60 protein-coding genes (2 of these 60 running past the window's edge) are annotated in these 55,147 nt (G+C 68.8%); 30 read left to right on the top strand and 30 right to left on the bottom strand.

Annotation, left to right across the window (positions count from 1 at the left end; all coding sequences use genetic code 11):
* From RS83_RS09005 to RS83_RS18555, 4 genes are all read left to right on the top strand, one after another.
* Positions 1-306 carry the final stretch of an ABC transporter permease gene (locus RS83_RS09005; protein WP_082071632.1) on the top strand. Its footprint begins 648 nt before the window's first position, so only the last 306 of its 954 coding nucleotides appear in the window; its start codon lies beyond the left edge, outside the window; its stop codon occupies positions 304-306.
* Positions 303-1,094: an ABC transporter permease subunit gene (locus tag RS83_RS09000; RefSeq protein ID WP_045279414.1), complete on the top strand. Its 792-nt coding sequence runs from the start codon at positions 303-305 to the stop codon at positions 1,092-1,094. Before RS83_RS09005 ends, RS83_RS09000 begins: the two co-directional genes overlap by 4 nt.
* Positions 1,091-2,182, top strand: a complete 1,092-nt coding sequence (locus RS83_RS08995) for an ABC transporter ATP-binding protein (RefSeq protein ID WP_045279179.1) — start codon at positions 1,091-1,093, stop codon at positions 2,180-2,182. Before RS83_RS09000 ends, RS83_RS08995 begins: the two co-directional genes overlap by 4 nt.
* A gap of 252 nt (positions 2,183-2,434) precedes the next feature.
* Positions 2,435-2,611 carry a YegP family protein gene (locus RS83_RS18555; RefSeq protein WP_082071601.1) on the top strand — a complete coding sequence of 59 codons (177 nt, stop codon included), beginning with the start codon at positions 2,435-2,437 and terminating at the stop codon, positions 2,609-2,611.
* Positions 2,612-2,686: 75 nt separating this feature from the next.
* On the opposite strand, the gene RS83_RS08990 is transcribed toward RS83_RS18555, so the two are convergent.
* From RS83_RS08990 to RS83_RS08980, 3 genes are read right to left on the bottom strand one after another with little or no spacing between them, the layout of a single operon-like run.
* Positions 2,687-3,442, bottom strand: coding sequence for an amino acid ABC transporter ATP-binding protein (locus RS83_RS08990; RefSeq protein ID WP_045279178.1), 756 nt, complete (start codon positions 3,440-3,442; stop codon positions 2,687-2,689).
* Positions 3,439-4,236, bottom strand: a complete 798-nt coding sequence (locus tag RS83_RS08985) for an amino acid ABC transporter permease (protein WP_045279177.1) — start codon at positions 4,234-4,236, stop codon at positions 3,439-3,441. Before RS83_RS08985 ends, RS83_RS08990 begins: the two co-directional genes overlap by 4 nt.
* 34 nt (positions 4,237-4,270) lie before the next feature.
* On the bottom strand, positions 4,271-5,095 hold the full coding sequence (locus RS83_RS08980) for a basic amino acid ABC transporter substrate-binding protein (RefSeq protein WP_045279176.1): 825 nt from the start codon (positions 5,093-5,095) through the stop codon (positions 4,271-4,273).
* 242 nt (positions 5,096-5,337) lie between these two features.
* Between RS83_RS08980 and RS83_RS08975 the strand changes: the two genes are divergently transcribed.
* From RS83_RS08975 to RS83_RS08965, 3 genes are read left to right on the top strand one after another with little or no spacing between them, the layout of a single operon-like run.
* Positions 5,338-5,877: a hypothetical protein gene (locus tag RS83_RS08975; protein WP_052679023.1), complete on the top strand. Its 540-nt coding sequence runs from the start codon at positions 5,338-5,340 to the stop codon at positions 5,875-5,877.
* Position 5,878: 1 nt separating this feature from the next.
* Positions 5,879-9,802, top strand: a complete 3,924-nt coding sequence (locus RS83_RS08970; protein ID WP_045279175.1) for a Pls/PosA family non-ribosomal peptide synthetase — start codon at positions 5,879-5,881, stop codon at positions 9,800-9,802.
* Positions 9,799-11,118 carry a M1 family metallopeptidase gene (locus RS83_RS08965; RefSeq protein WP_045279174.1) on the top strand — a complete coding sequence of 440 codons (1,320 nt, stop codon included), beginning with the start codon at positions 9,799-9,801 and terminating at the stop codon, positions 11,116-11,118. Before RS83_RS08970 ends, RS83_RS08965 begins: the two co-directional genes overlap by 4 nt.
* Here RS83_RS08965 and RS83_RS08960 read toward each other — a convergent pair.
* The 10 genes from RS83_RS08960 to RS83_RS08920 form a co-directional block, all read right to left on the bottom strand.
* The gene (locus RS83_RS08960; protein WP_052679021.1) at positions 11,099-11,734 is read right to left on the bottom strand and encodes a 4'-phosphopantetheinyl transferase family protein; all 636 of its coding nucleotides are present in this window, start codon (positions 11,732-11,734) and stop codon (positions 11,099-11,101) included. The genes RS83_RS08965 and RS83_RS08960 overlap by 20 nt on opposite strands.
* Before the next feature lie 36 nt (positions 11,735-11,770).
* Positions 11,771-12,073, bottom strand: a complete 303-nt coding sequence (locus RS83_RS08955; RefSeq protein WP_045279173.1) for a Dabb family protein — start codon at positions 12,071-12,073, stop codon at positions 11,771-11,773.
* On the bottom strand, positions 12,070-12,366 hold the full coding sequence (locus RS83_RS08950) for a glutaredoxin family protein (RefSeq protein WP_045279172.1): 297 nt from the start codon (positions 12,364-12,366) through the stop codon (positions 12,070-12,072). The genes RS83_RS08955 and RS83_RS08950 overlap by 4 nt, the downstream gene beginning before the upstream one ends.
* Complete coding sequence (locus tag RS83_RS08945) at positions 12,363-12,665, bottom strand: rhodanese-like domain-containing protein (protein WP_045279171.1); 303 nt, start codon at positions 12,663-12,665, stop codon at positions 12,363-12,365. The genes RS83_RS08950 and RS83_RS08945 overlap by 4 nt, the downstream gene beginning before the upstream one ends.
* 83 nt (positions 12,666-12,748) lie before the next feature.
* Entirely contained in the window at positions 12,749-12,847 is a 99-nt protein-coding gene (locus RS83_RS18550) for a 30S ribosomal protein bS22 (RefSeq protein ID WP_003792170.1), read from the bottom strand.
* Between the two features lie 135 nt (positions 12,848-12,982).
* Positions 12,983-13,174 carry a helix-turn-helix domain-containing protein gene (locus tag RS83_RS08940; RefSeq protein ID WP_045279170.1) on the bottom strand — a complete coding sequence of 64 codons (192 nt, stop codon included), beginning with the start codon at positions 13,172-13,174 and terminating at the stop codon, positions 12,983-12,985.
* Between the two features lie 75 nt (positions 13,175-13,249).
* Complete coding sequence (locus RS83_RS08935) at positions 13,250-13,654, bottom strand: cyclase family protein (protein ID WP_052679019.1); 405 nt, start codon at positions 13,652-13,654, stop codon at positions 13,250-13,252.
* Positions 13,655-13,787: 133 nt separating this feature from the next.
* On the bottom strand, positions 13,788-14,585 hold the full coding sequence (locus RS83_RS08930; protein WP_052679017.1) for a DUF2071 domain-containing protein: 798 nt from the start codon (positions 14,583-14,585) through the stop codon (positions 13,788-13,790).
* On the bottom strand, positions 14,582-14,920 hold the full coding sequence (locus RS83_RS08925; protein ID WP_045279169.1) for a metalloregulator ArsR/SmtB family transcription factor: 339 nt from the start codon (positions 14,918-14,920) through the stop codon (positions 14,582-14,584). The genes RS83_RS08930 and RS83_RS08925 overlap by 4 nt, the downstream gene beginning before the upstream one ends.
* A 49-nt stretch (positions 14,921-14,969) precedes the next feature.
* Positions 14,970-15,386: an ArsR/SmtB family transcription factor gene (locus tag RS83_RS08920; RefSeq protein ID WP_045279168.1), complete on the bottom strand. Its 417-nt coding sequence runs from the start codon at positions 15,384-15,386 to the stop codon at positions 14,970-14,972.
* Between the two features lie 104 nt (positions 15,387-15,490).
* Between RS83_RS08920 and RS83_RS08915 the strand changes: the two genes are divergently transcribed.
* Positions 15,491-16,921, top strand: coding sequence for a TrkH family potassium uptake protein (locus RS83_RS08915; protein ID WP_045279167.1), 1,431 nt, complete (start codon positions 15,491-15,493; stop codon positions 16,919-16,921).
* On the top strand, positions 16,914-17,585 hold the full coding sequence (locus tag RS83_RS08910) for a potassium channel family protein (RefSeq protein WP_045279166.1): 672 nt from the start codon (positions 16,914-16,916) through the stop codon (positions 17,583-17,585). The genes RS83_RS08915 and RS83_RS08910 overlap by 8 nt, the downstream gene beginning before the upstream one ends.
* On the opposite strand, the gene proC is transcribed toward RS83_RS08910, so the two are convergent.
* Positions 17,586-18,425: a pyrroline-5-carboxylate reductase gene (gene proC, locus RS83_RS08905; RefSeq protein WP_045279165.1), complete on the bottom strand. Its 840-nt coding sequence runs from the start codon at positions 18,423-18,425 to the stop codon at positions 17,586-17,588.
* A 60-nt stretch (positions 18,426-18,485) separates the two neighbouring features.
* Between proC and RS83_RS08900 the strand changes: the two genes are divergently transcribed.
* Positions 18,486-19,457, top strand: a complete 972-nt coding sequence (locus RS83_RS08900; protein ID WP_045279164.1) for a cation diffusion facilitator family transporter — start codon at positions 18,486-18,488, stop codon at positions 19,455-19,457.
* Between the two features lie 2 nt (positions 19,458-19,459).
* Here the strand turns inward: RS83_RS08900 and tadA are convergent, their stop codons facing one another.
* On the bottom strand, positions 19,460-19,915 hold the full coding sequence (tadA, locus tag RS83_RS08895; RefSeq protein WP_045279163.1) for a tRNA adenosine(34) deaminase TadA: 456 nt from the start codon (positions 19,913-19,915) through the stop codon (positions 19,460-19,462).
* A 130-nt stretch (positions 19,916-20,045) separates the two neighbouring features.
* Between tadA and upp the strand changes: the two genes are divergently transcribed.
* Complete coding sequence (gene upp / locus RS83_RS08890; RefSeq protein ID WP_045279162.1) at positions 20,046-20,678, top strand: uracil phosphoribosyltransferase; 633 nt, start codon at positions 20,046-20,048, stop codon at positions 20,676-20,678.
* Positions 20,679-20,838: 160 nt separating this feature from the next.
* On the opposite strand, the gene RS83_RS08885 is transcribed toward upp, so the two are convergent.
* The 3 genes from RS83_RS08885 to nadE form a co-directional block, all read right to left on the bottom strand.
* The gene (locus RS83_RS08885) at positions 20,839-21,609 is read right to left on the bottom strand and encodes a hypothetical protein (RefSeq protein WP_045279161.1); all 771 of its coding nucleotides are present in this window, start codon (positions 21,607-21,609) and stop codon (positions 20,839-20,841) included.
* Between the two features lie 8 nt (positions 21,610-21,617).
* Positions 21,618-25,088: a TM0106 family RecB-like putative nuclease gene (locus RS83_RS08880; protein ID WP_045279160.1), complete on the bottom strand. Its 3,471-nt coding sequence runs from the start codon at positions 25,086-25,088 to the stop codon at positions 21,618-21,620.
* Between the two features lie 134 nt (positions 25,089-25,222).
* The gene (gene nadE, locus RS83_RS08875; protein ID WP_045279159.1) at positions 25,223-26,041 is read right to left on the bottom strand and encodes an ammonia-dependent NAD(+) synthetase; all 819 of its coding nucleotides are present in this window, start codon (positions 26,039-26,041) and stop codon (positions 25,223-25,225) included.
* A 112-nt stretch (positions 26,042-26,153) separates the two neighbouring features.
* Between nadE and RS83_RS08870 the strand changes: the two genes are divergently transcribed.
* Entirely contained in the window at positions 26,154-26,711 is a 558-nt protein-coding gene (locus RS83_RS08870) for a nucleoside phosphorylase (RefSeq protein ID WP_045279411.1), read from the top strand.
* Between the two features lie 21 nt (positions 26,712-26,732).
* On the opposite strand, the gene RS83_RS08865 is transcribed toward RS83_RS08870, so the two are convergent.
* The 5 genes from RS83_RS08865 to RS83_RS08845 form a co-directional block, all read right to left on the bottom strand.
* Positions 26,733-29,735, bottom strand: coding sequence for an AAA family ATPase (locus RS83_RS08865; protein WP_045279158.1), 3,003 nt, complete (start codon positions 29,733-29,735; stop codon positions 26,733-26,735).
* Positions 29,735-30,904, bottom strand: coding sequence for an exonuclease SbcCD subunit D (locus RS83_RS08860; RefSeq protein WP_045279157.1), 1,170 nt, complete (start codon positions 30,902-30,904; stop codon positions 29,735-29,737). The genes RS83_RS08865 and RS83_RS08860 overlap by 1 nt, the downstream gene beginning before the upstream one ends.
* A 50-nt stretch (positions 30,905-30,954) precedes the next feature.
* Positions 30,955-32,400 carry an MFS transporter gene (locus RS83_RS08855; protein WP_045279156.1) on the bottom strand — a complete coding sequence of 482 codons (1,446 nt, stop codon included), beginning with the start codon at positions 32,398-32,400 and terminating at the stop codon, positions 30,955-30,957.
* Between the two features lie 338 nt (positions 32,401-32,738).
* The gene (locus tag RS83_RS08850) at positions 32,739-33,206 is read right to left on the bottom strand and encodes a DIP1984 family protein (RefSeq protein ID WP_045279155.1); all 468 of its coding nucleotides are present in this window, start codon (positions 33,204-33,206) and stop codon (positions 32,739-32,741) included.
* A 53-nt stretch (positions 33,207-33,259) separates the two neighbouring features.
* Entirely contained in the window at positions 33,260-33,568 is a 309-nt protein-coding gene (locus RS83_RS08845) for a GNAT family N-acetyltransferase (protein ID WP_045279154.1), read from the bottom strand.
* A 328-nt stretch (positions 33,569-33,896) separates the two neighbouring features.
* Between RS83_RS08845 and RS83_RS08840 the strand changes: the two genes are divergently transcribed.
* The 6 genes from RS83_RS08840 (at position 33,897) to RS83_RS18275 (ending at position 38,418) form a co-directional block, all read left to right on the top strand.
* Positions 33,897-34,613 carry a winged helix-turn-helix domain-containing protein gene (locus tag RS83_RS08840; RefSeq protein WP_045279153.1) on the top strand — a complete coding sequence of 239 codons (717 nt, stop codon included), beginning with the start codon at positions 33,897-33,899 and terminating at the stop codon, positions 34,611-34,613.
* 44 nt (positions 34,614-34,657) lie between these two features.
* Positions 34,658-35,617, top strand: coding sequence for a DNA-3-methyladenine glycosylase family protein (locus tag RS83_RS08835; protein WP_045279152.1), 960 nt, complete (start codon positions 34,658-34,660; stop codon positions 35,615-35,617).
* A 35-nt stretch (positions 35,618-35,652) separates the two neighbouring features.
* Positions 35,653-35,859 (top strand): hypothetical protein, encoded by a 207-nt coding sequence (locus RS83_RS08830; RefSeq protein WP_045279151.1) that lies wholly within the window; start codon positions 35,653-35,655, stop codon positions 35,857-35,859.
* Positions 35,860-35,913: 54 nt separating this feature from the next.
* Entirely contained in the window at positions 35,914-36,318 is a 405-nt protein-coding gene (locus RS83_RS08825) for a VOC family protein (protein ID WP_045279150.1), read from the top strand.
* Between the two features lie 270 nt (positions 36,319-36,588).
* Positions 36,589-37,758 carry an RtcB family protein gene (locus RS83_RS08820; protein WP_045279149.1) on the top strand — a complete coding sequence of 390 codons (1,170 nt, stop codon included), beginning with the start codon at positions 36,589-36,591 and terminating at the stop codon, positions 37,756-37,758.
* A gap of 171 nt (positions 37,759-37,929) precedes the next feature.
* Entirely contained in the window at positions 37,930-38,418 is a 489-nt protein-coding gene (locus tag RS83_RS18275) for a hypothetical protein (protein ID WP_052679016.1), read from the top strand.
* Positions 38,419-38,433: 15 nt separating this feature from the next.
* Here RS83_RS18275 and RS83_RS08810 read toward each other — a convergent pair whose 3' ends face one another.
* Positions 38,434-39,894, bottom strand: a complete 1,461-nt coding sequence (locus RS83_RS08810) for an MFS transporter (protein WP_045279148.1) — start codon at positions 39,892-39,894, stop codon at positions 38,434-38,436.
* A 57-nt stretch (positions 39,895-39,951) separates the two neighbouring features.
* Entirely contained in the window at positions 39,952-41,286 is a 1,335-nt protein-coding gene (locus tag RS83_RS08805; RefSeq protein ID WP_082071630.1) for a M20/M25/M40 family metallo-hydrolase, read from the bottom strand.
* A gap of 62 nt (positions 41,287-41,348) precedes the next feature.
* Between RS83_RS08805 and RS83_RS08800 the strand changes: the two genes are divergently transcribed.
* The 3 genes from RS83_RS08800 (at position 41,349) to RS83_RS08790 (ending at position 43,233) form a co-directional block, all read left to right on the top strand.
* Entirely contained in the window at positions 41,349-42,359 is a 1,011-nt protein-coding gene (locus RS83_RS08800; RefSeq protein ID WP_045279146.1) for an FUSC family protein, read from the top strand.
* A 91-nt stretch (positions 42,360-42,450) separates the two neighbouring features.
* A complete protein-coding gene (locus tag RS83_RS08795) occupies positions 42,451-42,717 on the top strand; it encodes a glutaredoxin family protein (protein ID WP_045279145.1) in 267 nt (88 codons plus the stop codon).
* 105 nt (positions 42,718-42,822) lie between these two features.
* The gene (locus RS83_RS08790) at positions 42,823-43,233 is read left to right on the top strand and encodes a VOC family protein (RefSeq protein ID WP_045279144.1); all 411 of its coding nucleotides are present in this window, start codon (positions 42,823-42,825) and stop codon (positions 43,231-43,233) included.
* A 12-nt stretch (positions 43,234-43,245) separates the two neighbouring features.
* Here the strand turns inward: RS83_RS08790 and thrC are convergent, their stop codons facing one another.
* The 4 genes from thrC to RS83_RS08770 all read right to left on the bottom strand — a co-directional run bounded on the left by thrC (position 43,246) and on the right by RS83_RS08770 (position 47,087).
* On the bottom strand, positions 43,246-44,649 hold the full coding sequence (gene thrC / locus RS83_RS08785) for a threonine synthase (RefSeq protein ID WP_045279143.1): 1,404 nt from the start codon (positions 44,647-44,649) through the stop codon (positions 43,246-43,248).
* Positions 44,650-44,736: 87 nt separating this feature from the next.
* Positions 44,737-45,231 (bottom strand): methylated-DNA--[protein]-cysteine S-methyltransferase, encoded by a 495-nt coding sequence (locus tag RS83_RS08780; RefSeq protein WP_045279142.1) that lies wholly within the window; start codon positions 45,229-45,231, stop codon positions 44,737-44,739.
* Between the two features lie 57 nt (positions 45,232-45,288).
* Positions 45,289-45,891, bottom strand: a complete 603-nt coding sequence (locus tag RS83_RS08775; protein ID WP_045279141.1) for a response regulator transcription factor — start codon at positions 45,889-45,891, stop codon at positions 45,289-45,291.
* A complete protein-coding gene (locus RS83_RS08770; protein WP_231587752.1) occupies positions 45,888-47,087 on the bottom strand; it encodes a sensor histidine kinase in 1,200 nt (399 codons plus the stop codon). The genes RS83_RS08775 and RS83_RS08770 overlap by 4 nt, the downstream gene beginning before the upstream one ends.
* Positions 47,088-47,243: 156 nt before the next feature.
* Between RS83_RS08770 and RS83_RS08765 the strand changes: the two genes are divergently transcribed.
* The 9 genes from RS83_RS08765 (at position 47,244) to RS83_RS08725 (ending at position 54,557) form a co-directional block, all read left to right on the top strand.
* Positions 47,244-47,783 (top strand): hypothetical protein, encoded by a 540-nt coding sequence (locus tag RS83_RS08765; RefSeq protein WP_045279139.1) that lies wholly within the window; start codon positions 47,244-47,246, stop codon positions 47,781-47,783.
* A 45-nt stretch (positions 47,784-47,828) separates the two neighbouring features.
* Positions 47,829-48,188 carry a Cd(II)/Pb(II)-sensing metalloregulatory transcriptional regulator CmtR gene (gene cmtR, locus RS83_RS08760; RefSeq protein ID WP_045279138.1) on the top strand — a complete coding sequence of 120 codons (360 nt, stop codon included), beginning with the start codon at positions 47,829-47,831 and terminating at the stop codon, positions 48,186-48,188.
* Positions 48,185-48,868 (top strand): cation diffusion facilitator family transporter, encoded by a 684-nt coding sequence (locus RS83_RS08755; RefSeq protein ID WP_045279137.1) that lies wholly within the window; start codon positions 48,185-48,187, stop codon positions 48,866-48,868. Before cmtR ends, RS83_RS08755 begins: the two co-directional genes overlap by 4 nt.
* Positions 48,869-48,905: 37 nt before the next feature.
* Positions 48,906-49,511 carry a hypothetical protein gene (locus RS83_RS08750; protein ID WP_045279136.1) on the top strand — a complete coding sequence of 202 codons (606 nt, stop codon included), beginning with the start codon at positions 48,906-48,908 and terminating at the stop codon, positions 49,509-49,511.
* 124 nt (positions 49,512-49,635) lie between these two features.
* Positions 49,636-50,277: a copper resistance CopC family protein gene (locus tag RS83_RS08745; protein WP_045279135.1), complete on the top strand. Its 642-nt coding sequence runs from the start codon at positions 49,636-49,638 to the stop codon at positions 50,275-50,277.
* A gap of 11 nt (positions 50,278-50,288) precedes the next feature.
* Positions 50,289-50,849, top strand: coding sequence for a copper chaperone PCu(A)C (locus tag RS83_RS08740; RefSeq protein WP_052679012.1), 561 nt, complete (start codon positions 50,289-50,291; stop codon positions 50,847-50,849).
* Positions 50,849-52,084, top strand: coding sequence for a Dyp-type peroxidase (locus tag RS83_RS08735; RefSeq protein ID WP_045279134.1), 1,236 nt, complete (start codon positions 50,849-50,851; stop codon positions 52,082-52,084). The genes RS83_RS08740 and RS83_RS08735 overlap by 1 nt, the downstream gene beginning before the upstream one ends.
* The gene (locus tag RS83_RS08730) at positions 52,081-53,505 is read left to right on the top strand and encodes a PepSY-associated TM helix domain-containing protein (protein ID WP_045279133.1); all 1,425 of its coding nucleotides are present in this window, start codon (positions 52,081-52,083) and stop codon (positions 53,503-53,505) included. The genes RS83_RS08735 and RS83_RS08730 overlap by 4 nt, the downstream gene beginning before the upstream one ends.
* Before the next feature lie 170 nt (positions 53,506-53,675).
* Complete coding sequence (locus tag RS83_RS08725; RefSeq protein ID WP_045279132.1) at positions 53,676-54,557, top strand: SDR family NAD(P)-dependent oxidoreductase; 882 nt, start codon at positions 53,676-53,678, stop codon at positions 54,555-54,557.
* 13 nt (positions 54,558-54,570) lie between these two features.
* Here the strand turns inward: RS83_RS08725 and RS83_RS18965 are convergent, their stop codons facing one another.
* On the bottom strand, positions 54,571-55,147 hold the 3' portion of the coding sequence (locus RS83_RS18965; RefSeq protein WP_197072095.1) for a DUF4333 domain-containing protein. The gene runs 32 nt beyond the window's last position; only the last 577 of its 609 coding nucleotides appear in the window; the start codon falls outside the window, past its right edge; its stop codon occupies positions 54,571-54,573.

Here is a 55,147-nt window from a genome sequence, read left to right as displayed (position 1 = left end):
ACGCTCGGCGGTACTCGCACGAGCTTCTGGCTGCGCATCGGACTGCCGGTGCTCGCCCCCTCGTTCCTCGCCAGCCTGCTCCTGCTCTTCGCGAACGCGTTCTCCTCGTATGCGACGGCTGCGGCACTCGCGAGCCAGGGAGCGCAGATCGTGCCGTTGCAGATCCGCGCGGCCCTCACCAGCGAGACCGTGCTCGGTCGTGAGAACCTCGCCGGAGCCCTGGCTCTCGGCATGATCGTGATCGTGGGAGTCGTCATGGCCCTGTACTCGCTCATCCAGCGCAGGGCAGCGCGGTGGCAGTCGTGAACCGCCTCGCCCCGTCGCTCGCCACCCGCTGGATCATCGGCATCCTGGTCGGCGCCTTCTTCGCGATCCCGTTGGTCTCCACCTTCATGTTCACGCTCCGCGGGAAGGAAGGCCTGTCGCTCGAGCACTGGACGGCACTGTTCGACCCCGCAGCATCCGCCGCGATCAAGCCGATCTGGACCGGACTCGGCAACTCCCTGATCCTCGCACTCGTCACGGTCGCGATCGTGCTCCTGCTGCTCGCACCGACCATGATCCTGGTGAACCTGCGGTTCCCGAAGCTCAAGGCGATGTTCGAGTTCGCCGCGCTCCTGCCGATCTCGATCCCCGCGATCGTGCTGGTCGTCGGACTCGCACCGATCTATCTGCAGATCGGCCGCTCGTTGGGCACCGGCACCTGGACGCTCGCGTTCGCCTACGGCATCACGGTGCTGCCCTTCGCATTCCGCTCCATCCAGGCATCGATCGATGCCGCCGACCTGCGCACGCTCGCCGAGGCCGCCCGCTCGCTCGGCGCGAGCTGGCCGACCGTCGTGCTCAAGGTGCTGGCACCGAACCTGCGCCAGGGACTGCTGGCCGCATCGCTCATCTCGATCGCCGTGGTCCTCGGCGAGTTCACGATCGCCTCGCTCCTGAACCGTCAGGTGTTCCAGACCGCCATGGTCGTCGTCCAGAAGCAGGACCCGTACGCCCCCGCGATCTTCACCCTGCTGGCGCTGCTGTTCTGCTTCATCCTGCTCCTCGTCATCGGCCGCGCCGCCCGCGGCACCGGAAAGGCCCGCTCATGACCGCCGATCACGCACTCCCCCGCACGAAGGACAATCTGCTGCTCGCCGAGGCGGGCGAGGGCACCCGCGTCGAGCTGCAGGGCATCGTCAAGAGCTACTCGGGCACCCGCGTGCTGCACGGCGTCGACCTCGACATCGCGCCAGGCGAGTTCGTCTCGCTGCTCGGGCCGTCGGGCTGCGGCAAGACGACGCTGCTCCGGGTGCTCGCCGGCCTCGAGATCGCCGACGAGGGTGCGGTGCTGCTCGGCGGCGGCGACGTGTCGCGCGTGCCGACCAACAAGCGCGACATCGGCATGGTGTTCCAGTCGTACTCGCTGTTCCCGCACCTGCGGGTGGCCGAGAACACGGCGTTCGGGCTGCGGCGACGCGGCGTCGGTCGGGCCGAGGCCGCCAAGCGTGCGCTCGATGCGCTCGCGCTGGTCGGGCTGACCGGCTTCGCCGATCGCTTCCCGCACCAGCTCTCCGGCGGCCAGCAGCAGCGCGTGGCGCTCGCCCGCGCGCTGGTCACGGAACCCAAGGTGCTGCTGCTCGACGAGCCGCTCTCGGCGCTCGACGCCAAGGTGCGCGTGCAGCTGCGCGACGAGATCCGTCGCATCCAGCTGCGCCTCGGCATCACGACCGTCTTCGTGACGCACGACCAGGAGGAGGCCCTCGCGGTGTCCGACCGGATCGCGGTCATGAATGCCGGACGCATCGAGCAGATCGGTTCGCCGGAAGAGCTCTACACGACACCGTCGACGGCCGGGGTCGCAGCCTTCGTCGGACTGTCGAGCGTGGTCTCCGGCGTCGGCGAGGGCGATCACGTCATGGTGTGGGGACAACGCCTGCCACTGCAGACTCCGGCAACCGGGCCGGTCGACGTCTACCTCCGGCCGGAGAACGTGTTCTTCGCCTCGGAAGCGGATGCCGCCACCGACGCGCTCGTCGAGGAGAGCACGTTCCTCGGCAGCATGCGTCGCACGCTCGTGCGCACCGAATCCGGGGAGCTCGTCAGGGTGCAGCATGCCCCCGGCATCCACCCCGCCTTCGGCGACCGCGTGCGCATCGCGGTCGCACCGGAGCCCGTGGCGGTGCACCCGCGCGGCTGAGGTTGCCCTTCCCCCAGTCGCGCCGTCATTCACGTCCGGTCGCAGTTCGTGCCGCCTCGTCGGTGTTCCGGTCGCAGTTCGTGCCGCCTCATCGCGGGTGGAGCGGCAGCAACTGCGACCGGAACGCCGACGGGGGCCGAGAGAGACCGTGCACCCGCGGGACTGAGGTTGCTCTTCCCCCAGATATAGGGGTCGGGCTAGCGTGTGTCCCGAGGGGCGAGACTCCTCGATCCGTCAGAGAAAGGACGCCTCATGGCAGGCAAGTTCGAGCTGTACACCGACAAGGCCGGCGAGTACCGATTCCGTCTGAAGGCGAGTAACGGCGAGGTGATCGCGATCAGCGAGGGGTACGCCTCGAAGTCTGGCGCTCTCAGCGGGATCGAGTCCGTTCGCCGCAACGCTGCGGATGCCGAGGTCGTCGAGTCCTGACCGAAGCCCCCACCCATCGCAAGAGACCCCCTGGCGCAGTTTCGCGCCAGGGGGTCTCTCGCGTGAACGACGCGATCAGAGCACGCGGGACAGGAAGTCCTTCGTGCGCGGATGCTGCGGGTTGCCGATGACCTCGCGCGGATCGCCCTCTTCGACGATGTGCCCACCGTCCATGAAGATCAAGCGGGATCCGACCTCGCGTGCGAAGCCCATCTCGTGCGTGACGACGAGCATCGTCATGCCCTCATCCGCCAGCTGGCGCATGACCTGCAGCACCTCGCCGACGAGCTCGGGGTCGAGCGCGGAGGTCGGCTCGTCGAACAGCATCATGTCGGGATTCATGCAGAGCGCCCGAGCGATGGCCACGCGCTGCTGCTGCCCACCCGAGAGGTGGCCGGGGAACGCATCAGCCTTCTCCGCCAGTCCGACCCGGTCGAGCATCTCCTTCGCGACCCGTTCGGCCTCGGCCTTGGAGCGCTTCTTCACTCGCTGCTGCGCGATCGTGAGGTTGCCCATCACGTCGAGGTGCGGGAACAGGTTGAAGCTCTGGAACACCATGCCGATGCGGGTGCGCACGCGGTCGATGTCGACGTCGGGGTCGGTGATGTCGATCCCCTCGATCAGCACCTTGCCGCCGGTCGGCTCCTCGAGCAGGTTGACCGAGCGCAGCAGGGTCGACTTCCCCGAACCAGAAGGCCCGATCACGCAGACGACTTCGCCCTTCGTGACGGTGAGGTCGATGCCCTTGAGCACCTCGTTGTCGCCGAACGACTTCACGAGCCCCTGCAGGTCGATCGCCGGGGCGTGGACATCAATCAGGTCGGTGATCATCGCTGCCTCGACATCCGTCGTTCCAGGTACGCACTGAAGCGCGTGAGGGGGATCGTCACGATCAGGTACAGGACCGCCGCCAGGATCAGCGGGGTCGCGTTCGAGTTCTGCGTCGAGGCGTCACGAGCGAAGTTCGTGAGCTCCTTCGACCAGATGAACGTGCCGGCGATGAAGAGCAGCGAGGTGTCCTTCAGCAGCAGCACGAACTCGTTCGTGAGCGGCGGGATGATGATGCGGAATCCCTGCGGCACGATGATCCAGAACGTGGTCTTCATGGGCGACATGCCCAGCGAGCGCGCCGCCTCGGTCTGCCCCTTCGGAACCGCCTGGATGCCGGCACGGATCGTCTCGGCCATGTAGGCCGAAGCCACGAGGATCAGACCGACCAGGCCGAGGACGACCGGTCCACCGAGGTCCTTGCCCGGAATGCCCGACGCGATCGGCAGGATGAACGCCACGGCGAAGATCGTGAGGATCGCGGGAAGCCCGCGGAACAACTCGATCCAGGCCGTGGCGATCCACCGGAACGGTCCGATGCTCGACAGCTTCAGCAGCGCCAGCACGACGCCGAGCAGCAGACCCGCGATGAACGCCACCGCGGTGAACCACAGGGTGTTCACGAGCGCCGTCGTGATGATCCCCGGGAACATCTTGATCGCGATCTCGGGGTTGAAGAACAGCGGTCCGATCTTCGCCCAGTCGGTGCCGACGATCGCCCAGATGACGATCGCGATCAGCACCGCATAGATGATGTACCGATACAGCTTGCTCTTGGTGGTGCGCCTCAACGCCATTGTCAAGGTCCTCCGACCTGGTCAGCCAGTCCGATTACTTCGCGGTGAAGTAGGTGTCGTAGATGGTCTGGTAGTCGCCGCTGTCACGCAGCTCCTGCAGCGCACCGTTGACCGCTTCGCGCAGCGCATCCTTCTCGCCCTTCGCGAAGGCGAAACCGTAGGATTCGTCGGTGTTGTACGTCTCGACGATCTTGTAGGCGGAGTCGGCCTTCTCGTGCTCGAGGTTCACCGGCTGGTCCTGCAGGATCGCGTCGATCTGACCTGCCTGCATCGCCGGCCACAGCTCGCCGTCCGACGGGTACTGCACGAGCTCGGCGCCCTCGGCGTTCGCCGTGGCGTACGACTCGCCGGTCGTTCCCTGCTGCACGCCGACGTTCTTGCCGGAGAGGTCGTCGATCGACTTGATGCCCGAGTCGGTACGGACCAGCAGCGACTGCAGCGAGTCGTAGTACGGGTCGGAGAAGTCGATGTTCGCCTTGCGCTCATCGGTGATCGTCATGGCCGAAGCGCCGACGTCGCACGTGCCGGCGGCGAGCGTCGTGCCGGACTGCAGTGCGTCGAAGCCGACATCCTGCACCGAGAGCTTGAGGTCGAGCTTCTTCGCCACCGCGTCGAGCAGGTCGATGTCGAAGCCGGTGTAGCCGGTGCCGTTGTCGCCACCCTCGAACTCGAAGGGTGCGTAGGGGATGTCGGAGCAGACCGTGAGCGTTCCCGCTTCGACCAGGCCGTACTCGTCGCCCGCTGCCGACTCGCCTCCATCGGAGCCACCGGAACCGCCGGACGAGGTGGCGCAGCCGGAGAGTGCGAGGGTGGCGGTCGCCGCGAGCGCGAGCCCGGCGAGGATGGTGCGACGCTGCATGACAGCTCCTATGAGACGAGGGACGATGCCCACGGACGGGTAGGAGTTCATCTAAACATGCGGCCTGTCGCGGCCACCAACGTCAGCGGGTCCAGGCGGATCACATTTGTGTTGCAAGTGTGTCCGAGTGTGTCGTACTCCGACAGCCTTGGCGCACCGGCACCGATTGTTCACCTTCGGCCGTTACCTTCTGTGCCGGAAAGACTCGAGCGCGTGCGCTCCGGACGCAGAGAGAACGGATCATGGCCAAGAAGACGGTGGCGCAGCGCGACGCGGAGACCGCGATCGATGCGGCCAAGGACGCAGCGAAAGACGCGAAGAAGCTGATCAAGACGCTTCCGAAGAAGGCCGCCAAGAAGCTCAAGCCCCTCGTCGAGGACGCCAAGGACGCAGCCGACGTGTCGAAGAAGAAGGTCGCGAACCGTCCGAAGAAGGTCACGAAGACGGCAGTCGCTGCCACCGAGCGTCTGCAGGAGGCCGCAGCACGACTGCAGGCCCCGAAGAAGAAGGCCGTATCGAAGCAGAAGGATGCGCCGAAGAAGGCTCCGAAGGCCGCATCGAAGAAGGCGAAGGATGCCGTCATCGCCGCAGCGGCACCGATCGTCGCGGCAGCAGCACCGATCGACGCGCCCGCTCCCCGTGAGGCATCCCCTTCCGTCACCCCGGCCGAAGACCTCGCCGGCCGCACCGTCGTCGAGTTGCGTGCCAGCGCCCGTGCGGCCGGCCACACCGGTTACTCCCGCCTCTCGAAGGCTGCACTGATCGATCTCCTTGGGCGCTGACATGCAGGCTGCGCTCGATCGCAGCGAGGAGGCCGCGCCGGCCCGCACCCTCATCGACGTCCTTCGCGAGACGACAGCCAGGCATCCCGAGGCCTCCGCGCTCGAAGACGCCGACGGCGCTCTGAGCTATGCCGAGCTGCTGGCTCACGTCTGGCGTACCGCCGCGGTGCTCCACGAGCACGGCGTCCGTCAGGGCGACCGGGTCGGCATCCGCATGGCCTCCGGTCGACGTGAGCTGTACATCGCGATCCTCGGTGCCATGGCCGCCGGCGCGGCGTACGTTCCCGTCGATGCCGACGATCCCGAAGAGCGAGCCGAGCTCGTGTTCCGGGAGGCCCGCATCGCGGGCACCATCACCGACGGCGGCACGTACCGCCCGGCCGATGCGTCGACCTCTGCAGCGGTCTTCCGCGGCGAGGACCCGCACCCGAGCACCGCAGCAGTCCCGGTGATCGCACCGCCGACCGTCGACGACGACGCCTGGATCATCTTCACCTCGGGCTCGACCGGGGTCCCGAAGGGCGTCGCGGTCTCGCACCGGTCCGCCGCCGCATTCGTCGACGCCGAGTCACGCCTGTTCCTGCAGGACGCCCCGCTCGGTCCCGGCGATCGGGTGCTGGCCGGGCTCTCCGTCGCCTTCGATGCCTCGTGTGAGGAGATGTGGCTCGCGTGGGGCCACGGAGCATGCCTCGTGCCGGCTCCCCGCTCCCTGGTGCGCTCGGGCGAAGACCTCGGCCCCTGGCTGCTCGGACACGGGATCACCGTCGTCTCGACCGTTCCGACGCTCGCAGCGCTGTGGCCGCAGGACGCGATCGAGAACGTCCGTCTGCTGATCTTCGGCGGCGAGGCGTGCCCTCCGGAGCTCGTCGCGCGACTCGCATCCGACGGTCGCGAGGTCTGGAACACCTACGGGCCGACCGAGGCGACGGTCGTGGCCTGCGCCTCACTGATGCACGCGAACAGTCCCGTTCGCATCGGCCTGCCGCTCGACGGCTGGTCGTTGGCGGTCGTGGATGCCGCCGGCGAGCGCGTCGCCGAGGGCGAGAGCGGTGAGCTGATCATCGGCGGCGTCGGACTTGCGCGATACCTCGACCCCGCGAAGGATGCCGAGAAGTACGCCCCGATGCCGACGCTCGGCTGGGATCGGGCGTACCGGTCCGGCGATCTCGTGCGGTTCGAAGCCGAAGGGCTGATCTTCCAGGGACGCGCCGACGACCAGGTGAAGATCGGTGGTCGACGCATCGAGCTCGGTGAGGTCGAAGCGGCGCTGCAGGGACTCACCGCTGTGTCTGCAGCGACCGTCGTCGTGCAGAAGACGGAGAGCGGGATGCCGCTGCTCGTCGGCTACGTCGTGCCCGACGACGGCTTCGACCGGCAGACCGCGCGCGCCGAGCTCTCCGAGATGCTGCCTGCGCCGCTCATCCCGCTGCTCGCGATCGTCGACGATCTGCCGGTGCGCACGTCCGGCAAGGTCGACAAGGCGGCGCTGCCCTGGCCACTCGAATCCGCCGACGCCGGCGACTCCCCGTTGTCGGGAACGGCCGCCTGGCTCTCGGAACAGTGGTTCGCGGTGCTCGGCATCCGTCCGACCGATGAGGACGCGGACTTCTTCCAGTTGGGGGGCGGCTCGCTCGCCGCCGCACAGCTCGTGTCGCGTCTGCGCACGAGGGCCCCCGAGTTCACGATGACCGACGTCTACGACCTCCCGCGGCTCCGTCAGATGGCGGATGCCGTCGAGGACGAGACCGACGCCGAGGCGGAGCACGAGGAACGCGTGTTCAGCCAGCCTCGACCGACACCGCGCCGCATGCAGTGGGTGCAGACCATCGCGGGCTTCCCGCTGTTCGTCTTCACCGGCATCCGCTGGCTGCTCTTCCTGCTGGCCGCGAGCTGGCTGCTGCGCCGCTCCCCCGGCTTCGACTTCCTCCCGGAGATCTCCGGCTGGGCCATCCTGATCGGACTGGTGATCTTCGCGACGCCGCTCGGCAAGATGACGATCGCGGCGATCGCCGCGCGACTGCTCCTCGCCGGCGTGCGCGCAGGGGACTATCCGCGCGGCGGCGGCGTGCATCTGCGGCTCTGGCTCGCCGAGCAGATCGCGCACCAGGTCGACCCGGTCGGCCTCGCCGGCGCACCCTGGGTCGTCTACTACGCACGAGCGCTCGGGGCCCGCATCCACAAGGACGTCGACCTGCACACGGTCCCCCCGATCACCGGCATGCTCGACATCGGAGCCGGCGCATCGATCGAACCCGAAGTGGACCTCACCGGCTACTGGATCGACGGTGACACGGTTCGCATCGGCAGCATCCGGATCGGTGCCGACGCCACGATCGGCGCCCGCAGCACCCTCGCGCCCGGAACCAAGATCGGACGAGGCGCCGAGATCGCCCCTGGATCGGCCGTCTTCGGACGGGTGCGAGCACGACAGCGCTGGGCCGGATCACCGGCCGCGCGCACGGGAGCCGTCTCGCCGCCCTTCGCCGCCACGCGCCCGCCGAGCAGGCGACGGTGGCTGTGGGCGTACGCGGCGTCATCTGCGATCCTCGGCATCCTGCCGCTCCTGTCTCTCGCCGCCGGCGGCGCTGTCGTCGCAGCCGGCATGCGTGGCGCTGACACGCTGCTCGACGCGGTCCCCGGCATCCTGTCGATGCTCGTCCCAGGCGTACTCCTCTCCGGCGCCGTGTTCGCGCTGCTCGTGCTCGCGCTCGTCCGGCTTCTCGCGATCGGGTTGACCGTGGGCGTCCACGCGGTGCGGTCGCGCGTCGCCTGGCAGGCCTGGACCACGGAGCGCCTGCTCGACTCTGCACGCACCTTCCTGTTCCCGCTGTACTCCAGCGGGTTCACACCGCTATGGCTGCGGGCTCTCGGCGCCGACGTCGGCCGCGAGGTCGAGGCGTCGACCGTGCTGCTGATCCCGAAGTTCACGACGATCGCCGACGGCGCGTTCCTCGCCGACGACACCATGGTCGCGACCTATGAACTGCAGGGCGGATGGATGCGGCTGGCGCACGCGCGCATCGGCAAGCGCGCGTTCCTCGGCAACTCGGGACTCGCCGCCGGCGGGCACAATGTGCCGCGCGACGGACTGGTCGCCGTGCTCTCCGTCGCCCCGCTCAAGGCCAAGGCCGGGTCATCCTGGCTGGGCTCACCCGCGACGCGGCTCCGTCGAGTCGTGAACGACGCCGACCTCGAGCGCACGTACCGTCCGCGCACCGCGCTGCGGTTCGCCCGAGCACTGTGGGAGCTGTGCCGTGTCATCCCGGTGTTCGTGACCTGTGCGATCGGCCTCGCCGTGATGCTGACGCTCGCCGCACTCGTCGAAGCGGTCGGCCCGGTCTGGGCGGTCGCTCTCTCCCCCGCGGTGATGCTGGCGGCAGGAGCATCCGCCGCGCTCATCACGACCGCAGCCAAGTGGGTCATCGTCGGTCCGATCCGTGCCGGCGAGCATCCGCTGTGGTCCAGCTTCGTGTGGCGCACCGAGGTGTCCGACACGTTCACGGAAATGGTGGCCGCGCCCTGGTTCGCGAACTCCGCCTCCGGGACCCCGGCCCTCGCGATGTGGCTGCGCACGCTCGGCGCGAAGATCGGTCGCGGGGTCTGGACCGACAGCTACTGGCTCCCCGAACCCGACCTCGTCACCCTCGGCGACGGCGCGACGGTGAACCGCGGTTGTGTGGTTCAGACCCATCTGTTCCATGATCGTGTGATGAGCATCGATTCCGTCACCCTCGAGAACGGTGCGACCCTGGGGCCGCACAGCGTGATCCTGCCAGCAGCGACGATCGGAGCGGATGCCACGGTGGGACCTGCATCCCTCGTCATGCGCGGGGAGTTCGTGCCGGTCGGCAGTCGCTGGAGCGGCAACCCGATCGGCCCCTGGCGGGCCGTCAAGGTGCGGTCCTACCAGGCGTCTGACGCATGACCGTCGACACCTACACGCCGCACAACGGAGACCGCCGCTTCGCGGTGCTGCACTACGACCTCTCGCTCGACTACCGGGTGCCGACGAACCGCCTGATGGGCACGGCGACGCTGCAGGTGCGGATGCAGGAGACGGCGAAGCATGTGTCGCTCGACCTCGTCGGGTTGAAGGCCACGAAGGTGCGGGTGAGCGGCGACCGCGCGGCGACGTTCCGGCAGGACCAGCGACGCGTGAAGGTCGTGTTCGGCGACGATCGCGAGGCCGGCGACGAACTCACGATCACGGTGGAGTACTCCGGCGCCCCAGCACCTCGCCGCACGCGGTGGGGACTCATCGGCTGGGAGGAGCTCGAGGACGGCGTGCTCGTCGCCTCGCAGCCGAACGGGGCTCCGACCTGGTTCCCGTGCAATGACATCCCCTCGGACAAGGCGACGTACCGCCTCGAGTTCACCGCCGATCCGGGCTACACGGTGATCAGCGGTGGCGCTGCGACGCGGTCGACCCAGCGTGGGCGCACCCGCTGGACCTTCCAGCAGCCGATGCCGACAGCGACCTACCTCATGACGGTGCAGGTCGGGCAGTACGCCGACGAGACGGTCACCCTGGCAGAGGTGCCAGGACGCCTCTACTACCCGCAGTCGCTGGCTCCGCGCGTGCACGCGGACTTCGCTCCCCTCGGCGAGATGATGCGCGTGTTCTCGGATGCGTTCGGGCCGTACCCGCAGGAGTCCTACAAGGTCGTCGTCACACCGGACGACCTCGAGATCCCGCTCGAAGCACAGGGCATGGCGATCTTCGGCGCCAACCACATCGACGGCGCGCAGAGCTGCGAGCGGCTGATCGCGCACGAGCTCGCACACCAGTGGTTCGGCAACAGCGTCGGCGTCGGCCGCTGGCAGGACATCTGGCTGAACGAAGGCTTCGCCTGCTACGCGGAATGGGTGTGGGCCGAGGCATCCGACGGCCCGACCGCCCACGAGAGCGCGGTCGCGCACCACACGCTCCTGGCCGCACTTCCGGCGGATCTGCTGCTCTCAGACCCTGGTCCGATCGACATGTTCGACGATCGTGTCTACAAGCGCGGCGCCCTGGCCCTGCACGCACTGCGGATGACCGTCGGGTCGGAGCGCTTCTTCGCGTTCACCCGCGAATGGACATCACGCTTCGCCCGCCTCGCGGTGACGACCGACGATTTCCTCGGGCTCGTCGATGAGCTTCTCGGTGCTGAGGGACGCGCACTGATGCGCACCTGGCTCGACGAGCTGCCGTTGCCGGCACTTCCAGCGTCGCCCGCCCTCAGCCCCGGGCGACGCTGAGCGTGTAGCCGGTCGGGCCTGGCAGCGTCGCGACCTGGAGCCGTGACGTCCGGTCAGGCACGTCGGCCAGCCACGTGGGCGGTGCCTGCATCGGCGACCCCTCGTGCTGCGGCTGCGGCTCCAGCCGCACGTCCCGTGGATCGATCGCGAATCCGCGACCGTCCGCCTTGACGGCCGCCTCGATCCGCGTCCACCCGGCGAGGTCCGGCGCCGACACCGGTGCGAACATCGGTCCCAGCTCGGCGACTCGGGTGCGGTCGGCGTCCGCCTCGACATCGACCCCAAGCGGGTCCATGCCAGGGGCGACCGCGACCGCGACCAGGTCGCCGGCATGACTGACGCTGATCATGAAGCCGTCGATTCGGGGCGCCGCGTGATCGTCGCCGCAGCGCTCGCAGGCGCTGTCGAGGTGCACGACCGGCCCTCCGCCGAGCCGGAGGACGAGTTCACGGATCAGGGCGCGACCCGCCAGGAACCCCGAGGCGCGGGCACCGTCGAGTTGCCGATAGCGCGCGAGCTGCCGTTCTCCCATCGCTGCGAGATCTGCCTCCGCGACGTCGAATGCAGACGTGTGTGCCCAGGCGATCATCGCCCCGCGCCAGGTGATCTCGCCCATGGTGTCGCCCGACGGTTCCGACCGACGACCGGCAGGTCAGATCTCGAAGTCGACCGAGGCGCGGGACGAGACCACGGAGCGGACGAACGTCGAGACCTCGACGTGCGCCGGGTGCACCTGATACTCCTCGAGCGCGGCGATGCTCTCGAAGTCGGCGACCAGGGTCACGTCCCAGTTGGCCTCCGGGTAGGCGACGTTCGCGCCGGCCGTGATCGAGAGGATCTGGGGAACCTCGCCCTGCAGTCCGTTCAGACGGCGAGCGACCTCGGTCGCATGCTCGTGACGCGTTGCTGCATCGTCGGCGGCGAGCTTCCAGGTGACGACATGGCGGATGGTCATCTCGACCCCTTCTGGTCGCTGAGCGCGACGCTTCTGACGGATTCCTCGAGTGCGTGGCGCAGACGGTCGGGCGAGACCCGCCAGTGCGAGTGGAGCTCCCCGTCGATCAGGATGACCGGGATCTTCTCCCACCACAGGTCGTACAGCGCTGGATCATCCTGGATGGACGCCTCGACGATCTCGATCTGCTCCGCCGCTGCATCCGGGAGTTCTGCGACGACCGCGTCGATCACTTCCGAGGCGACAGCACAGAGGTGGCAGTCGGGCTTGCCGATCAGGGTGAGCGTGGTCACGCCGATGGCACCTCGACGGCACGACCCTGAGCGATCCACTCGCCGGTGCCCCCCTCGACGTTCGTGGCGTCGTAGCCACGAGCCTCGAGTGCCTCGACGACGCGCGCGGAGCGTCCGCCGGCCTGGCAGATCACGTCGAAGGACTCGCTGGGCAGCTCTTCGAGACGGTTGCCGATCTCGGACATCGGGATGTTGACCGCACCGGGCACGTGCCCGGCCGCGAATTCATCGGTCTCGCGCACGTCGATGAGCGGCGTGGCGGAGCGTTCGGCGAGTTCGGTGACGGTGATCGACTTCATGATGTCCTCACGATGTGGCTGGTACTCGATGCGCCCGGAGACACAAAGCGCCCGTCCGAAGACAGGCGCTCGTGTCTGGCCGCTTACTTCTTGTTGCGGCGCTGGTGGCGAGTCTTGCGAAGCAGCTTGCGGTGCTTCTTCTTCGCCATGCGCTTGCGGCGCTTCTTGATGACAGAACCCACGGAAACCTCACTAAGTCAGTGGCTGGGTGTCGCGATCTCGGACACCCGGGTACGGGCACGGAAAAATGCCTCGGATCAGTCTAGCAAACCACAGCACGTCGACTGACACCGTCGACGTGACGTGACTCGCGGACCTCAGCCGACGTCGGCGATCGGACGCTGGAGAGCGTCCGCGACGGCCGACTCTGGCACGCGATAGCTGCGGCCGAATCGGATGGCGGGCAATTCGCCGGCGTGAACGAGTCGATAGACGGTCATCTTCGACACTCGCATGATGTCGGCGACCTCGGCCACCGTCAAAAACCGGACATCAGGAACTTCGGGCATCCCACGTACCCCTTTCTCAATGTGGACACTCTATGGGGTAGCTGGGACGCGTGTAAACCCATGTGGCCTGTGTGATCAGGAGCTTGCAGGCACCGTCGCGAACGCGCGCACCGGGAAGGTGCCGAATCCGCACATCGCGGGCGGGGCCGCGGTGAAGCGGGCACCCTGCGCAGGCACCTCCGCGAGCGCGTCAGATGCTCGACGACATGCACGCCGGCCGCGAGCAGGATCGTGCGCGCAGGACGCGCTCCATCCGGTGTCGAGCAGGACCGCGGCATCCCGGAGATGACGATCGGCCAGTGTCACCGCCTCGATCCCCCGCCGCTCCACGTCCCACGCGTCGCGGAGGTGGAACACCTCTGCGCGAAGGCCGACGAGCGTCCGGAGGTCGAGTGAGGCGAGATCTCCGCCGCCCTCGCAGCGGTGGTACGGCGCATCCAGGTAGGTGCCGGTGTTGCCGTTCATGGTGATCATGTCCATCGCGAACTCCGTGCCGGGAGCGTACTTCGCCCTGGAGTCCTCCCGGGTGAGGTGCGGCACGATGGTCGGCGCCGGCAGGCCAAGGTTTCAGCGAAGGCATAGCGTGCGCCTGAGAATCCCCCAGACTGCGCTGTCAGTCTGTGTGAATGATCCCGGCTGGCACCGCCGGATCGATGCGGGAATGAGACCCGCCCGTCGCCCCTGATGACACGCCCCCTGTCGTCAGGGGCGATGTCTGTTCCGGCCGACGCCAGATGACCGGAAGGTCACGCATCACGAGCGCACTGTCGAAGGTCGCGGCTCCCGGTGGGAGCGCATCGAAGAACGACGAGGTCACCCGGTTCACACGGCCGGCATGGACCGACCACGTCTCAGCGGTGAGTTCGAGCGGCTCCGCACCGCGGTCGCCGCGACGCGGGGACCAGCCGATGGACCCTGCTCGGTAGAAGTCGGATGCATCCTGCATGCTCGGGAAGAGCGAGCTGTCCCAGGTCTCGGTCAGCTCGACGTCGGCGGCGACCTCGGCGTCCGGCGCGCTCATCCGAACGCGGAAGCGGGTGTCGGTCTCGTCGAGCTGGAACTGCGCGCGACGCTGGACTCCGGGGAAGAACCGCCCGCCACCGATCACCGGGATCAGCCCCGAGCTGTGGCGTCCGGTCACGTAGACACCCTGACGCACCCGGCCTCCGTCATCCCACTCGACGGCGAACCGGTGCGCGACGTTCTGCGTCGAGACGCCCACCCGCGGTCGCACCCAGCCGGGCCGCACGTCGGCGAGCGCGATCATGCAGATCCCGCCGACCGCGCTGCCGTCGACGAGCTGGGGCCGGAACGGAGCGGGGATGATCCGGCTCGCCGCATCGGCATCGACCCGATAGGAGAGCAGCAGGCGACGAGTCATCCGCCCGCGGATCGTCGTCATCCCGATCATGCGCGCGCCTCCTCTGCGGTCGTCTTCGAGGATCCTCGACGCCGGACCTCCCTGAGCACCATCTGCTCGGGGCAGACCGTGGAGAGGAAGTCGCCGACCGACAGCGCGAGTCGTTCGCCCACCAGGGAGTACAGGATGCGGTTGGCGTCCCGACGTTCGGTGACCAGCCCCGCGCCACGCAGCACGGCGAGATGGCGGGAGATCGTCGGGCCCGAGTTGTTGAACGCAGAGGCGATCTCGCCCGCCGTCAGCTCGCCGCCCTTGAGATCCTGCAGGATCTGCCGTCTCGTCGGGTGGGCCAACGCCGTGAAGATGTCGCTCGTACCATCGCTCATGCTGCGAATTTAGCACTGTAGCTAAATAGCTACAAGGGTACGAATGCGATCAGGCCCCGAGGCGCTTGAGCGCAGTCGCGACGACGTGCTTGGCGGATGCCGCAGCACGGCCGACGACCTCGGCCGCATGCGTCGCGCCGTCCGGCAGCGGAACCATCGGGTACTCGATGTCGGGGGCGTCGTCGCCGTAGGCGTCCATCAGGAAGGGAACCAGCCAGTCGTCGACGGCCTCGAGCGGCTCGACCGCGAGGCTGTAGAACCGGCGCTGACCGTCTTCGCGGACGGAGACGAGCTCGGCATCGCGGAGCACCTTGAGGTGCTTCGACACCGTGGGCTGGCTGATGCCGAGTTCGGCGACGATGTGGCTGACGCTCGTGCCAGCGTCTCCTTCGGTGGTGCGTCGCAGCAGGAGCTGGAGGATGTCTCGCCTCGTACCGTCTGCGATCACGTCGAAGATGTCCGTCATGAGTTCAGGCTAGTCGTCCCCGGCACGGAGTACCATGACGAAGGCTCGGCGAACGGTGCCGTGTGACCGCCGGACGCGGTCGGAGGAGCTTGAAGGGGGATGCGATGTCGGGCATCGTGTCGGCGTCCTCCCCGCAGCGCGTCCTTCGCGACCTCGGTTCGCGGGGCAAGCACATCATCACCTCCTCGCCCTCGCGATTCGCGATCGTCATCTTCGCGCTGCTGATCCTGATCTTCACCGCGCTGCTCTCGCTGCCGATCGCCTCGGCGTCGAGAACCGTCACCCCGTTGAGCGACGCGCTGTTCACCGCGGTCTCCACCATCTGCGTCACCGGTCTGGCGACGGTCGACATGGCGAACCACTGGTCGCCCTTCGGTCATGTGCTGATCTTCATCGGCGTCAACATCGGCGGACTCGGCGTGCTCACGCTCGCCTCCTTGATGGGCATGGTCATCTCGAAGCGCCTCGGCCTCCGCGCCAAGCTCATGGCCGCCGGCGACACGAACCCGATGCGCGCGCACGGCGGCGTCGTGAACGAGAGCCAGACCGTCCGCCTCGGCGAGGTCGGGCAGCTGCTGCGCACCGTCGCCCTGTCCTCGCTCATCATCGAGGCAGCGCTGGCGGTCTTCCTGTACCCGTCCCTGGTGATGGCGAAGGTCGACCCGATCGCCGCGCTCTGGGAGGCCCCGTACTTCGCCGCGATGGCGTTCACGAACACCGGCTTCGCGCCGAACGACGGCGGCGTCGCGGTGTTCGCAGACGACTACCTCGTGCTGTCTCTGCTGATGGTCGGCGTCTTCCTCGGCAGCATCGGGTTCCCGGTGATCTACTCGCTCGCGAAGCACGTGTGGCATGTGAAGCGCTGGTCGCTGCACACCAAGCTCACGCTCGTGACGACCGTGCTGCTCTTCGTGCTCGGCGCGGTCGTGTTCCTCATCCTCGAGTACAGCAACCCGAAGACCTTCGGTTCGATGGATGCCGCCGACACGACGTTCCAGGCCTTCTTCCTGTCTGCGATGACCCGCTCTGGCGGCTTCAACGTGATCGACATGTCCGACCTCAACGGCTCGTCGCTCGTGGCCGCCAGCATGCTGATGTTCGTCGGCGGAGGCTCTGCGTCGACCGCGGGCGGCATCAAGGTCACGACCCTCGCCGTGCTGGCGATCGCGGTCTGGTCGGAGGCGAAGGGACGCCAGTCGGTCGAGGTGTTCGGACGCCGCATCCCCAGCGACGTGCAGCGGGTGGCCCTCAGCGTCGTCGCGTGGGGTGCCACGATCGTCGCGCTGTCGACCATCGTCATCGCCCAGATCACGAAGGCCGACATCAGTCACGTGCTGTTCGACGTGATCTCCGCGTTCGCCACCGTCGGCCTGTCGACCGGCCTCACCGCGCAGCTTCCGGATGCCGGATCGTACGTCCTCGCCGTCACCATCTTCATGGGGCGCATTGGTACAGTGACACTCGCCGCGGCAGTCGCCGCGACCTCACGATCGCAGTATTACTCGCTTCCAGTGGAAAGGCCGATCGTTGGTTGAAGTGCTCAGGGGCGATGCTCCCGTACTCGTCATCGGACTCGGCCGCTTCGGCGCCGCCTGCGCCGGCGAGCTCGACCGCCTCGACCGCGAGGTGCTCGCGATCGACGGCAACCTCGAACTCGTCCAGAAGTGGTCGGACCGCGTCACGCACACCGTGCAGGCCGACGCGAAGAACATCGACGCGCTGCGTCAGATCGGCGCGCAGGACTTCCAGGTCGCCGTCGTCGCGGTCGGCTCCTCGATCGAGGCATCCGTGCTGATCACGGCGAACCTCGTCGACCTCAAGGTCCCCCAGATCTGGGCCAAGGCGGTCTCGCAGTCGCACGGCAAGATCCTCGCCCGTGTCGGCGCGAACCACGTCATCTACCCGGAGCGCGAGGCAGGCGAGCGCGTCGCCCACCTCGTGAGCGGCCGGATGCTCGACTTCATCCGCTTCGACGACGACTTCGTGCTCGCGAAGATGTACCCGCCGAAGTTCATCCGGGGCGTCGGCCTGAACGAGTCCGGTGTCCGGACGAAGTACAAGGTCACCGTCGTGGGCGTGAAGAGCCCTGGCAAGCCGTTCCGCTACGCCGAGGCGAACACGATCGTCACCAACCACGACCTGATCATCGTCTCGGGCACCAACAGCGACATCGAGCGGTTCGCGGCGCTCGACCGCTGATCAGGCTCCGGCCGCGAGCTCCTTGGCCCGAGCGAGGGCTGCCGCAGCGGCATCCGCGAACGTCCGGTCGAGGTGTGCGTCCTGCAGCACGGCGATCGCCCGCTCGGTGGTGCCCTTCGGGCTCGTCACGCGGCGCCGCAGCTCTGTCGGGTCGACGTCGGATGCGTCGAGCAGGGCGGTCGCACCGATGAACGTCTGCTCCACCATGAGACGCGCATCGGCATCCGCGAAGCCCATCTCGACAGCGGCCTTCGTGAACTCCTCGATCAGCAGGAAGACGTAGGCGGGTCCGGACCCGGAGATCGTGGAGAGCGCGTCGATCTTCGGCTCCGGAACCTCGACGACCGCTCCGACGGTCTCGAACAGACGGTGCACGAGGGCGAGGTCCTCGTCGCTGGCGGCCGGGCCGGCCGCGAGCCCCGTGACGCCCTTGCGGATCGTGGAGGGGGTGTTCGGCATCGATCGGATGACACGCACGTCGGCACCGAGGATGTCGGCGAAGGTCTGCAGCGTGACACCGGCCGCAAGGCTCACCACGATCGCATCCGAGGCGAGGCGCGGGGCGATCTCGCGCAGCAGATCGGGCACCATCGCGGGCTTCACGCCGACCAGCACGATGCGGGCGGACGCCGCGGCATCCGCACTTGCCGATGGCTGGGATTCCAGCGCGATGCTGGTGACGCCGTCGAGGTCGGCGAATGCGTCGGCCTTCTCCTGCGTACGGTTCGTCGCGATGATGCCGCCGTCGATCGTGATTCCGGAGGCGACGACGCCGCGGAGGATCGCCCCTCCCATCGAACCGGCACCGAGGAACGCGAGAGCAGGAAGGGAGTCGGCCATGTCGTCATCCTACGGCGGGCATACCCTCATTCCGACGGCGTGCAGTCCTAGACTCGGAGCATGAGTGCATCCGGAGGCAACAAGGCCATCGTCGCGGCGTTCCTGGCGAATCTGGGCATCGCGCTCGCGAAGTTCGTCGCATGGGCACTCTCCGGCTCTGCGTCGATGCTCGCCGAGGCGATCCACTCCGTCGCCGACTCGGGAAACCAGCTGCTGCTGATGCTCGGCGGCCGCAAGGCCCGACGCGAAGCCGACCGCTCGCACCCGTTCGGCTACGGCCGCGAGCGCTACGTGTACGCCTTCGTCGTGTCGATCATCCTGTTCTCCGTCGGTGGCCTGTTCGCCATCTACGAAGGCGTCGAGAAGCTCACCAACCCGCACGAGCTCGACCGCACCTGGTGGTGGCTGCCGCTGGTCGTGCTGGTGATCGCGATCGGCCTGGAGTCGTTCTCGCTGCGAACCGCAGTGCGCGAGAGCAACCTCGTGCGCGAGCAGGGGCAGTCCTGGGTGTCGTTCGTCCGTCGCTCGAAGGCACCGGAACTCCCGGTCGTGCTGCTGGAGGATGTCGGCGCGCTCACCGGTCTCACCTTCGCGCTGTTCGGCGTCGGACTCACGCTGATCACCGGCAACCCCGTCTTCGACGCGCTCGGCACCGTGATGATCGGTGTGCTGCTGGTGCTGATCGCGATCGTGCTCGGCGTCGAGACCAAGAGCCTGCTCGTCGGCGAAGGCGCGACCCAGGGAGACCACGACCGGATCGTCGATGCGATCAACGCGGGCGACGAGATCGAGAAGATCATCCACATGAAGACGCTCTACCTCGGACCCGACGAGCTGATGGTCGCTGCGAAGATCGCACTGAACGCCGACAAGCCGCTGCGCGAGGCAGCCGACGACATCAACGCGATCGAGGCCCGCATCCGCGAAGCAGTGCCGGTCGCTCGCGTCGTCTACATCGAGCCGGACGTCTATCGCCCGGCGATCGACCCCGAGCCCTCGACCGACGTCTTCGTGCTCAAGTCCTCGGACTGAGATCAGCGGCGCTGCTCGAAGAACGCGCGCAGGAGGGCCGTCGCGGCATCCGCCTCGACTCCGCCGACGACCTCGGCCCGGTACGGCAGCCGTCGATCGCGCAGCACGTCGTACATCGACCCGGCTGCGCCCGCCTTGTCATCCCAAGCGCCGAAGACCACGCGGCCGATGCGCGCCTGCAGGATCGCGCCGGCGCACATGATGCACGGCTCCAGGGTGACGACGAGCGTGTGCCCCTCGAGATTCCAGGAGCCGACGGATGCCGCAGCGCGCCGCAGCACGTCGACCTCGGCGTGACCCGTCGGATCGTGCGTGGCTTCGCGGTGGTTACGGCCCTCGGCGACGATCCGGCCGTCCGCGTCGAGCACGACGGCTCCCACGGGGATCTCATTCGCCGACGCCGCTTCGGCAGCGAGCGCCAACGCGCGGCGCATCGCGAGATCGTCGGCGGCGGTCATGCGTCGAGCCTACGACAGCGAGCATCGCGCGGTCATCGCACGGTCGGGCGAGACCTGACGCCGGAGCGGGCGGCGGTGAGCCGGAGCATCCGATGTCGTGTCGACCCGCGCGGCGCATTAGCCTGTATCCATGCGTGTTCACGTCGCCGACCACCCTCTCATCACCCACAAGCTCTCGGTGCTGCGCGATGCGCGCACCCCGTCACCGGTCTTCCGGCAGCTGACCGAAGAGCTCGTGACGCTGCTCGCGTACGAGGCCACGCGCAACGTCAAGGTCTCGCCGATCGAGATCACGACCCCCGTCACCACCACGATGGGCGTGAAGATCTCCGAACCGCGCCCGATCGTGGTGCCGATCCTGCGCGCTGGACTCGGCATGCTCGAGGGCCTGGTCACGCTGCTGCCGACCGCTGAGGTCGGCTTCCTCGGCATGGTCCGCGACGAGGAGACGTTCGAGCCGAAGACCTACGCCGAGCGCCTGCCTGACGATCTCAGCGACCGCCAGTGCTTCGCGATCGACCCGATGCTCGCGACCGGCGGCTCGCTCGCAGCAGCCATCCAGTTCCTCTTCGACCGCGGGGCGAAGGATGTCACCGCGATCTGCCTGCTCGGCACCCCGGAGGGCGTCGCCGCGATCGAGGCCATGGCCGGCGACCGCGACGTCACCCTCGTGCTGGGAGCGCTCGACGAGCGTCTGAACGAGAAGGGCTACATCGTGCCCGGTCTCGGCGACGCCGGCGACCGCCTGTACGGCACGGTCTGATCCTCGGGCGCAACCTCGGGGCGTGACCTCGGGGCGGGGCACCTGAGCGCGGGCCGAGAACACACTCGAATGATGCTCCAGGCATGCATTTCTGACCCCGCATCGACGGCACGGTCCGATTCGGCAGACCGCTGATCAGAGGCGAGCCCGATCCACGGGCTCAGCCGAGCTTCAGCCGGTACGCGCGCTCATCGCCATACTGTGTGAACCCTGCGCGGGCGAGGATCGGCGCCGAGGTGGCGACGCGGCCCTTCACGAGAGCGGTGGATGCACCCCATTCGGCACTCACCCGCAGCCGCTCCGCCAGCACCGCACGATAGGCACCGCGTCCGCGGGCTCCCTCGAGCGTGGCCGCACCCCACAGACGCGCGAAGCCGTCGATGACGGTGCACCCACCCGTGCTCACGGCGTCGCCGTCACAGCGGCCGAGCACACGGAATCCTTCGCCGGCGGTGAGACCGTCCTCGATCTCGGCGAGCTCGTCTCGTAACCCACCTGCATCCAGGGGCGCCTGCTGCCAGACCGGCACGTTGATCGCGTCGACCTCGCGCACCTGTTCGAGGGTCCGGACGACCTCGGCGGAGGCGGCCTGCGGCACGTCGATCGACGCCCCCTCGATCCCGAGCGCGAAGACCGTGACCGTGTCGATGTGCTCGGCGCCACGATTGCGCAGCTCGTCTTCGAGGTCGGGACCATCCGAGGGATTCGTCCAGAACGTGAGCTCGGACTCGCCCCAGGCGCGGGTCCGGTCGATCGCGTGGTCCAGGACCTCGCCGGCGGTGCGGTCCGATCTGACCTGCGAGCCACGAACACCGCCGCCGAAGCGTGCGGGATACCGCACGAGCTGCAATTCGACATTCTCGTGGTCGCCGTCACGAGGCACCCAGAACCACGCGGCGGCGGCGCGGAGGATCTCGTCGGTCGAGTGCATGCGAGGGCTCAATCCACGACGCCGACGAGGCGCGCGAACGCACTCAGCCGGGCCACGCCCTCCGGCGTGTAGGGCAGGTCGTCGAGCAACGCGGGAGAGTGGATGAGGTAGGCGACGCACTGCGCGCGGGAGATGGCCACGTTGAGCCGATTCTGGAGCAGCAGGAACTCCGGCCCGCGGGGCGCATCCCGACCACTCGAGGCGGCGAGCGAGGTGATCGAGATGACGGCCTCTTTGCCCTGGAAGTTGTCGACCGTACCCACCGGCACATCGGGGAACCCCGCCGCCGAGAGCGCATCGAGCACCAACTGCCGCTGCGCGTTGTACGGCGTGACGACGATGATGTCGTGCTGCGTGAGGTCGCGGGTGGTCGCCGCCTCATCATTGTCGGTGAACGGACGGCCGACGAGCTCGCCGACCAGCCGAACGACCTCGGCGGCCTCTTCGGGCGATTGGGTGGAGTTGCCTCGATGACGAAGCGGCACGATGTGCAGACCGGAGTCGATCCCGTGCACTTCGCGACGTTCGGTGCCGGGCGCCGAAGCGAGCTTGCCCGCATAGGAGAGCCGGGACACCGGCGCCGCGACCGCCGGATGCATCCGCCAGGAGCGCGCGAGGAAGTACCCGTATTCGGGGCGCACCACGGCGTCACCGTCCATGACCCAGCCGAGTGCCGAGGTGTCGACCGGCTCGGGGTGGGCGCCCTGGCTGACCTGCGGCAGCTGCTGCGGATCGCCCAGCAACAGCAGCCGCTTGGCCCCGGCCGCGACCGCGATGGTCGAAGCAAGTGAGAACTGCCCGGCTTCGTCGATCACGAGCAGATCGAGGCCGCCCCGGTCGACGCGTGCGGTGTTGCTGAAGTCCCAGGCCGTGCCGCCGACCACGGCGCCCTCGTCGCGATGCTCGGCCAGGAACGGCGCCATGCCGCTCTTCGGGATGACGGTGTACGAGGGATCGGCAGCCGGATCCTTCGGCGCCTTGCCGACCTGCGCTGGCGGTACCCCATCGGCGACGATGCGCTCGAGCAGCGTCTCGATGATCGCGTGGGATTGGGCGACGACGCCGACCTTGAACCCGTGCTCGGTGACGAGACGCGCGATCACGCGGGACCCCGTGTACGTCTTGCCGGTGCCCGGGGGGCCCTGCACGGCGAGGTAGCTGCGGTCGAGGTCGAGGACTGCTCGGACGATCGCGTCGATCACGTCGTCGCCTGCGGCGGGGATCGGCGTGCCGGAGAGCGTGCGCGGCGGGATTCGGCGCAGGATGTCGGTCGCTGCGCCGTCGGGGAACGACGGCGCAGCCGCGTGCACGGAGTCCGCCCACTCGTCGATCGCGCCCTGCAGCGAGACGACCCGCGGCGGTGCGGCAGGCGTCAGCGCAAGCGGGATCTCGTCCCAGGTCTGCCCCTGAATCGCGGTCTCGGTGATCAGGTATCCGTCGTCGAGCACCTCTGCGACCGTGACCGTGTGCGGCACATGCACGGCACGAGACGGCACCTCGAGGTCGAACGGCGCCGGGACCTCGTAGAGCGCGAACGGCTGCGCGCCGACCCCGAGCGTCGTTCCCGGCGACACCTCGCCACGGATCTCGATGTCACGCGACATCACGCGACGGCCTTCGGCGACGCTCCAATCCCGACTCACGACCGAGGTGGGGCGATCGACGCGCACCACGTCGCGCGTGCCATCCCACATCGTGACCGGCTCGCGCAGCCGCTGGAAGTGCGAGACCCAGAAGCTCTTGGCTTCTCGCGAGAAGTAGTCGATCGCTGCCGCGGCGATCCGGTGCACCTGCCCGTCGCCTCCGGCCTCGACCGCAGCCTCGGCATCCGCGAGCAGGGCCACGGAGCGCGGTGAAGGCTCGTAGACCAGCTCGTCCGCCGCATCCGGCGGCGCGGGCGTCACGCCTTCGCGACGCGCGATCTCGATCAGCCAGTTGCGCAGGCGCCTGGTCGACACGCAGTCGTAGCGGTTGTAGTCGGCGAGATCGGCGAGCACCGCGTCAGCATCGGCCTGCTCCCCTGCTGCCGCGAACTCCCGCGCGGCGACGTACTGCACGATCGAGTCGTCGCCCTTCTGCACATCGCTCGTCCGCACGTCTTCGCCCATGTACAGCGGCTCGAGCTTCTTGATCGAGTACGAGCGCGAGCCGACCCGCACCGTGCGCAGCACCAGCGGATACAGATCGACGAACACGCCCTCGCGGAGCAGCCGATCCACCTCTCCCTCACGGACCCCGTGGCGTGCAGCCATCGCGACCAGATGCGAGGTCTCGTAGGGGGCGTAGTGATAGATGTGCATGCCGGGATGCGCCGCCCTGCGCAGCTTCACGAAGTCGAGGAAATCCTCGAGCGCACGCTTCTCATCGGCGAAGGTGTGCGCCCACAGCGCGGAGTACTGATCATCGTTGTCGACCCAGCCGAACAGGTAGTCGATGCCCCAGTGCGCCTCGCCGTCGGGCGCGGGCTCGGTATAGAGCGGATCGCCCTCGAAGTCGAAGAAGATGTCGCCGAGGCTCGGCACCGGAAGGGTGTGGATCGCGGCTGCGTAATGCACGTCGTAGGTCGGCACGCCCTCGGCATCCGCCCGCAACTGCACCCGTGCCTGCGCCCGGAGCGTCGCGAACGTATCTGCATTCATGCCCTCCGGCGCATCGGTCGCAGCCGCGAGCGCATCGATGGTCTCGATGCCGCCGGCACGGAGGCGCGCGCGCTGCACCGGCCGCATGCGTGCGACCATCAGCAGGTCACGGTGCGCGATCACCTGCTCCTCGCACGTGGCGCATCGTCCGCAGGCGACCACGTCGAGGTCGCCCCGGCCGTCACCCCACGCCAGCGGCGCCCCGCTCGCGCCGCGTTCGATGCCCCGATCGGCGATGAGCGCGCGCAATCGTGCGCGGCGGACGTGGAAGAGCGGCAGCAGATCGTCGACGGAGTGCGTGCTGAGCGTGCTGTCGCCGAGGATGAGGTCGACCTCGTCGGATCTCGGGATGCCGAGACGATCGAGCTGATCGACGTATGCCGCGAGCTGCATGAGTGCGGTGACGCGGGCCTTTCGCGCGAGCTTGGAGTCCTGCACGCGCCAGCGGCCGTCATCGTCGCGGCGGAGGAAGTCCGCGAACCCGACGAACTCCTCGGTCGCGAACGCGGCCTGGAAGACGACCAGCGCATCGGAATTCAGGGCTTCGATCGTCTCTTCGACTGCGGCGGCGAGGGCCTCGGCATCGATCGACGACACCTTCTCGATCTGATGCACGCGATCGTCGCCGAGATCCTCGACGTACCGGGCCAGGACGTTGCGCTCGTGCACGTCGCCGAGCAGGGCGGCACGAGCGAGCGTCGCGTCTTCCGGCTCCTCGACGGCAGGCACCCTGCCCAGCTTCGCGTCGATTGCGCGGCACCACGCGAATTCGCATTCGGCGGCCGCCTTGAGGTCGCTCGCGCTCCAGATCACGCGCTGCGCCTGAGTGTCGATCCGCACTGTGCTCCCATCGATCGGATGCTTCGACCCTAGCCGCGGCATCCGACACTCAGGCTCCAGCCCGCGCGCACGGCAGATACGCCCCGAGCGCGTCAGCCGGGCGGCTCAGAGACGTGTACCGGCACGCCGATCGGTCAGCGCCACCAGGTGTCGTCCGGCGTCACCGGCAGGTTGCGCTTGTGCTGCGTCGCGAGGTACTTGGCCTCGATGCGGCCGGCGACCTCAGGGTCGACCTCTCGCCCTTCGAGGAAATCGTCGATCTGCTCGTAGGTGAGACCGAGCTCGTCCTCGTCCGCACGGCCGGGCTGGCCGTCGAGCAGGTCTGCGGTCGGCACCTTGAACGCGAGGCGATCGGGCGCTCCGAGCACCTGGAGCAACGAACGCCCTTGACGCTTGCTCAGTCCTGACAGGGGCAGCACATCGGCCGCTCCGTCGCCGAACTTCGTGTAGAAGCCCGTGACCGCCTCGGCTGCGTGATCGGTGCCGATCACGAGCTGGCCGCCGTGACCGGCCAGTGCGTACTGCGTCACCATGCGGACCCGCGCCTTGATGTTGCCGCGGTTGAAGTCGCTGATATCGCTCGTGACGGCGAACTCGATGTCCTCCTCGACACCGTCGACGCCGTTCTGGATGTTCACCTCGACGGACTCGTCGGCGGCGATGAACTCCAGCGCCGCCTTCGCGTCGTCCGCGTCGTGCTGCACGCGATACGGCAGGCGCACGGCGAGGAATGTCGCCGCACCGCCCTCGGCACGCACGCGTTCGACCGCGAGCTGCGCGAGGCGTCCGGCCAGTGTCGAATCCTGTCCACCCGAGATGCCGAGCACGAAGCCCTTGGCACCGGTCGCGCGCAGGTAATCGGCGAGGAACTGCACACGGCGCTCCACCTCGGCGGCTGGGTCGATCTCGGCCGAGACGCCGAGCGCTTCAGAGATCTGCTTCTGCAGGGACACGTGATCCTCCGGTCTTCTCGACGTCAGTATCCTCCCCCAGTGTTACATCGGGATGACACTGCTCGCACGCACATGGCTTCGCGCGACCCGATCGACCTGGCAGGATGGCGAGGTGAAACTTCTCGTCGCAGCCATGGCCTCCGAACTCGAAGCATTCCCGGAGGAGCTCGAGGGATTCGATCAGCTCGTCACCGGCGAGGGCAAGATGCAGGCCACCTACGCCCTCACCCGTGCGCTCGATGTCAAGGAGTACACCGAGGTCGTGGTCGTCGGCACGGCCGGCGGCATCGACCCGAATCTCGATGCGGTCGTGCACGAGATCGGAAGCGCGCTGCAGCATGACGTGTTCGACCTCGACGGCGTCGCCGGACAGCACGTCTCGCTGCCGGCACGTGTGTCGACCGGACGCGAGGGCGTGCTGATCGCCACCGGTGACAGCTTCGTCGGTGACGCAGGGATCACGGCCGTCATCCGCCCCTCCGGAGCCGGACTGGTCGACATGGAGACCTACGCCTACATCTGGGTGGCCGAGAAGTTCGGGGTGCCGATCCGCGCCTTCCGAGCCATCTCCGACCGGGCTGAGGACGGCGCGCTCGTCGACTTCCGCGCCGCGATCGCCCGGTGCAGCGTGCAGCTGCGCGACACCATCCGCCGGGAGTACGGCGTCTGATCGACGCGAGGCGGCTGCGCGTCAGCGCGCCTCGATGATGCTGGGTCCCTCCGGCGTCGCGCGCACTCGAAGCTGCGCTGGGATCTGCTCCTGCATCGCTTCGACATGACTGATCACACCGACCGTGCGGCCGCCCTGACGCAGCTCGTCGAGGGTGCGCATCGCGACGTCGAGCGTGTCGCCGTCGAGTGAGCCGAACCCCTCGTCGATGAAGAGCGTGTCGAGCCTGATGCCGCCGGCTCGCGCCGTGACGACCTCCGCCAGACCGAGCGCGAGGGCGAGGGAGCTCAGGAAAGTCTCCCCGCCGGAGAGCGACTGCGCGGGCCTGCTCTGCCCGGTGAAGGCGTCGAAGACGACGATCCCGAGACCTGACGCCGCGCCACGGGCGGCCAGGGCATCGGAGTGCTGCAGCTGATAGCGACCGGTCGACATGTCGCCGAGTCGGCGGTTGGCGGCTTCGACGATCTCCTCGAGTTCGGCAGCGAGGACGAACGTCTCGAGGGTCATCTTGCGCGTGTTCGCCCCGCGACCGGCGATCGTGTCTGCCAGGCCGCGGATCGTCTCGAACGCTGCGGCCTCGTCTGCGGTGCGAGCGTGCTCGGATGCCGCTGACTCGATCAGGCCGTCGAGTCGCTCTGCCGTGCCCGCAGCGCGCGCGGCCTCGTCGACCGCGCTCGTCCATGCCGAACGAGCGGTGGCGGCGGCGAGCTCGACCGGCGCGAGGTCGATGAGTTCGTCGGGGAGCATGCGCAGTTCCAGCTCGAGCAGGATCGCGCGCTCCTTCTCGCGGCGCACAGCGTGCTCGGTGATGCGTGCATCGAGTGCTGCCTGGGCGGTCCCGGAACGAAGCGCAGCCTCGGCCGCCGGGGCGTCGGCGAACGCGGATGCCGCCAGTGCGTCCTGCTGCTCGTCCGCGGCGTCGCGTGCTGCGGCTTCACGGCGTGCGAGCTCGGCGATCGTGTCAGCGAGGGAGCGCGCGGTGGCCACCTGCGCCGTCGATGCCTCGATGCGCTCAGCGACGCTGGGCGCGTCGCCCCGCGCATCCGCGATCGCCGCTTCCGACTCGGTGCTGCGCTGGACCAGCAGCGCGCGCGTCTCACGGGCCGAGGCGAGCTCGGCGGAGTCCGCGGCATACGAGGCTTCGAGCTGTTGGGTTCGCGCTGCGAGCTCCTGCAGCCTCGAATCGAGAACCCGCTGTTGTTCCGCTGCGGCGATGCTCTCAGCATGCGCCGCTGTGGCAGCGTCGCGCTCGGCTTCCGCCTGCTCGGCGGTGCGTCCGTCCGCACGCGCGGTCGCCGCGGCGAGCTCTGCCCGCAGCGCCGAGGTCGTTGCCGCAGCATCGCGCTCACGCTGCGCTGCTTCGTCGCGGAGCCGCTCGGCGTCTTCGATGTCAGCGGCCGACACCGGGTCGGTGTGCGGTGCCGGCGACGGATGCTCCTGCGAGCCGCACACCGGGCAGGCGTCGCCATCGGAGAGCCCGGCAGCCAGCTCTCCGGCGAATCCGTCGAGTCGTCGCGCGCGGAGCCGTGCGAGGGCGCTCTGCGCGTCGGCGTGCGCTGCGGTGGCCTCGGCGAGCGCATGTTCTGCGACCCGCTGCGCGTCGTCGAGCCGCGCTGCCTCCTGGCTCGCCGCACGGCGAGCCTCGGCGGCGGTCGTCGCGGCGAGCAGATCCGGCGCGCGGTCGGCAGCCCGTCTCGCCTCATCACGTTCGACGGTGAGTGCCGCGAGCGTGGTCGGTGCCGCCGCGCGTTCGACCTCGGCGGCATCCATGCGAGCGCTGATCGCGACGATGTCGGCCTCGGCGCGCTGCAGCTCGGCGCGGAGGGTCGGCACCTCGTCCTCGAGAATGCGCGCGCGTTGCCACGCGCCGATCTCGGCAGTGCGCTGTGCGACCCAGGTATCGAGATCGTCGGTCGTGATGCCGAACAGCTCCCAGGTGGATCGAGCGCTTCGCTCCGCCTCAGCCGCGTCGGCACGCGCTGCTGCGGCTCGCGTGGCGGCCTGGATCGGCGCGCGGAGGATCTCGGCCGAGCGCGCATTCGCCAGTTCGTCGCGAGCCTCTGAGATCTGCGCCTCACCGGCATCGAGCAGCTCCAGCGAAGCGCGGGCACGGTCGCGCTCCACCTGGTCGCGGCGCGCCTCGCGCGCTGCCGCGAGGGCTGCGTCTGCCGAGGCCGAGTGCTTCTCGGCCTCGTCGCGCTCAGACGCGCGGCGTTCTGCGCGATAGCCCGCTCGAGCCTGGGCCCGACGGAGCGCGTCGAGACGTTCCTCGGTCGTCAGCGTGCGAACGGGTGCCGCGGCGTCTGGCGTCTGCTCGCCCTCGGTCGACTCGGCGGCATCGCCAGCAAGGTCCGCGCTGCTGACCAGGCGCTCGGCCTCGTCGAGTCGCGCCGTGACGGCAGCCGTCCTGGCCCCGAGCGACTGTTCGGCCGCCCGACGGCGCTCATCGAAACGTGCCTGCACGTCTTCGAACCGTTGCGTGCCGAACAGTCGACGCAGCAGTGTCTGGCGGTCTTTGCTGTTCGCCAGCAGGAACTCGGAGAACCGGTTCTGTGCGAGCAGGATCACCTGCAGGAACTGCTCCCTGCTGAGCTGCAGGATCTCGTCCAGGTCGTTGGCGACGTCGACGGCGCGCGCCGAGCGACCGATCCAACCGGCATCCGTCCACTCGTCGAGGCTGACTCCGGCAGCCTGCTTGGTCAGCCCTCCGCCGCGCTTGGCCGGGCGCAGATACTCCGGCGATCGCGTCACGCGGAAGCGGCCCGTCGGCGTGCTGAACTCGACCACGACCTCGGACACGTCATCCGGGTCGGAATGGTCGCTGCGGAGCCGCTTCTCGCCGCCGTCGTAGCGGGGCACACCGCCGTAGAGCCCGAAGCACACCGCATCGAGGATGCTCGACTTCCCAGCACCGGTCCGCCCTGCGATCAGGAAGATCCCGTCGTCTGCGAACGAATCGAAATCGACGATCTGGCGCGACCGGAAGGGCCCGAAGCCCTCGACCTCCAGGCGGTGGAGTCGCATCAGACGAGTGCGTCTGCGCGCACGCGCTCGTCGAGCACCTCGCCGATCAATGCTCGCTCGGCCTCGCTCGCTCCGTGTCCTGCCCTGACATGCTCGAGGAATGCCTCGACCCGATCGGCATCGGTCACCGCGGTTCGCAGTCGCTGTGAATACGAGCGTTCGTCCTTCTCGGCGGTCACCACCGGCTGATGCTGCACCATGGCGCAGTACGGGTAGCTCTCGCGGAGTCGGCGCATCGGCTCGGTCTGGGGCTGCGCGTCGGTGTAGATCGCGCAGACCCAGTCGTCGGCATGTGCCGCGACGGTGTCGGTGGAGAGGATCTCGTCGAGCGTGCCGGTGAGCGTCACGAGCCGCCGCGGCACCGGCAGCTCGAGCCATTCGGCGGACGCGAAGCCGGCGGCGTCGAGGTCGATGAGCCATGATCCGCGCGGCTTGTGCTGCTCGCCGAAGCTGTAATGTAACGGGGCGCCGGCGTATCGGACGCGCTCGCTGAGCTGCTGCCGCCCGTGGATGTGCCCGAGCGCCACGTAATCGGGTCCGTCGAACACGCTGAGCGGCACGACGTCGAGACCGCCCTGGCGGACCTCTCGCTCGAGTCCGGCGGTGGCATCGACACCCGCCGCGAAGCAGTGCGCGATCGCGACCGAACGACCAGGGTGCGCCTCGATCCCAGACCGGACGAGCTGCATCGCGTGCGCCATGGTCTGCGCCTGCGTACGCAGCTGCCGCCCGTCGGAGTCGCCCTCAGGCCAATACTGACGCACGATCGCCGGCTCGAGGTACGGGATACCGAAGAAGTGCACCGGTCCGTCGGCATCGTCGACCGTCACCGGAGTGCCGATCGCGAGCGGATCGGTGAGCACGTGGATGCCGTCACGCAGGAGCCTGGCCTGGAATCCGAGCCGCGCAGCCGAATCGTGATTGCCGCTCGTGACGATCACCGTGGCACCCGTGCCGTGCAGCGCGACGAGCGCGTCGCCGAGCAGCGTGTAGGCCGCGGCGGACGGCGTGGCCGAATCGAACACATCACCCGCGACGATCACGACGTCGACCGCGTGCTCGCGAACCTGCTCGGTGAGCGCCTCGAGCACACCGGCCAGCGCTTCCATGGTCGATGAACCATGGAAGGTGCGGCCGATGTGCCAATCGGAGGTGTGCAGGATTCGCATACTCACACGGTACGAACCACCACCGACATTCGGGCCGAGGCGTGCCGCGATCAGTGCGCAGCCAGTGCCGCTTCGCCCTGCGTCGGAAGGAGCTCGTCCTTCGTCCCCCGCACCATCAGCGCGGCGATGACGGAGGCGGCCACCATCAGGATCGACGCCGCGATGAACGTCCACCCGTAGGCATCCGTCAGCCCCTGCGGTGAGACATCGGCCTGCGAGTGCCCGCCGACGGAGGCCGCGTAGACGGCGGTGAACACCGAGAGTCCGATCGAGCCGCCGATCTGCATCGCGGAGTTCGCGACCGCCGACGCCACACCCGCGTCGTGCGGGGCGACACCGGACAGCGCGAGGTTCTGCAGCGGGATGAAGACGAAGCCCATGCCGATGCCCAGCAGCGCCAGCGCAGGTGCGATCTGCACGAAGTAGGCGCCGTCCGGCGTGATGCCGGAGAGCGTGAACAGCCCGACAGAGGCGATCAGCGGTCCGACGATCAGCATCGGCCGCGGCCCGATCACCGGAAGCAGCTTGGTCGCGATCGGAGCAATCACCATCGTCGCGATCGGCAGCGGCAGGCTCGCAAGCCCGGCCTGGAATGCGCCCATCCCGAGCACGAACTGCAGGTGGAAGGTCAGGTAGACGGTGGCGCCGATCATGATCGCGCCCGCGACGCCCTGGATCAGGAACACGCCGCCGCGCACCCGGTCCGCGACCACCCGAAGCGGCAGCAGCGGCTGGGAGACCCGGCTCTCGACCCAGACGAAGAGGCCGAGCAGCGCGGCACCGACCACCAGGAACGCGATGGTCAGCGGATTCGCCCATCCGTTCTCGGCGAGCGTGAAGCCGTAGACGAGCACACCGAGGCCGAGGGTCACCGTGATCGCACCCCACACGTCGTAGCGGTTGTCGCCCTCGGCCTTGCTCTCGGTGAGCACGATCGCGCCGCCGACGACGCCGATCACGACGAAGAAGAGGTTCACGAGCAGGCACCAGCGCCAGTCGGTGAATTCGGTGAGGATGCCGCCCAGCAGCATCCCCACAGCGGCACCCGTGCCGGCGACGGTGCCGAAGACCGCGAACGCCGTGTTGCGCTCACGGCCGGAGGGGAAGGTCATGGTCAGCAGTGCGAGCGCCGCCGGCGCCAGCAGTGCTGCGAATGCGCCCTGCAGACCGCGGGCGAGGATCAGCTCCCAGCCCTGCTGTGCGAGACCGCCGTAGAGAGACGCCGCGCCGAAGCCGAGCATGCCCACCATGAAGATGCGCTTGCGGCCGACGTAGTCGGCGATCCGCCCGCCGAGCAGCAGCAGCGCGCCGAACGCGAGTGCATACGCGGTGACGACCCACTGACGCTGCCCGTCGGTGAGGTCGAGCGCCGCTTGGGCCCGTGGCAGTGCGATGTTGACGATGGTGCCGTCGAGCACGACGACGAGTTGCGTCAACGAGAGGACGATGAGCCCCCACCATCGGGTCTGGGGGCTGGAGCGCAGGGAAGAAGACATGGAAAAACCTCCGGTGTCTGGTGACGGATGCCGGAGGTTTCGAGCCTCGGACCAGCACGCCGATGGCGCCTGACCACCTCGGTCGACGTGACCGAGCAGACATCCATCCTATGCCCGCATCCAGCTGCTCCGTAAGCGGAAGGTCCCCTGACCCACCCTCGTCATGACGATCGACACGTGGTGATACATGGTGCGCTGTGCGCGTTCACCTGTGCGGCGTGCTGGGCTGCGCGATGCGAGATCTGGGCTGCCCTCCGCCCGACAGGAGCCGGAATTGCCCCTCCGGCTGGGGGTGTGCCCGCTTCGTCGTGACTACCGACTTCCGCTCTTCCCCTCCGTCAGCCCTGCAGGTCGTGGAGCCAGTTCGCCTGCTGGATCCGGTTGTCGAGTTCACGCAGCTCCTGCGCGACCTCATCGGCCCTGGCGCGCAGCGCCGCCACCGGCAGCGCGGAGATCTTGCGCAGCTCCGATCGCATCTGGCGCTGGAAGCCGTCGTTCGCTCCGGAGGCCGCCGCCGCGGCATCCGCCAGCAGGGAGTGCTGCAGGCGCAGCACGTCGCGCGCGGCGAGCGCATCGGTCATCGTGCCGTCCGATCCGAGGTCGAGCCGTGAATTCGTGGCGTTGATCCTCCGGATCAGGTCGCGCAGCTGCGCCAGGTCGGCATCCGCTTCGACGAGCAGGGCGGCGGCATCCTCCGCGGGCTCCTCGCCTTCCTGGTAGCGGGCGTTGGCGGTGATGCGAGCACGCAGCTGCTCGATGCGACGCTGCAGATCGGCTCGGGCGGTGAGTGCCTCTGCGAGTTTCATGCCCTCATCCTGACAGGACGGACGCGTGTAACACAGCGTCACACGCTTGCAGGTCACCGACTCCGCAGCAGATGCGCGTGCTCGGGGTGCGCGCTGAACCAGTCGGCCACGTACCAGCACACGGCATCGACCTTGCGGTCGCCCCGCTCCAGGAGGTCGGCGACGGCGCCCTCTGTGACCGTTCCGGCATAGCCGTTGCCCCGGAAAGTCGGGATCGTGAAGGCTCTCGTGAGAGCGACCGTATGCCCGTCGTCTCGATAGTCGAGCACGCTGACCAACTGCCCGTCACGGGTCAGGGTGTAGCGCGAGGCATCCTTCTCGTCGGTGAGGATGAAGCCGGCGGCGAGCGTCGAAGTGGTCATCGTTCCACGGTACGCCCGCCCGTCGAGGATGTCGTCGTTTTGACACGGGCCGACACGATCGGACATAATCCCCCCATGACCACCAACGCAAGCCCTTTGTCCGCCCAGGAGGCGAACAGGACTGCCGGGATGATGATGCCCGGTCGCGTTGGCATGTGTTGCCGAATGTGTAGCTGAACGATCAGCCACCCCGCACGACCCGGTGAATCGCGATCTGCGAACTCCGAGTCACCGAGCATCCACCCTTTGCTCGCTTCCCGGCCCGCCCGGTCATTCATGCAACGCATCAGAGCCGAATCGGCTCACTCGTCCTGAGGACTTCATCATCATGTCGAACACCGCAATTCTCGAGCGTCCCGCCGCCCCCGCCGTGATCAACACCAGCAACTCGCAGCCTGAGCCCTCCGCTCCGCTGTCGGCAGCCGCCGCGGATCTTCCCGCCGTCCGCTCCCCCCGTGGCTTCGCCCTCTACGTCGGTCTCGACGAGATCAAGGCGGCGGAAGCCGGCGTCAGCCTCCCGCTCCTCGTGGACGCACTGCGGCGCACGCTCGCCGAGCTCGCTCCCGGTGCCGAGACCCACGCCACCGTCGCCCTCGCACCGCACGGCTCCGGCGGTCGCGACCTCGACGTCGTGCGCCTCGCCCTGCAGGAGCCGGGCGCGATCGCCCGGACCAAGGCAGCAGCCGAGGAGGAGACCGCCGACATCGAGGGCGGTGTCGTGGTCGACATCTCCCGCAAGCGCGTGCTGATCGACGGCGAGTCCGCCGCGTTCACCTACAAGGAGTTCGAGCTTCTGCAGTACCTCGTGCTCCGCGAGGGACGCACGATCGAGCGCTCCGAGCTGGTCTCGGCCCTCTGGCAGGCGCAGGACGACGAGACCCCCGGCGAGCGCACGATCGACGTGCACGTTCGTCGACTGCGGGCCAAGCTCGGCCGCTACGAGGACATCGTGCGCACGGTGCGCGGCATCGGCTACCGGTTCGACCGGCACGCCGACGTCGTGATCCGCTACGGCCACGGCACGCCCTCGCCCGACCGCTTCTGATCGCACCGCCCGTCACTGTCGGACACCCGACGTAGGGTGGGCGCATGACGATGACAGCGGATGCCGGAGCGGCCGACGCCGCGACCCATGGCGCTCCGCAGGAAACGGTCTACCGACCGCCCCATCCGCTCGATCTCATGCGTACGGTCGGCATGCTCCGCCGAGGCAGGACCGATCCCACGACCGTGATCGAGGGCGGCGTGATCTGGAGAGCGCTGCGGACGCCGTCCGGCATCGCGACGCTCGCGCTTCGATCGGTCGGCGACGAGATCCGGGCCACTGCATGGGGCACGGGAGCGGCAGACGCACTCGACCGCGTCCCGAGGCTGTGCGGTGCAGATGACGATGCCACCGGGTTCGACGCCTCGAAGCATCCGCTCATCGCCGACACCGCTCATCGCAATCCCGGTCTCCGCCTCACGCGAACCGACGAGGTGTTCGACGCGCTCGCCTGCGCGATCATCGAGCAGAAGGTGACCGGCATGCAGGCGTTCGGCGCGTGGCGCTTCCTGGTCGCGCGGTTCGGCGAGCGAGCACCGGGTCCGACCCCTCGTCCGATGTTCGCCGCTCCCCCGGCTTCGACCTGGCGCCTCATCCCGTCGTGGACCTGGCAGCGCGCCGGCGTCGAACCCCCGCAGTCGAAGACCATCGTGCGCGCGGCGCAGCGGGGCGACAGCATCGAGCGTGCCATGCGATCCGCCTCGACCGGCGCCGACCGCGACCGGGTGCTCACGAGCCTTCCCGGGGTCGGCGTGTGGACCTCGGCCGAGACCCGCATCCGTGCGCTCGGCGATCCCGATGCGGTCAGCGTCGGTGACTACCACCTGGCCCACCAGGTCGGCTACGTGCTCACCGGCACCCGCACCGACGACGACGGGATGCTCGAGCTCCTCGCTCCCTGGGCCGGTCATCGACAACGGGTCGTGCGGTTGATCCACGCGAGCGGCGTGATGGAGCCGCGTCGCGGCCCGCGCCTCGCCCCCGAAGACCACCGCGACCGCTGAGCCGGCCGTTTCAGGGCACGCCCTAGGCTGAGGGGATGAACGCACGCCGTCGTCTCGGTCTCCGCCTGCTCGTCACGATCGGGCTGCTCGTGCTCGGTGTCGTCATCGGGTTGATCTTCCAGAACGTCTGGCTGGGTCTGCTGCTCGCCGCGATCGTCTGGATCGGGTGGTTCCTCGGCTACGAGTCGCGCCGCGGACACAACGCGGGTGTCAACGACGAGGACCACGGCATCGAGCTCTGACCCGGGCCGGGCCGCACTGGCGCGACGTCCGACGTCCCTGGAAGACTCGACCGCATGGCACTTCTCGATCACCTGGGCATCACCGTCGCCGACCTCGAACGCGGGCGGGCGCAGTTCCATCCGGTCCTCACGGCGCTCGGCTATCAGCGCGGCGGGGAGGACGACCACTCGATCTCGTGGCACAACGGCGACGAGACCGAGATGATCCTCTACGTGTGGAACGAGGACACAACTCCCCACCACCACGGCCGCGTGGGCTGGCAGCATCTGGCATGGGCCATGGAGTCCAGGGAGGATGTCGACCGCCTGCACGCGGTCGCGCTGGACGCCGGCTGGACCGCCGTGCGAGAACCGAAGGAGTACCCGCGGTACAGCGACCGCTACTACGCATCGTTCGTCGAGGATGCCGACGGCATCCGCATCGAGTTCATGTACAACCCGCCGAGAGCTCAGGCTTGACGCCCGGGCGTGTCGCCCCCTAGTCTCGGAAAGCTGTGCCGACCGGCGCAGCATGCCAGCCGAGGAGACGACGGATGCCCGCTCTGCGGAAGCTCCACTTCACCGCGGTCGAGACGCTTCAGCCGAAGCGCACCGACCGCAATGAGTTGTACCCTCCGGCGCGCGCCGTCTGACAGCATCCGCTGCTCTCACGCCTCGTACCGTCAGGTCCGGGGCGTTTCTCGTGAATCCCCCTGACCTGTGTCTGGCACCCACAGAAGGAAAGGAATCATGGAGAGGCTCTCCGCACGGCTGCTGTCGTGGGCGTCGCTGATCGACGAGAAGACACTCGCGCAGGCGCACACCACGGCACGCATGCCGTTCATCCACCCGCACCTGGCACTGATGCCGGATGCGCACCTCGGGAAGGGTGCGACCGTCGGTTCGGTCATCCCGACGCTCGGGGCGATCATCCCCGCCGCCGTCGGTGTCGACATCGGCTGCGGCATGATCGCCGTCCGCACGCAGTTCACGAAGAGCGACCTCGATGGTCGCGAACTCGCCGAACTCCGGGAGCAGATCGAGCGCGCCATCCCGCTCTCGGCCGGCCGGTACAACAACAAGGTCGTCGCGACGGCCGAGCCGCGGATCGTCGAGCTGGAAGCACTCGCCGAGAAGCATGGGTTCGACCCCGCGCAGTATGCCGGGAACTGGCGGCTGCAGCTGGGCACACTCGGCTCGGGCAACCACTTCATCGAGGTGTCGGTCGACGAGCTCGACCGGGTCTGGCTGTTCCTGCACTCGGGCTCGCGAGGCGTCGGCAACAAGATCGCCGGACACCACATCGGTGTCGCGCAGAGGCTGGCCAAGCAGTGGTGGATCGACCTCCCCGACCCCGACCTGGCGTACCTCGTCGAGGGCACGCCGGAGTTCGATCGGTATATCCGAGAGCTGCGATGGGCTCAGCACTTCGCCCTGCTGAATCGGGAGGAGATGATGGACCGGGTCGTGCGGCAGCTGTCGGAGTTCCTCGGCACGTCGGTCGATGAGCAGGAGCGCATCAACTGCCACCACAACTTCACCGAGTCGGAGAAGCACTACGGCAAGCAGGTGTGGGTGTCGCGGAAGGGTGCGATCCAGGCGGATGCCGGTCGACCAGGGCTCATCCCCGGCTCGATGGGCACGGCGTCGTACGTGGTGGAAGGGCTCGGCGACCCGCAGTCGTTGCACTCCTCACCGCACGGGGCCGGCCGCGAGTACTCCAGGTCGGCCGCACGGAAGACATTCACGCACGAGCAGCTGCGGGAGGCGATGAGCGGGATCGAGTTCCGCGACACCAGCGCCTTCATCGACGAGATCCCGCAGGCGTACAAGCCGATCGACCAGGTGATGGCGGATGCCGCGAGCCTGGTGTCGATCAGACACACACTCAGGCAGCTCGTCAACGTGAAGGGAGACTGAGCCCATGGGGCGGGTGGTGGATGCTCATCCACCGCCTGCCCCGTGGCCCACTCGTTCTGCACAGAGTCTCGACCCCAGTTCCTCGTCACCGATCCCGCGTTCGCGTGAAAACCCCTGGTTCGGGCAGTGGCAGAGTGCATGAACCGGTGCGACCATACGAAGGTGGGATTCATGAACGATGCGCAGATCTGGACGATGATCGGTGCTTTCACGGCGCTGATGTTCGGCATGCTCACGGTCGTGTCCACACTGTTCGTCCGCGTGGTCCGCGCGGAGATCGGTGGACTCCGTCACGAGGTCCTCGCCGAGATCGGTGTGCTCCGCAGCGAGTTCCGCGGCGAGCTCCGCGCTGAGATCAGCGGGGTCCGGGGCGAGATCGGTGCACTCCGCAGCGAGTTCCGCGGCGAGCTCCGCTCGGAGATCGGTGAGCTGCGCGGCGAGATCCGCTCGGAGATCGGTGAGCTGCGCGGCGAAGTCCGCGCTGAGATCGCTGAGCTGCGCGGCGAGGTCCGAGGCGAGATCGGCGAACTCGGAGGCGGGATCGCCGGACTCCGTGGCGAGATGAACGCCCGCTTCGACACCATGGATTCACAGCTCAAAGGACTCGACGTCGAGGTGCATGCGCTCGTGAAGCACACCTTCGGCTACGACCGAGACTGACGCCGCCGCCCGCCGTCAGACGATCGGCGCGACCTCGACGTCGACCGTCCGGTCGGTGAACGCGGTCTTCGGCACGAACAGCAGGGCCACGGCCGCGATCAGCGCGGTCACGCCGCACACGACCCAGACCGTGAAGTAGCCGGCGAGCGAACCCGCGGTTCCCTCCCCACCACCGACCGTCGATGCGACCCCATTGAGCAACGCGATGCCGAACACGCACGAGGCGATCGCGCCGCCGACGGTCTTGACCGAGTTCGTCAGCCCGGTGGCCACGCCGGTCTGCGTCGCAGGTGCCGCTGAGGCCGCGGCAGCGGGCAGTGCGGCGACGAGTGCGCCTGAACCGAGACCGACGATGACCATGTTCGTGATGACCTGGCCGTAGGTGTCGTGGTTCGGCAGGAACAGCAGGAAGCCGAGACCGACGAGGATCGATGCCCCCATCAGCGTCAGTCGAGGCGACAGTCGGCGGGCGAACTGCGGGAACGACAGGGCGCCGACGATCATGGCGATCAGATAGACGCCGATGATGAGCGACGTGGCGAAGCCGGTGGTGCCGAGCCCGTACCCGTAGACGGAGGGGTCGGTGCGCGCGAAGGTCGACAGCGGCGCCTGGGCACCGAGCACGCTCACTCCGAACAGGCCGGCAGTCAGGAACACGGGTCCGAGGGCGGGCGAGCGGAACATTCGCACATCGATCAGCGGGTCGTCGTGGCGGAGCTCCCACAGCACGAACGGCACCACGAGCAGGAGCCCGAGCGCGACGACCGCCCACGACCACGGGTTCACCAGTCCGCCTTCGAGTCGCAGCAGGCTGAGGCCGCCGGTGAAGCACACGAGCGCGAGGGAGATGAGGATGAGGCCGACCGTGTCGAACACACCGCCGGTCGGCTCCGGCGACTCCTTGACGCCGAACAGGATCACGAAGAAGCAGATCACGATCAGCACGGCCGGCACCAGGAGGACGACGGTCAGCGGCAGTGCGTCGATCAATGCACCACCGACGAGCGCACCGATGATCGCGCCGCCCTCGAGCGCGGCCACCAGCAGCCCTGCGGCCTTCGCGGTGATCGTGGAGCGGCCCTCCATCCGCCGCGAGCGCGACCAGATGAGCGCGATCTCGAGCGGCAGCCACACGACGTAGAACCCCATCAGCGCCCATGCGACGAGGAACACCTCGAACGAATCCGTGAACGGCAGCACCAGCGCGGCGGCAGCCGTGAGGGCGGTGGAGATGAGCAGCATCCGCTTGTGGCCGATCATGTCGCCGAGCTTCGCGAACGCCGGCACCACGAGCGCTGACAGCATGAGCTGCGTGCCCTCGAGCCAGTTCACATCGGCGTCATGGATGCCGAGATGCCGGGCGATGTCCGAGAGCATGGGTGTGTAGTACCCCTGCAGCACACCGCTGGTGAACTCGACGAAGGCCAGGTAGCCGACGACCGCGGCGAGTGTTCCCAGCGTGCGAGTGCGCGTCATCGCGTCTCCTGCTCCTGTGTCGGCCCCGGAGCGAGTCGAGGGGCGGGTGAGATCACCCTATAGCCGTTCGAGGAGGGCGCGATGGAACCGCTCCCCCCGTTCCAGCGCAGCGACCTCGACGTGCTCGTCGACGCCGTGGATGGAGGCACGCTGCGCATTCGACATCTCCAGCGGAGCGAAGCGGTACACAGCGGGTGCGAACCGGTGGAAGTGCCGCGAGTCCGTCGCCGCCATCATCACGTACGGCACCGCCGGGATGCCGGGGTGCGACACGGCGAGCGCATCGGCGAGCAACGCGAACTGGGCGTTCTCGGTGGAGGATTCGGGCGACGGCTCGCTCGCCTCGACGACCTCGACCGAGACGAGCGGATCACGGATGCGTCGTCGCACCCGCAGCACCGTGCGCTGCGTCGTCTCGCCGAGCGCGATGCGAAGATTCACGGTCGCCGATGCCTGCGACGGGAGCACATTCGCTGCGGTGCCACCGGACTGCATGGTCGGCGCGACCGTCGTGCGCACCAGGGCAGCCGCCTCACCGCCGAGCGCTGCGAACAGTCGCGCGGTCACCAGCGGCGCCGAGCCGAGCAGCCGGAGCAGATGCCCGGCGGGTCCGGGCGTCTCGTCGGCGAGGCGCGTGAGCATCCGCAGCACCGCTGTCGATGCGCGCGGCCGGAACGTGGCGGGGCCGAGCCGATCGACCGCTCGTGCGATGCGCCGGACGGCGGTGAGCGACGGCGGTGCGGACGCATGCCCGCCGTCGCCGCGCGCAGTGAGCTTCACGGTCATGACGCCCTTCTCGCCGACGCCGATCATGGCGGCGCGGCCGGGCACGAACGGCAGTGGCGCGTCGACGACCGCTCCCCCCTCGTCGACGACGAGCCACGGCACCACGCCGCGTGCGCGCAGGACCGCGGCGATCTCCTGCGCAGCACGACCATAGGTCTCCTCGTTGCCGCCGAACGAGAGGTACACGTCGCGTGCCGGGACGAAGCCGTCGGCGAGCAGGTTCTCGACGGCCTCCATCACCACGATGAGCGGCCCCTTGTCGTCGAGGGCGCCGCGTCCGTACACGACGCCGTCGGCGATGACGCCGTCGAACGGCGGGTGCGTCCAGGCGTCGCTCTCGTCGACCGGCACCACGTCGAAGTGGGCCATCAGCACGAGCGGGCCGTCTGCCTGAGCGCGCCCCTTCCAGTGGAACAGCAGTCCGAGATCGGTGTGCCGCTCGAGGTCGAGGTTCGCATGCGCGAGCGGATACAGCTCGGCGAGCAGCGCCACGAACGCCTCGAACGGCTCTGCACCACGCTGCTCGAGCTCTGCCGAGACGGTCGGCAGCCGGATCATGCGGGAGAGCCGCTCATCGATGCCGGGGCGCGCGGTGGGTGAGGTCACGTTCGTCATCGTATCGAGCTGCGTGCGCGGGGCCGAGCGCGCGACGGGAGGACAATGGAACCGTGAGCCTGTTCGCCTTCGCACCTTCCAGAGGACCCCGGTGGCCCCTCGCAACCCAGGCGGCGCTCGGGATCGCGCTGCCGATCGCGGTGATGACGCTGCTCGGCCGGGCCCCGCTCGGGTATGTGGCGGCATCCGGCGCGTTCACCGTGCTCTATGCGGGCTCCGCCGCGGTCGTCGACCGGGCGCGCATCCTTCCGCTGGTCGGGCTCGCCCTCGTGGTCAGCGCCGCGCTCGGTATCCTGGCCGCCGGCGACGCGCTGGTGGTCAGCATCGGGGTCGTCGTGGTCGCGACGGTGAGTGCGGCGCTGGCCTTCGCGTTCCGCCTCGGCCCGCCAGGACCGCTGTTCTTCGTGCTCGTCTACGGGTTGTCGGCGCACGTCGTCGGCACCGGGAGCATCGACCCGCTCGTCTACCTGTCCGCCCTCGCCGGCGGCTGCCTGTTCTCGTATCTCATCGCCCTCATCCCGCTCGCGCTCGGGCGCATCCGCAGCATCCCTGCACGCCCGTTGCGGGAGCTGCTCCCCGGCCCCGCGCTGACCGCTGACTCCCGGATGCTGCTGCTCAGGGTGGTGATCGTCTCGATCGTCGGCGTGCTGCTGGGACTCGTGGTCGATCCGGAGCGCACGTACTGGATCGTCGGTTCGGCAGTCGCCGTGATCGGCGTCGCTGCGGCACGGCGTGCCGCCTTCCAGCGCGGGCTGCACCGGATGCTCGGCACCGTCGTCGGCGCCGGCGTGTACATCCTGCTCGCCCTGCTGCACCCGGCCGGGATCTGGCTGGCGTTGCTGCTCGGCGCGCTGCAGTTCTCGATCGAGCTCGTGGTCGTGCGGCACTACGCGCTCGCCCTCGTCTTCATCACGCCGCTGGTGCTGCTGCTGACCGGAGCGGCGACGGGAAGCATCGGTTCGCTCGACGTCGCCGGCGAGCGGATCATCGACACGCTCGTGGGTGCGGTGCTCGGCGCGGCCTCGGGGGTCTTGCACCCGCGGGCGGCTGCCCGCGAGGCGTGAGTGCGGCGCAGTCGGGTCCCGCAGGGAACACCGTGCGGCGACGAGTGGTTGCATCCTGCGGAGCGACGGACGGCATCGGGAGGAGACGAGCATGGAACTCACGCTGGTGACATCGGCGTTCTGCGGCGCATGCTCGCGCACCCGCGCTGTGCTCGCTGATGCGGTGCGCTTCCTGCCCGATGCCACGATCACCGAGATCGACGTGGCTCGCGATCCGGATGCCGCCGAGGCGCTCGATATCCGCTTCACCCCGACCGTCATCATCCGCGATGACAGCGGCGCGCAGGTGTTCCGCGCCGAGGGCGTCCCGACGGTTCCGCAGGTGCTGACGGCAGCGGTCAAGGCACTCCCGAACTGACCGGAGAGGCGGCCGCTGCATCCCCTTGCGGAGGCGCCAGGCGCGGCGCAGAATGAGCGTGCATCCGGCCCGACCGGGCGGATCCGCTGACCCTGGGGAGCCATCATGGCGAATCTCAATCCATACCTGTCGTTCCGCACGGAATCGAGGGAGGCGTTGGAGTTCTATCACGGGATCTTCGGCGGTGAGCTCTCGATCAACGTGTTCGGGGAGTTCCCCGACATGATGCAGGACCCGAGCCAGAAGGATCTCGTGATGCACGGTCAGGTGACCACCCCGGACGGTCTCGTGCTCATGGCCTCGGACACCCCTGATGGCATGCCGTACGAGAAACCGCAGGGCTTCTCGGTATCGCTGAGCGGTAACACGCAGGCCAGGACGTGGGAGGTCTGGGATCAGCTGTCCGCAGGTGGAACCGTCACGATGCCGCTCGACGTCCCGCCGTGGGGCGGGACCTTCGGCATGCTGATCGATCGGTTCGGCATCCCGTGGATGCTGCACGGCGACCCGGAGTGAGACCGACGCGGCTCAGCGAAGAGCATGCGCCGCGATGAACGAACGGAGCACGTGCTCGTCGTCGTCCATCTCGGTCACGTGCTGCGGCGCATCGAGCATCTCCTGGAGCTCAGGCGAGTAGTCGAGCTCGACGTCGATCGCCTCGCGGATCGTCTCGGCGAACTTCTGCGGCTTGGCCGTCTCGAGCACGAGCATCGGCACGCCGTCCTCGATGTGCTCGCGCGCGACCTTGACGCCGTCCGCGGTGTGCGGGTCGATCGTCTCACCGGTCGTCTCGTACACCGACCGGATGGTCGCGAGACGGTCGGCGTGCGTGCTGGTGCCGCTGACGATGCCGAACTCCTCCGCGAACCGCGGCTGCTCGTCGGTGAAGTCGACGAAGCCCTGCTCGTCGAGCTCGCGCCATGCCGTCACGACGCGCTGCGGGTCGCGACCGACGAGCTCGAAGATGAAGCGCTCGAGGTTCGAGGCCTTCGAGATGTCCATCGACGGGCTCGACGTCGCGAGCGTCTGGGCCGCGCTCCGCGGGCGGTAGACGCCGGTGCGGAAGAACTCGTCGAGCACGTTGTTCTCGTTCGCGGCGAGCACGAGCCGTCGGATCGGCAGCCCCATCTGCTTGGCGAAGAACCCGGACAGGATGTTGCCGAAGTTGCCGGACGGCACCGTGAACGACACCTCGGCGGGTCCGCCGGCATCTGTCGCCCGCAGCCAGGCCCAGAAGTAGTAGACGGTCTGTGCGGTGATGCGCGCCAGGTTGATCGAGTTCACGGCGCCGAGGTGCTGCGAGCGCTTGAACTCCAGGTCGCCGGCGAGGTGCTTGACGAGGTTCTGGCAGTCGTCGAACACGCCCTCGATCGCGATGTTGTGCACGTTGTCATCGGCGAGCGAGAACATCTGCGCGCGCTGGAACGTGCTCATGCGCCCCTGCGGAGACAGCATGAAGACCGAGACGCGTTCCTTGCCCCGCAGCGCGTGCTCGGCGGCTGAGCCGGTGTCGCCGGAGGTCGCGCCGAGGATGTTGAGGACCGAGTCCTTGCGCTCGAGCGTGTACTCGAGCACCTGGCCGAGGAACTGCATGGCCATGTCCTTGAACGCGAGGGTCGGGCCCTCGGAGAGCCCGACGAGCGTGATCCCGTCGCCGATCGAGCGAAGGGGCACGACACTCTCGGGGAAGTCCGCGTAGGCGGCCTCGGTCATGCGGGCGAGATCTTCGCGGGGGATGTCGGTCGCGAAGAGTCCCAGCACCTCGGCGGCGAGCTGCGGATACGTCAGTGCACGCCAGCGCTCGAGCGTCTCGGGGCTCACGGTCGGCATCGTCTCGGGGATCGCGAGGCCCCCGTCGGGCGCGAGGCCCTCCAACAGCGTCTCGCTGAACGGCTGCGGCTGCATGCCGCCGCGGGTGGAGATGAACTGCACGTTGGCTCCTCGGATCGGGACTCGGCGTATCCATTCTCTCAGGCTGCGGTGAGCCCCGATGACCCGATGACGGATGCCGCGGAGCGCTCAGAAGAGCGAGCGAGGCAGCACACCCTCGTGCTCCAGCAGCCAGCGCTTGGTCGCGAGCCCCTCACCGGGCGCACCGCCCGAATAGCCGCCGAGACCATCGCCGGCCACGACCCGATGGCACGGCACGATCAGCGGCACGGGGTTCGCACCCATGATCGAGCCGATCCCGCGGGCCGGGACCGTCGTGCCGCTGCGCGACGCGAGCCCGCCATAGGTGACGATCTCGCCGTGGTCGACGGTCTCGAACAGCGCGAGCAGCACCGCCCTGGTCGCCGCGGTCTGCTCGCCGAGGTCGATCGGGAGGTCGAAGATTCGCAGCCGGTCGTCGAAGTACGCACGCAGTTGCGCGAGCGCTTCGTCGAGCAGGGCGTCGCCTCCGGCCGTCGTGTCGGCCGGAGGCTCGGATCGCCAGGTCACCCGCGTGATCGCCGTTCCGTCGCTGACGACGCCGATCGTTCCCACGGGCGTCGGGAGTGTGGCGAAGGCGGGCATGTCGAGAGGTTACCCCCGATGGCCGCATCGGCATCGAAGGGATGCCGTAGGGCGCGCTCAGATCCACCCGCGCTCCTCCGCCATCAGCACCGCCTGCTGACGCGTGGCGACCGCGAGCTTGCCGAGGATCGCGGAGATGTGGTTGCGCACCGTGCCGGGAGCGAGCGAGAGCGCCCGCGCGATCTGCCCCGTCGTCTCGCCGCGGCGCCCAGCACGCAGCACATCGAGCTCACGATCCGTGAGCGGTGAGCGCTCGTCGCTCAGAGCATCCGCTGCGATCTCGGGATCGACGTACCGTGCACCGGCTGCGACCCGCCTGATCACCGCTGCGACCTCGTCTGCGCCGCGCGACTTGGGGAGGAATCCTGCGACGCCCGAGGCGAGCGCCCGGCGCAGCACCCCTGGGCGGGCGTGCCGGGTGACGACCACGCAGCGCGTGGCGATCGCGCGGTTGAGCTTCTCGGCGACCTGCACGCCGTCGAGACCGGGCATCTCGAGGTCGAGCAGGCAGACGTCCGGCAGCAGGCGCAGTGCCTCCGCGACCGCCTGCTCCCCGTCGGCGCATTCGGCGACGACCTCGATGTCGTCCTCCAGGCGCAGCAACGCTGCGAGGGCGGAGCGGATCATCCCCTCGTCGTCGGCGAGCAGCACCCGGATCATCGCAGCGTCCCATCCGTCGCAGGCACGGTGACGGCGACCGCGAACTCGTCCTGGCCGCGGACGACATCGATCGTGCCCCCGGCCTCGGTGATCCGGCGACGGATGCCGTCGAGACCCGAACCTTCAGCACGCGTCTCGGCTTCGCCGTGCACATCGTTCGCGATCACGTACCGCCATCCCTCGTCGTCACGCCGGAGCTCGAGACGGGCGCGATGACCGCCGCCATGCCGGAGCACGTTGGTCGTGGTCTCGCGGATCACAGGCCCCAGATCCCACGCGGGTGCCGCGTCGGCATCCGTTGCGATGTCGGACTCCACCGTGAGCCCCGCCGCGACGAGCAGGTCTCGTGCGTTCGCGAGCTCATCGCCCAGCGGCACCGAGCGGAAGCGCGTCGCGAGGTCGCGGGTGCCCTGGCGGGCGTCGTCGACGCTCGCCCGAGCGAGCTGCAGCTGCTCGAGCGACGCCGCCGGGTCGCGGTGCATGAGCCGCTCGGCGAGCTCGAGCTGCAGCGCGATCACCTGGAGATGGTGGCCCTGCAGGTCGTGCACGTCGGTCGCGACGCGGAGCCGCTCCTGCGTGGCCGCGAGCCTCGCTTCCGATGCTCTGGCACGGTCGAGGGTGACCAGGACATCCCACCACCACAGCGAGCTCACGGTCATGAGAGGAAGCAGCGCGGTGTAGCTGCCAGGCACCCACCACCCGACGCTGTCACCGAAGACCCCGCGCGAGAAGTCGATGATGCTGAGCACCATCAGCACGAGCGTGGCCGAGACGACGATGCGGATGCGCACACCGCGGGGCCAGTTCAGCAGCATCATCGACTGCAGGGCGGGCATCAGCGCGAGTTCCCAGCTTCCGAGCAGCAGACCGCCACCGACGCCGTAGGCGACCGCCACGAGCATGGGCAGCGCCAGCCGGCGCCAGGCGATGCCGGGTTCGGCGTCGAGCCGGTGTCGATAGTCGACGAGCAGCACGATCGTGGAGGCTGACCAGATGATGCCGCCGATCGCGATCACGAGCGCGGCGGTGTCGTGGCGCGCGTCGGCGAGCGCCACGAACGTCCAGGACATCACCATCACGACCTCGAACATCACGATCGCCGATGCCGTGTACCACCAGGTCGCCGTGATCCCCCGCGACAGTTGACGCGCACCAGGCGTCGGCTCCACGTCCATGCGCTCGATCCCACTGTTCACGCCCCCACGATACGGGCGTGACACTTGTCACGCAGCCGACGTGCGATATGTCCGCGAGTCGGTGACACCCCGGCACTTCTCGGGGTGCGCCTGGAGCGCTGAACTGGATGCAACACGACGGACATCCCGTCGGCATCGACCTCCAGGAGCATCATCATGAACCTGATCGAGACCTTCCAGAACCTCGTCGCACAGGTGCCCGAGCTCGTGCAGCCGCTCATCGTCGCCCTCGCCGGCGCGATCCCCTTCATCGAGGGAGAGGGTGCGGCCGGCATCGGCATCATCGGCGGCATCAACCCCGTCGTCGCGGCGATCGCCGCGATCATCGGCAACTTCGTCTGCGTCGCCGTCCTGGTGCTTGCGAGCTCCGGCGCCCGACAGGCGATCGTGAACCGTTCGCGGGTTCGCCAGAGCGTCACGGCCGACGGCAGCATCGTCGACGAGGACGTCGTCTCGGTGGACTCCACCAGGAAGGCCGCACGCCGAGAGAAGTTCCAGCGCGCGTTCACCCGCTACGGCGTCCCGGGGGTCAGCCTGCTCGGTCCGCTGCTGCTGCCGACGCACTTCACGGCCACGATGCTCGCGGCGGCAGGCGTCAGCAAGGCCCGAGTCCTGTTCTGGCAGGCCGTCGCCATCATCGGCTGGACGACGGTCGTCACCGTCATCATCTCGGGCGCGATCTCCGCGATCCGCTGATCCCGCCGCCGATCGGATGGTCAGCGTGCACTGTATAGTCAGTGCATGCTGACCATTTCTTCGCGCCTCGACGTCATGAACCGACTGGGCCGCGCGATGGCCGATCCGACCAGATCGCGTATCCTCCTCGCCCTGCTCGGAGCGCCCGGCTATCCCGCTCGCCTGGCGGCGGAACTCGATCTCACCCGCACGAACGTGTCGAATCACCTCGCGTGCCTGCGCGGCTGCGGCATCATCGTCGCCGAGTCCGAGGGCCGCCAGACCCGCTACGAGGTCGCCGACCCGCACATCACGGCTGCGCTGCTGGCGCTCGTCGACGTCACGCTCGCCGTCGACGAGAGCGTGCCCTGCCTCGACCCCTCCTGCAGCGTCGCCGGATGCTGCGAGCCGGTGGACGCGCGATGAGCGCCCAGACGACCGTGTCGACGGGCAGACGCGAGACGCTGCATCGCCGCATCCGTCTGATCGTCGCGATCGCGATCGGCTACAACCTGATCGAAGCGGTCATCGCGATCGCCGCGGGATCGATCGCCTCGTCCGTCGCACTGATCGGATTCGGGCTGGACTCGACAATCGAGGTGCTGTCCGCTGCGGCGGTGGCCTGGCAGTTCACCCGCCGCGATCCCGAGCGCTGGGAGAAGCCGACCCTGCGCGTGATCGCGGTCGCCTTCTTCGCACTCGCCATCTACGTCACCACGTCATCCGTGTTCTCCCTCACCTCCGGCGAGCGCCCCGAGCACAGCACGGTGGGCATCGTGCTGACCGCGATCAGCGTCGCGATCATGCCCTTCCTGTCGTTCATCGAGCGGCGAGCAGGCCGCGAGATCGGATCGGCGACCGCGGTGGCCGACTCGAAGCAGACGCTCATCTGCACCTACCTGTCGGCAGCCGTGCTCATCGGGCTCGTCGTCAACTCGCTGTTCGGCTGGTGGTGGGCGGATGCCGCCGCCGGCCTGGTGATCGCGGCCTTCGCGATCCGCGAGGGCGTCGAGGCGTGGAAGGGCGATGCGTGCGCGACCTCGGTCGGCATGATCCTCGAGGACGGTCACGACGACGACCACGACCACGACCACGACCACGACTGAGCATCAGGGCCGCCCGCGCACCTGACAGAATGGGTGCGTGCATGCGTCCAGGAAGCCAGCGGTCCTTCGCGGATTCGCTGCATCCTCGGTGGCGATCTTCGCAGCCCTCGCCGGGCACGTCACCGCTGGGGGCTCGATGCCAGGCGCCCTCGGCATCCTCGTGCCCTGGATGCTCTCGTTCATGGTGTGCGTGCTGCTTGCCGGGCGCAGGCTCAACGCGATCCGCCTCGCCATCTCGGTCGGCGTGAGCCAGTTCCTCTTCCACGTCCTGTTCGTGCTCGGCTCGATCACCCCGGCCGGCGCCACCGGCGGGCACGTCCACGGGGCACCCCTCGTGCTCCCCGAGGTCGGCGGCATCGCCGAGACCGTGGCTGCCGGCGGCATGATGTGGTTCGGCCACGCGATCGCGGCATTCGCGACGATCATCGCCCTCCACCGCGGTGAGCGTCTGCTCCTCGCCCTGCGCGACCTCGCGCAGCAGAGCGTGCGGTGGCTGCAGCGCCGCATCGATGCCGTCCTCGCACCCCAGATCCTCCGCCCTGCGCGTCGCCCCGCACTCCGCGTGGAGATCGCGGTGCTCCGCAGCGCCTTCCTCCTCTCCACCCTGCGCGGGCGAGCCCCGCCGCGACTCTCGACGGTCTGATCCCCATCTCCCCCGGCCCAGCGCCGGGTGGCGATCTGCTCCCGCGCGCCGAGCATCGGCGTCGGGAGATCCGCACGCACGCACGGCGTCGGTCGTCGACGCCCGTCGAGAGGTCTGTCCATCCATGTCCCCTGTCCGCAGAATCGCCGTCGGTCTGGCGGTGGCGGCTGTCGCGGTCCTCGCGATCGCCGCACCAGCGTCCGCCCATGACGCCCTCGTCAGCAGTACCCCAGGAGTCGATGAGCGCCTCGATGCGGCTCCGGAGAGCATCGTCCTGACGTTCTCCGGAGAGCTCCTCGTGCTCGGCGATTCCACGCTCGGCGCGGTCGTCATCGTCGTCGACGAGAACGGCCGCGACTGGGTGTCCGGCGACGTCGAGGTCAGTGGCAACACCGTCACGACACCGGTCGACCCCGGAATGCCGGATGCCGGCTACCAGGTGCGCTGGCAGGTCGTGTCGGAGGACGGGCACCCGATCTCGGGCATCGTCCCGTTCACGATCGGCGACGCGGAACCCATGGCTGCGACGAATGCGAACGACGCGGCATCCGAACCCTCGGATGCCGATGCCGACGCGAGCACGGACACCGACACTGCCCCGGATCAGACCACGACAGACGCCGACGGCATCCCCCGGGTGCTGCTCATCGGCGCAGGAGGCGCAGTGCTCGCCGCTGCCGCCTTCACCCTGTATCGAATCCTTCGCCGTCCTCGCACGGCATCCGCAGCGCCCGAATCCGGCGACGCTGCGGAAGAACAGCTCTGAAAGGCCCACTCGTGAACACCACGACACGCACCACCGCACTGCCCCGCACCACTGCACTGCCCCGCTTCGTCTCACTCGTCGCGATCTCGCTGCTCGCTCTCACCGGGTGCGCTGCGACAGCCGACGACACCCGCGCCGACTCGGCTCCGGCCGGAGACTCGGTCACGATCGAGGACAGCTGGGTGAAGTCCGCGGACGAAGGGATGTCCGCAGCATTCGGCACCCTGGTCAACGACAGCGACCAGGAGGTCACGGTGGTCTCGGCCGAGTCCTCCGCCGCCACGATGCTCGAACTGCACGAGACCGTCGAGAACGAGGCCGGTGAGATGGTCATGCGCGAGATCGAAGGCGGTTTCGTGATCCCGGCGGGGGGCTCGATCGCGCTGGAACCGGGTGCCGACCACCTCATGTTCATGGACCTCACCGCGCCGCTCAAAGCGGGAGACACAGTCTCGGTCACGCTCACCTTCTCGGACGACTCGACGTACGAGTTCCAGGCACCGGTGAAGGACTACTCCGGCGCCAACGAGAACTACGAGGACGGCGACGAGCACGAAGGCATGGATCACTGATGCGCGCGCCCGCTGAGGGCGCGCGCACCGATCGCACCGGCTCGACCCGGCGGCAGTTCCTCCTCGGAGGGGCTGTCGCCGGTGTCGGCGCTGCAGCGGCGATCGGCGTGGACTACGCGCTCAACAGACAACCCGCACCGGCTCCAGCTCCCCCGATGAACGGCGAGGAGACCGTGCCGTTCTTCGGCGTGCACCAAGCCGGGATCGACACCGCCGCGCAGGCGCACGGCCAGTTCCTCGGCCTCGACCTGCTCGACGGCACGGATCGCGACGGGCTGACCCGCCTGATGCGGATCCTCACCGACGACGCCGCCCGGCTCACCCAGGGCCTGGCGGCGCTCGCCGACTCCGAGCCCGAGCTCGCGATGTCACCGGCACGCCTGACCGTGACCTTCGGGTTCGGCCAGGGCTTCGTGGCGCGAGCCGCCGGCGCAGCTCCGGTCTGGCTCGCCCCGCTCCCGGCGTTCTCGATCGATCGGCTGCAGCCGGAGTTCAGCGACGGCGACCTGCTGATCCAGGTCGCCGGCGACGATCCGCTGACGGTCGCGCATGCGGCACGGATGCTGCTGAAAGACGCCCGCAGCTTCGCATCGTTGCGGTGGAGCCAGACCGGGTTCCGCCGCGCCTACGGCACGGAACGCCCCGGCACCACCATGCGCAACCTGTTCGGCCAGGTCGACGGCACCACGAACCCGGAACCGGGCACGAAGGACTTCGACGCCGTGGTGTGGGCGGCCGACGGATGGATGGCCGGCGGCACCGGCGCGGTGATCCGCCGCATCCGGATGGACCTCGACAAGTGGGACCGCCTGGATCGCAGCGGACGAGAGGCATCCGTGGGGCGGACCATGTCGAACGGGGCGCCGTTGACCGGCGCGAAGGAGTTCGATGAACCGGACTTCGACGCGACGACGGCAGTCGGCTTCCCCGTGATCCCGCAGTTCGCGCACATCCGTCGTGCGCGTGGCGACGACGGCGAGCGCATCTTCCGTCGCGGCTACAACTACGACGAGCGCCCCTCTGATACGAGCGTCTCGGAGTCCGGCCTGCTCTTCGTATCGTTCCAGGCTGACATCGACCGCCAGTTCACCCCCATGCAGCAGCGCCTCGCCGACCTCGATCTGCTGAACGAATGGACGACGCCGATCGGCTCAGCGGTGTTCGCGGTCCCGCCGGGCTGCGACGAGGGCGGCTTCATCGGCGAGACGCTGCTCACCGGCGGAGGTGCGGCATGACGCTCACGGCCCCGGCACCCAGCGCCGAACCCCGTCCGGCCCGCCGGCGCCGAAGCGGCTGGTTCGGTGCGATGCTGTTGCGACTCCACTTCTTCGCCGGCATCCTCGTCGGTCCGTTCATCCTGATCGCCGCGGTGAGTGGGGCGCTGTACGCGTTGACGCCGCAGCTCGAACAGGCCGTGTACGCGCACGAGCTGCACGCACCGGCGACCGAGTCGACGCTCACGCTGGCCGAGCAGATCACGGTCGCCGAGCAGTACATCGGCGACGCGGCGACGTTGTCGGCCGTGCGGCCTGCCCCGGAGCCGGGCGACACCACGCGCATCCTGTTCGCGCAGGACGGGCTGGGGGCGAGTGAATCCCGTGCCGTGTTCATCGACCCTGGTACCGGCGAGATCCGCGGCGACCTGACGGTCTACGGCACCAGCGGCGCGCTGCCGTTGCGCACCTGGATCGACAATCTGCACCGCAACCTGCACCTCGGGGAGTTCGGTCGGGGCTACAGCGAGCTCGCGGCATCCTGGCTGGGGATCGTCGCCCTCGCCGGGCTCGCACTGTGGATCATCCGCATCCGGAAAGCGCGCGTCAAGCGCGACCTCGTGCGCCCGAACCGCGCCCACACGGGGTACCGGCGGGTGTTCGGCTGGCACGCCTCGGTCGGGATCTGGGTGGTGCTCGGCGCACTGTTCCTCTCGGCGACCGGCATCACCTGGTCGCAGTACGCCGGCACGAACGTCTCGAACCTGCGGGCGTCCCTCGACTGGGGAACACCGACGCTCGTCACGACCCTGGGCGATCAGGCGGATGCTCCGGCCGACGAGCACGCGCACCATCACGGCGCCGAGTCCGCTCCGACCGGCGCCGCGAACCCAGCGACGTTCGACGCGGTGCTCGCGATCGCGCAGCGCACGAACGTGAACACGGGACAGGTCGAGATCAAGCCACCGGCAGAACCGGGTGCCGCCTGGGTGGTGCGCGAGATCAAGACGTCGTTCCCGACCGAGGTCGACACGGTCGCGATCGACGGCACGTCCATGCAGGTGGTCGACCGCGTCGACTTCGCGGACTACTCGCTGCCCGCGAAGCTCGCACGCTGGGGCATCGACCTGCACATGGGCGCGATGTTCGGTCTCGCGAATCAGCTCGTGCTGTTCCTGATCGCCGGCGCGATCGCCGCCATGGTCGTGCTCGGCTATCTCATGTGGTGGAAGCGGCGTCCGGCGCGGGATCCGCGACGCCTCGTCGGCGCTCCCCCGCGGCGTGGTGCAGTGGGAGACGCCCCTTGGTGGGGTGTCGCCGCCGTCGCCCTCGGTGCAGTGCTGATCGGAGTGTGGCTGCCGCTCGTCGGGTGGACGTTGCTGGGCTTCGTCGTGCTCGACGTGCTGCTGGGGGTAATCGCCAGCGCGCGTCGTCACGCCTGACCCTCTCCCCTTGCTGCCCTCCCTCCTCTCCCTGCTCCCCTGCCGACCCACCCCTTACATGCGACCCACCCCCTTGCGAGCGTGCGTTAAGGGGGTGGGTCGCGCCGAAGGGGGCCGCTCGGCGACACGAGAGCGAGGGCGGATGCGGCGAGTGCGCGTAAGTTGAGGGGATGGATGCCACCGGCCGCACGATCCTCGTCACCGGAGCGAACGCCGGCATCGGCTACTGGTGCGTCGAGCAGCTCGCCGCCCGCGGTGCGCGCGTCCTGCTCGGCTGCCGCTCCCCGGAGCGCGCAGCCCGCGCAGTCGACGCCGTCCGCGCGCGGGTAGCGGATGCCGACCTCCGGGTCATCCGCCTCGACCTCGGCTCTCTCGCGAGCGTCGCCGAGGCGGCATCCGGCATCGACGAGCGCCTCGACGCCGTCATCTGCAACGCCGGGGTGAAGGCTGCGGATCGCGCCGCCCGCACGAGCGACGGGCTCGACCTCATGGTCGGCACGAACTTCCTCGGGCACTTCGCGCTGATCGCCCAACTCGACGCCGCGCTGGCTGCAGACGCGAGAGTCGTCGCAGTCGGCTCACTCGCCCACCGCTTCGCGTCGATCGATCCGGCCACGCTGGATCAGCCGTGGCGCGGCACATCGCTGCGGCAGTACGGCAGGTCGAAGGCGGCGCTGATGGCGTTCGCGTTCGAGCTCGATCGACGGTGGTCAGCCTCCGAGCGGTCGGCGGTGTGCGCGCACCCGGGCTACGCGGTCGATCCGCTCACCGCCCAGCGACCCGGCATCAGCGAGGTGGCGACGCCGATCCGGGCCCTGGCCGCCGTGACACGAGTCCTGGTCCAGGGCAAGGACGACGGCGCACTGCCGATCGTGCACGCAGCGACCGCGGCCGACGTCGTGGGCGGCGACTACTGGGGGCCGGGTGGACTCGCGGAGTTCCGCGGCAGACCGGTCAGGGTGGCCGCAAGCGACCAGGTGCGATCGGCCGGTGTCGGTCGCGAGCTCTGGACGGTCGCAGAGCGGCTCACCGGCGTGCCGTTCACTGCCTGACCGGAGCGTCGCGTCAGCCGGCGAGCTCCGGGATGACCACGTTGACCGAGTAGGACGACCCGTCGACGTCGGAGATCGTGACGGATGCCGCGTACTGGGTACCGCCTTCGATCGCGGTGCAGTCGAGCGTGAATCCGTTCGAGACCTCATGGTCTCCGCCGGGGCAGACAACTCCCGGGTTCGTCAGCACACCGGCATCCTGCAACGCCTTCTCCGCGGTCGCCGCGATCTCACTGGCGCTCAGCACGAGCGTGCCGGTGGCGATCGTCGGGTCAGGGGACGGAGCATCCTCCGACGCGCCGTTCGGTGCATCGGCCACCTGCACCGAGACCGTGACGTTCGTGCCCTCGACCTTCGAGAGCGTGACGTCGGCATCGAACTCCGACCCCGACGCCGGGTCGGTCAGCAGGCACGGCACGGTGGTGCCCTGCTTCAGCTCGATGTCATCCGCACCGCAGTCGATCTGCGGGCGTGTGCCGATCTCGGCCTCCAGTGCGTCCTCGGCGAGGCCGGCGATCTTGTCGGGCGAGACGGTCGCGGTGATGCTGGCCGTGCATCCACTGAGCGCGGCCGCGAGCGTGATGACGGCG

Origin of the sequence: Microbacterium oxydans, from assembly GCF_000956525.1 — a bacterium.
Lineage (GTDB): Bacteria > Actinomycetota > Actinomycetes > Actinomycetales > Microbacteriaceae > Microbacterium > Microbacterium oxydans_A.
This window is presented reverse-complemented; position numbering and strand designations above follow the sequence as displayed.

Bases quoted from the DNA above. Each gene is read 5' to 3' on its own strand.
- RS83_RS08995 (WP_045279179.1), top strand. From the start codon at position 1,091: ATGACCGCCGATCACGCACTCCCCCGCACGAAGGACAATCTGCTGCTC.
- RS83_RS18555 (WP_082071601.1), top strand. From the start codon at position 2,435: ATGGCAGGCAAGTTCGAGCTGTACACCGACAAGGCCGGCGAGTACCGA.
- RS83_RS08990 (WP_045279178.1), bottom strand. From the start codon at position 3,442: ATGATCACCGACCTGATTGATGTCCACGCCCCGGCGATCGACCTGCAG.
- RS83_RS08985 (WP_045279177.1), bottom strand. From the start codon at position 4,236: ATGGCGTTGAGGCGCACCACCAAGAGCAAGCTGTATCGGTACATCATC.
- RS83_RS08980 (WP_045279176.1), bottom strand. From the start codon at position 5,095: ATGCAGCGTCGCACCATCCTCGCCGGGCTCGCGCTCGCGGCGACCGCC.
- RS83_RS08975 (WP_052679023.1), top strand. From the start codon at position 5,338: ATGGCCAAGAAGACGGTGGCGCAGCGCGACGCGGAGACCGCGATCGAT.
- RS83_RS08970 (WP_045279175.1), top strand. From the start codon at position 5,879: ATGCAGGCTGCGCTCGATCGCAGCGAGGAGGCCGCGCCGGCCCGCACC.
- RS83_RS08965 (WP_045279174.1), top strand. From the start codon at position 9,799: ATGACCGTCGACACCTACACGCCGCACAACGGAGACCGCCGCTTCGCG.
- RS83_RS08960 (WP_052679021.1), bottom strand. From the start codon at position 11,734: ATGGGCGAGATCACCTGGCGCGGGGCGATGATCGCCTGGGCACACACG.
- RS83_RS08955 (WP_045279173.1), bottom strand. From the start codon at position 12,073: ATGACCATCCGCCATGTCGTCACCTGGAAGCTCGCCGCCGACGATGCA.
- RS83_RS08945 (WP_045279171.1), bottom strand. From the start codon at position 12,665: ATGAAGTCGATCACCGTCACCGAACTCGCCGAACGCTCCGCCACGCCG.
- RS83_RS08940 (WP_045279170.1), bottom strand. From the start codon at position 13,174: ATGCCCGAAGTTCCTGATGTCCGGTTTTTGACGGTGGCCGAGGTCGCC.
- RS83_RS08935 (WP_052679019.1), bottom strand. From the start codon at position 13,654: ATGGACATGATCACCATGAACGGCAACACCGGCACCTACCTGGATGCG.
- RS83_RS08930 (WP_052679017.1), bottom strand. From the start codon at position 14,585: ATGATCGGGATGACGACGATCCGCGGGCGGATGACTCGTCGCCTGCTG.
- RS83_RS08925 (WP_045279169.1), bottom strand. From the start codon at position 14,920: ATGAGCGATGGTACGAGCGACATCTTCACGGCGTTGGCCCACCCGACG.
- RS83_RS08920 (WP_045279168.1), bottom strand. From the start codon at position 15,386: ATGACGGACATCTTCGACGTGATCGCAGACGGTACGAGGCGAGACATC.
- RS83_RS08915 (WP_045279167.1), top strand. From the start codon at position 15,491: ATGTCGGGCATCGTGTCGGCGTCCTCCCCGCAGCGCGTCCTTCGCGAC.
- proC (WP_045279165.1), bottom strand. From the start codon at position 18,425: ATGGCCGACTCCCTTCCTGCTCTCGCGTTCCTCGGTGCCGGTTCGATG.
- RS83_RS08900 (WP_045279164.1), top strand. From the start codon at position 18,486: ATGAGTGCATCCGGAGGCAACAAGGCCATCGTCGCGGCGTTCCTGGCG.
- tadA (WP_045279163.1), bottom strand. From the start codon at position 19,915: ATGACCGCCGCCGACGATCTCGCGATGCGCCGCGCGTTGGCGCTCGCT.
- upp (WP_045279162.1), top strand. From the start codon at position 20,046: ATGCGTGTTCACGTCGCCGACCACCCTCTCATCACCCACAAGCTCTCG.
- RS83_RS08885 (WP_045279161.1), bottom strand. From the start codon at position 21,609: ATGCACTCGACCGACGAGATCCTCCGCGCCGCCGCCGCGTGGTTCTGG.
- RS83_RS08865 (WP_045279158.1), bottom strand. From the start codon at position 29,735: ATGCGACTCCACCGCCTGGAGGTCGAGGGCTTCGGGCCCTTCCGGTCG.
- RS83_RS08860 (WP_045279157.1), bottom strand. From the start codon at position 30,904: ATGCGAATCCTGCACACCTCCGATTGGCACATCGGCCGCACCTTCCAT.
- RS83_RS08855 (WP_045279156.1), bottom strand. From the start codon at position 32,400: ATGTCTTCTTCCCTGCGCTCCAGCCCCCAGACCCGATGGTGGGGGCTC.
- RS83_RS08850 (WP_045279155.1), bottom strand. From the start codon at position 33,206: ATGAAACTCGCAGAGGCACTCACCGCCCGAGCCGATCTGCAGCGTCGC.
- RS83_RS08845 (WP_045279154.1), bottom strand. From the start codon at position 33,568: ATGACCACTTCGACGCTCGCCGCCGGCTTCATCCTCACCGACGAGAAG.
- RS83_RS08840 (WP_045279153.1), top strand. From the start codon at position 33,897: ATGTCGAACACCGCAATTCTCGAGCGTCCCGCCGCCCCCGCCGTGATC.
- RS83_RS08835 (WP_045279152.1), top strand. From the start codon at position 34,658: ATGACGATGACAGCGGATGCCGGAGCGGCCGACGCCGCGACCCATGGC.
- RS83_RS08830 (WP_045279151.1), top strand. From the start codon at position 35,653: ATGAACGCACGCCGTCGTCTCGGTCTCCGCCTGCTCGTCACGATCGGG.
- RS83_RS08825 (WP_045279150.1), top strand. From the start codon at position 35,914: ATGGCACTTCTCGATCACCTGGGCATCACCGTCGCCGACCTCGAACGC.
- RS83_RS08820 (WP_045279149.1), top strand. From the start codon at position 36,589: ATGGAGAGGCTCTCCGCACGGCTGCTGTCGTGGGCGTCGCTGATCGAC.
- RS83_RS18275 (WP_052679016.1), top strand. From the start codon at position 37,930: ATGAACGATGCGCAGATCTGGACGATGATCGGTGCTTTCACGGCGCTG.
- RS83_RS08810 (WP_045279148.1), bottom strand. From the start codon at position 39,894: ATGACGCGCACTCGCACGCTGGGAACACTCGCCGCGGTCGTCGGCTAC.
- RS83_RS08795 (WP_045279145.1), top strand. From the start codon at position 42,451: ATGGAACTCACGCTGGTGACATCGGCGTTCTGCGGCGCATGCTCGCGC.
- RS83_RS08790 (WP_045279144.1), top strand. From the start codon at position 42,823: ATGGCGAATCTCAATCCATACCTGTCGTTCCGCACGGAATCGAGGGAG.
- RS83_RS08780 (WP_045279142.1), bottom strand. From the start codon at position 45,231: ATGCCCGCCTTCGCCACACTCCCGACGCCCGTGGGAACGATCGGCGTC.
- RS83_RS08775 (WP_045279141.1), bottom strand. From the start codon at position 45,891: ATGATCCGGGTGCTGCTCGCCGACGACGAGGGGATGATCCGCTCCGCC.
- RS83_RS08765 (WP_045279139.1), top strand. From the start codon at position 47,244: ATGAACCTGATCGAGACCTTCCAGAACCTCGTCGCACAGGTGCCCGAG.
- cmtR (WP_045279138.1), top strand. From the start codon at position 47,829: ATGCTGACCATTTCTTCGCGCCTCGACGTCATGAACCGACTGGGCCGC.
- RS83_RS08755 (WP_045279137.1), top strand. From the start codon at position 48,185: ATGAGCGCCCAGACGACCGTGTCGACGGGCAGACGCGAGACGCTGCAT.
- RS83_RS08745 (WP_045279135.1), top strand. From the start codon at position 49,636: ATGTCCCCTGTCCGCAGAATCGCCGTCGGTCTGGCGGTGGCGGCTGTC.
- RS83_RS08735 (WP_045279134.1), top strand. From the start codon at position 50,849: ATGCGCGCGCCCGCTGAGGGCGCGCGCACCGATCGCACCGGCTCGACC.
- RS83_RS08730 (WP_045279133.1), top strand. From the start codon at position 52,081: ATGACGCTCACGGCCCCGGCACCCAGCGCCGAACCCCGTCCGGCCCGC.
- RS83_RS08725 (WP_045279132.1), top strand. From the start codon at position 53,676: ATGGATGCCACCGGCCGCACGATCCTCGTCACCGGAGCGAACGCCGGC.